Here is a 57,671-nt window from a genome sequence, read left to right as displayed (position 1 = left end):
TCCAGAGAAATTAATACCGCTCGTGATCACCAATATCCTGCAGAATAGGCCGCTGCCGATTTATGGTGATGGCCAGCAGATTCGTGACTGGCTCTATGTTGCTGATCACGTGCACGCTATTGATTTGGTGATCAAGAAGGGGCAGATCGGCGAGTGCTACAATATCGGCGGAAATAATCAGTGGAGTAATTTAGACGTTGTCAAATTTATATGTCAGAGAATGAACGAAAAGTTTGCCAGTGATGCCCATTTAGTAGAGAAATATCCTCAAGCAAAAAAGGTGCGATTAGGGCAGGCACAGGATCTGATTGCCTATGTTTCCGACCGTGCAGGGCATGACCGCAGATATGCGATAGACTCAATAAAAGCTATGTGTCAGATTGGTTTTAAGCAAAAAGTAACCTTCGAAGCGGGTATTCAGAAAACGATTAACTGGTACTTATCAAATGATACTTGGTGGAAGTCTGTTAAGGACGGTAGCTATCAAGAATGGACGCCGGCTCAATTCGAAGCTAAACAAGTTAATAATGGTGGAAGATAGTAATGGATGAAAAATATCAAATTCAGTTGCTAATAGATTCCCCTCTCTTCGATGCTGATTGGTACAAATCCCAGCACCCGGATATAGCAAACATCAAACTTACTCCTGAGCAGCACTATCTTCGCTATGGGTGGCGGATGGGGCGTAGTCCGTCGGTTTTATTTTGTGGTGAAAGTTATCAACAGAGTTATCCGGATGTAGTTCAAAGTAATGAAAATCCTCTTGTGCACTATTTACGTTTTGGTCGACGTGAGGGACGTGAGGTGCAGCCTCTAAGGCATAAGACACGGATGACTCAGCAGGACATCGCTATGGATGTGAGAAAGGTCTCCCCTTATGAAGTTCTTGACGATCAACTTAAATTAGGCGACAGGGTATGCACTCAGCTGGATGAAACTCAGCGGCTATTGGAAAAATATGTTCGACGTTGTCATGAGCTCGAATTCCAGCTTATGGATGAAAAGCTATAGGGTTTTGGTTTTTAAAGGAAGATTTAGATGAAGGTACTTATTGTATTTGGAACCCGTCCAGAAGCTATTAAAATGGCACCATTGGCCCTGAAGCTACAAGATGATCCTCGGTTCGATATAAATGTCTGCGTCACTGCACAACACAGGGAAATGCTTGATCAAGTACTCAGTCTGTTTGAACTGAAGCCTGACTTCGATCTAAATCTAATGAAGCCAGGCCAGGACTTAACGGATGTGACTACTGGTATCCTTCGGGGAATGCGAAATGTTTTGGCGGATGCTAACCCGGACATTGTGCTTGTGCATGGTGATACTGCGACAACTTTTGCTACTACGTTGGCGGCATATTATCAGCAAATTCCAGTCGGTCATGTTGAAGCTGGTCTACGTACTGGCAATCTCTATTCGCCCTGGCCGGAAGAAGCTAATCGCAAGCTTACCGGTACTTTGGCGGAAATACATTTCGCTCCGACAGAAAATTCGAAAAAAAATTTGCTAAATGAAGGGGTAGCTGAGAATAAAGTTTTTGTTACTGGTAATACAGTAATTGATGCTTTGTTAGAAGTAGTTCGAAAGCTGGATAGTGAGCAACCATTATCCGAAGAGCTGGCCAGAAAATTTCTCTTTCTGGATGATACTCGGAAGTTGATTTTGGTGACCGGACATAGGCGGGAGAGTTTCGGTGGTGGATTTGAACGTATTTGCCAGGCACTGGCCTACACGGCCAAAACGCATCCGGACACTCAAATAGTGTATCCGGTACATTTGAATCCGAATGTGCGTGAACCCGTTAATCGCTTGTTGAAGGGTATAGACAATATTCATCTGATTGAACCCTTGGATTACTTGCCATTTGTTTACTTGATGAATAAATCCAATATCATACTTACAGACTCTGGAGGTATACAAGAAGAGGCTCCCTCACTTGGAAAACCTGTGCTTGTAATGCGCGATACTACTGAGCGTCCCGAAGCGGTTGCTGCTGGAACCGTGGAACTGGTGGGGACTGACGTAGGAGTTATTACACGGGAACTGACCTCTCTGCTTACAGACAGAGAGGCATATAAGAAAATGAGTTTCGCGCACAATCCGTACGGTGATGGTGAAGCATGTAATCGAATAGTAGAAGCGTTGATTGATTTTAAGCGATAGTTAGTGAAAAAAGAATCGCTATACAATAGCTATAGCAATTGCTCAAAGAACGAACAGGAAGAATTTTTTAGGGACAACCATGAATTTTGAAACTATCTCCGTTATTGGACTGGGTTATATTGGTTTGCCTACGGCTGCAGTGATCGCTTCTCGGCGCAAGAAAGTGATCGGCGTAGATATAAACCAGCATGCTGTAGATACGATCAATAAGGGCAATATCCATATTGTTGAGCCTGAACTGGATATGATTGTACATGCAACGGTGGCTGAAGGTTATTTACAAGCAACTACCAAGCCGCAACCTGCAGATGTGTTTATGATTGCCGTTCCTACGCCCTTTAATTCAGATACCGAAGGCAAGCAACATAAGGCAGACCTCAGCTATATTGAGTCAGCCTCAAAAGCTTTGGCCCCGGTGCTTAAAACTGGTGATCTGGTGGTTTTGGAGTCAACGTCCCCCGTGGGAGCTACAGAGAAAATGTCTGCGTGGCTTGCAGAAATTCGCCCTGACCTTACCTTCCCTCAGACTCATGGTGAAACCTCTGATATTCGTATAGCCCACTGCCCAGAGCGGGTATTGCCTGGGCATGTGGTTCGTGAGTTAGTGGAAAATGACAGAGTGATTGGCGGTATGACGCCAAAATGTTCTGAAGTAGCCAAAGCTCTGTATCAGATTTTTGTTGAAGGAGAATGCCTAGTAACTACAGCTCGAACCGCAGAAATGACCAAGCTTACCGAGAATAGCTTTAGGGATGTAAATATTGCCTTTGCCAATGAGCTATCTGTTATTTGCAATAAATTGGATATTAATGTGTGGGAGTTGATATCCCTAGCGAACCGCCATCCACGTGTCGAAATTCTCCAGCCTGGAGCAGGTGTTGGTGGACACTGTATAGCAGTAGACCCATGGTTTATTGTCGACTCCTGTCCGGAAGAATCACAATTGATCCGCTCTGCGCGTGAAGTCAATGACGGAAAGCCGCAGTGGGTACTGAATCAGGTGAAGGATAAATTAGACCAAGTCCGGCGGGAAAATTCCGGATATACCAGTGGGGATATCACCGTTGCCTGCCTGGGAATATCTTTTAAGCCAGATATCGATGACCTCCGTGAAAGTCCAGCACTGGACGTTGCTAGGGCTGTGGCCAAGCTCGGATGCCAGGTACAGATTGTTGAGCCCAATATTGAATCGTTACCAGAAAGTATGGACTACACGAATGTAGAACTAACTTCTCTAAAGCAATCTTTGCTTGAAGCGGATGTAGTTTGTGTACTGGTTAAGCATAGCTCGTTTATGGAGCAGGTTGAATTCGTGTCAGCAAAGAGCAATGTTATCGACGCAGTGGGCCTTCTCCGCTAGTTCTTGAATGAGCGGCCTCTGTCGCGTGTACCTAATTGTATTAGTCAGTTTGCAAATCGTCGGGCAGAATTTTCTATGGATGTACTGTTAAAACACGCAGAAAAACTCGCAGATTACCCTGTAAATGGGGTGCATACCTCAATTGGCAAGCGCATAGCTTACATAGTTAGCCATGGGCAAAGTTATGCCAGTAACGGTTATGCGGTACGAACGCAGGGGGTTGCCAAGGCGTTGAATGAACATGGTTTTGACACGCTATGTTTTGTCCGTCCTGGCCGTCCATGGGAGTTGGGTGTAAAGAAAAATCCAGTCAAACCTGAAGTCGCGATTGATGGTGTACGATATATCCATAGCCGTTGGTCAAATGATGAAATACCAAGTGACGAGCGAGCTCACCTTGAAGCCTGCGTGGTGCGATTTATTGAGCTGTTTCAAATTTATCGGCCGGCGATGGTTCTTGCTGCTTCTGACTATATAGTAGGGCTGCCAGCTTGGATTGCGGCCAAACGTCTTGGTTTACCGTTCTACAACGAAGTACGGGGTTTCTGGGAGCTTTCCCGTTCGGCACGAGAGCCAGGTTTCGAGAATACTCCGTTATTCAAAATAGAGGCGGAGCGCGATGTATTTGTGAGTACGCAGGCCTTAAAGGTGTTTACCCTTAACCAGCCAATGAAGGCAGAATTGATTCGGCGTGGGGTGAAAGCCGACAAGATCCATATCGTATCCAACGGCATCAGCGATCCACCCACAATCAAGAGTTTTGACCTAGCGTTAAAACGGCGTTTGGGTATCAATTCAGACGATAAGGTAGTGGGTTATGTGGGTAGTTTTAATTCCTATGAAGGGCTGGATACCTTTATTGATGCATGTATTGAACTGAATAAGCAGGGTGAGAAATTCAAGCTTCTACTTGTGGGAGATGAGCAGCCTGTAAGTAAAGCTCTTAGTGACCAGAGAGTGCTGGCGGGCAGACCCTGGATAATACAAGTAGGTCGTATACCCCACGAGCAAGTTGCTGACTATTACGCACTAATTGATACAATAGTGATCCCACGCAAGAAGTTGCCGGTATGTGAATTGGTATCACCGATGAAGGTGGTAGAGGCGATGGCATTTGGCAAGCGCCTGGTTGTTTCGGACCTGATTCCACTGACAGAGATTACCAAAAAATATCAAGGCGTCGTCATATTCGAGGCGGGTAGGCGAGATAGCCTGGTGGAGAGTATTCGGCAGACATTGCGTGATACCGTGCCCTCGCCCAAGGTATTGACAATGTTGGAACAAACGAAGGTGTTGTCAAAGGTATTGCGAGGAGAAAATCCAAAGAGTGAGGAAAGCATTCATGGTGATTCTGCTGTTAATGTGGACGAACTTATTTTTTCGGCGAATAAGATACTTGAGCAACCCATTACGCCTATTAACGAACCCGTTCGGGGGCGTATAGCGCTGGTTGTTAGTCATGGTCAGACTTGTGCTCAGAACGGATATGCAAAGCGAACCCATGAGGTGGCAAAATCACTCATAGCCAGTGGCTTTGATACACTGTGCTTTGTACGGGGGAAGCAGCCACGTGAGGCAATAAGTGACTGTGAGTCTGTGCAGCAAAAAATCATGCTGGAGAATATCCCTTATATTCAAAATTTGTACTCAGACAGAACAACGATTGAGGGTACAATTTCTCGCTTGGCATCCGATGTCGAAAGCTATATCGAAATATTCAGGGCACAAAGGCCGGCAATTGTAATTGCTGCAGGGAATTTTACGACCTCCTTACCTGCAATAGTTGCCGCACGAAAACTGGCTTTGCCTGTTATTAAAGAACACCTTAGTTATGTTGATGCATTTTTAGATGATGAGATTCCAAGCTATTTTTCTGGCATGAGCTTTACTGAAAAGTTCGCTCTAGAGCAAGCTTGTACAAAGATGGCTGACAGTAGCTATTACCTGTATCCAGAGGAGCGTGATAGCTGGAACTCGTTTCTTGAAATCATTAACCGTGCTAGTAAAACAGCGCTTTGTCGTGATCCAATTGTAACGCTGTCTTCAAAAGCTGTTTATAAAATTGGACAAGCTATCGATAGCTGTGGGTTATACTCCCTGGAACTAGATGTTGATGATGAAACAGGCGGAAACCCTAAGGGAATAGTTGCAAGCTTCAGGTTTTTTGATTCAGAAGGGAAAGGATTGAAAGATAAGAGGCCTAATTTTGCCTCATCTAAAGCCTATCCCCATTATCAATATGTCGACACATCGAAGGCTAATGGCTCAGATAGAGTATTGGTATTCTCCATTCAAGAAGGTGTCTGTAAAGTAGAAGTGGATATTGTTGCCTTTGCTACTAATGGCGAATTGAAGCTAAGAAAAGCGAATCTCAATAAGGTTAGGGTGGAGGATGTGGCTCGCTGGCTTAGCCTGAGTGTACCCGGTGTTCAGTGGATCAAAGCCGTTGAGCCCCACATTCACAAAGAGGGCGCCACAAGTTTACGCTTAGCTCTACTGAATTATAAATATACACTTTCCAAACATTCAAATGACTTATCACAATTAAATGGTGCGATTCAGGAAATGGTTGAACTGGACCGTTACTGGGTTCCGAATTTAGTTCCTAATGAAAAGATTCTTAAGATAAAAGATACAGGGAAGCTTACAGTTGCCCATCTCCACAAGACAGCCTACCCCTATGAGAATACCGGAGGGGCTATCCGTTGCTTGAATACGGTACTTTCTCAGCAACGAATAAAGATTGATTCGTATATCATCACTCCTATTGGATATCCTAGGTCTGCTGGTATCTCCGGAGCAAAAAACCATGAAGTTATCGAAGGTATCGAACATTTCAGGATTGGCGCAAATACGGATGGCCTAAGAGGGATATCGCTTCCAGATCGCACGAACTATTCAGCATTTCATATAGCCAAAATCCTAAAATCACGTGGTGCTAACGTAATCCATGCCGCATCTGGTGTTCGAGGATATGAGCTGGCGCTACAAGCTTTGGCACTAAAGAGAGCTACAGGCCTTCCTCTGCTCTATGAGGTCAGGTCTTTTCATGAGCATACATGGACACCGGTACGCAGTGATGTAATGGAACTTGAGAAAACGAAGCTTAGAGTGATCAAAGAAGACTTTTGTATGGATGAAGCAGATTTGGTCACAACAATCTCCTATAGCATGAAAAAAATACTTACGGAGCGTGGCATTCCGCCTGAAAAGATCGAAGTAATTCCAAATGCGATTGATGAAGCCAAATACTTGGGGATAGATTTTAAGTCAGCAGATATTCCTGAGTTACAGGGTGCTGATTACGTTGTCGGCTACATCTCGAATATGTCCCTTCGGGAGGGGCATGAATATCTTATACGGGCTATTCACCAGCTAAGAAACATCTCAGGCCTCGATATCAGAGGACTTTTGGTTGGGAATGGTCCTGAGCACGATAACCTACAAAAGTTGACTTCTGAATTGGGGCTTGAGGAAGTTATTTGTTTTCCTGGTGAGGTCGATCATAGTCAGATCAACTCTTATTACAAGGCGATTGATCTATTTGTCATACCCCGTATACCCGATTATGCCGCGGACTGGGTCACACCATTAAAACCTTACGAGGCTATGGCACTGGAGCGCCCCATTATTGTAACCAGCCTCCCCGCTCTGAAGGAAATTGTGGGACAGAATGAGGAGAGGGGGCTCGTTGCTAAACCTGCAGATGTGGGAAGCCTAGTTGATAAACTACAGGATTATATTAAAAATCCGGCTATGCGGCAGAATAAGGTGAGAGTGGCAAAGGAGTGGGTCTTTGCCGAGCGCACCTGGAGTTCCAACGCAAAACGTTATGATTCAATCTATCGCCGGTTAATTGCACTTTCGAAAGAGAATTCACGGGCGACGAAAAACGAAAAGGAGGCTCTTCATGCTTAAGGTCATTGATCGACCTGAAAAACTTTGGCAAAGCTGTGCAGAGCTGTCCAGAGATAGGGATGTGATAGCTTCAGAGCTTTTTGGCAGCCCTGATGAGCACTTTGTATTGGCTTATGGGCCCGTGGCTCAGAGGAACCAATATCAAGCTCTTCTATATTCTGCCTCAACTGAATATAACGTTAGCATACTGCCTATTCACAAGCTTGAGTTGTGTGGAGAAATTCCTTGGCCTGGAAAGGTGGTTTGTCATTTCCATTGGCTACATGATCAAACAAAATATGCCAAAAATGAAGATGAAGCTAACGAGGCAGTTATTTACTGGGAAAGGCTAATTCGTAAAATAAAGGAAAATGGTCATAAGATTGTTTGGACAGTTCACAATGTTATGCCCCATGAAACTATCTGGATTGAACAGGATAAGAAGATTCACCAAATGGTGGCGGATGCGGCCGATGCTTTACATGTCATGGCCAGTGATAGTGCAAAGCTTACTCAGCAATACTACACGCTAAGTGAAAAGAGAATGTTTTTAGTGCCCCACCCAACTTACGAGGGAGCGCAACCGGATGATGTTTCTCGTGATAAGGCCAGAAGGGATCTTCATATTTCAGATGATGAGTTTGTCTTTCTCTCTTTTGGCGCGATTATGGCGTACAAAGGCTATGATGAGCTGATGGCTGCTTATGATAATGTAAGAGAGAAGACTCAAAAAAGTATTCGATTGATTATTGCGGGACTTCCATCCGATAAGGATCTAGTGGAAAAAATAGCTGCCTGGGGGGGGGGGAGGAACGATGTAATTCTTGATATGACTCCTGTCCCGAATGAGAAGTTACAAATTTACTATCGATCAGCAGATGTTGCTGTATGTCCTTATCGTAGAACAATTAATTCTGGAGCCGCCTTGATGGCTTTAACCTTTGATCTGCCTGTAATTGGTCCCAGGGCTGGAGGTTTTTTGGATCTAGTAAAAGATAAATGTGTGTTAGGGTATGACATTAACTACGATAATGGGCTCAGTGAAATAATGGAGATGGTGATAGAGGAAGGTGTTTCTGGTAGGTCGCTATTTGTGATGAAGAAGAAGCTAGAATTGTCTCCGCAAATAATTTCAAAATGTTTTTTTAATAAAATTTCAAATTTAGTAGCTCAATAGAGGTTAGTGTGGACAAAAGAAAAAAAATTGGTTTGGTTGGTTTTTTCGGCTGGGGAAACTTTGGGGATGAGCTTTTTGTTCAGGTTTTTGAGCAGTGGTTGGGTGATGATTTTGAGTTGAAAGTGTTGAATGATTTAACCTATAAGCCTTATTTCTCTAGGTCGATTGAGGAGGTCGTTGAAGAGGTTGATGCAATTGTTATTGGGGGTGGAGATTTAGTGATTCCTTGGGCTATGTCAGATTTGTACTGGCGTAATGAATACTTGATAAAGCCTGTTTTTATTGTTGGTATAGGTGTCCCAACATGGGGGGAGCGCAAGCCACATATTATTGAAAGATATAATAAGTTTCTTGCGCATGATAATGTCAAATATATAAATGTCAGGGATAGGGAGTCTGCTGCCTGGATTGAGAATAATATATCCTGCAGTATTCCTGTAGAGCATAGTGCGGACATAGTATTTTCATTGGCTATGCCTGCAAAAGTTGTCTCTGATGAGAAGTTTTTTGGGATTGTGACTCGTGATAGAAAGGGCGCGCCGGATGATTTGACAGAGGTAAAGCGGCTTGCTATTAAGGCTTTATCCGAAGGGTTTAAGGTAAAGCATATAATTTTAGGGTCGGGCGATGTGGGGCGGAGAGACTTATCTCGTGCCAATGACCTAGATGTTGAAGATAAGGTTATCGTTTACTCCGATTCTTTGGAAGAGCTATGTCAAGAGATTTCCACATGCACCATGCTGGCAAGTATGAAATTTCATGGTACCGTGGTCGCGATTAACTACGGTATACCTAGTATTGTTTTATCGGCAACAGATAAAAATAGAAACTTAATGCGTATGATCGAAAGAAGAGAGCTTCTTTCTTCTTTGAAGGATAGTTCTCTACCTGATCGTGTCCATCCATTTGTTCCATCTATTCCTTGGACAAGCGTGAGAATGTTGAGGCAGCGTGCAGAGGGGACCATGAAAAAGTTGCATGGTTTGTTGTCTGAATTGCCAGGAGTTTGATGCAGGTGAGCGCAAAGGATTTCAGGAATGTCTCTAAGTGGAATAAGAAGCTATTTTATATTAAATCGCCAGATGCATTTGACCGGATGGATGATCCTGAAACTGGGCTATATACAGTAAAATTTAGAAAATGTTTTTTGGATCTGATGCTGCTTAATGAGAGTAGTGATGTAACAATAATTTTTTTTCATGCCGCGCTTACTAAACGCTCTGGTGTAAAGCTGCCAATTTTCTCCGGTGCAAATTTAGCGGCTGGCATTAATGCAAATAAGATTTTTGTTTCAGACCCATCTCTTTACTTGTCTGATTCTATAAGATTGGGGTGGTTTCTGGGGAGTCGGTATTTTCATGCTGAAGAAATTCTAACGAATATTTTGGTGGGACTTTTGAAGTCTCTTGGATCAAAAAAAATTATTTTGTTTGGCGCTTCAGCTGGAGGGTTTGCCTCTATTTTGTTCGGGGGGTTGTTGTTGGGGAAGGTGGATGCAGAGGTTCTATCTGTCCCTGTAAATCCTCAAACTAATATTCTTAAGTTTTCTCCCCGGCCAGTTGAAGAGTATTTTAGAGTGGCGTGGAACGTAAAGAAAAGAAGTAAAGAATCATTGGATGGAATTGGCGTTACTTATGATTTTACGCAGCCAAAACACTTGGATAAGTTTGCTGGCTTGAACATGCTATACATCCAAAATACAAAAGATCATCACTATGTTTCTCATTTCTTGCCTTTCTTGGGTGGGCTTGGAGATGATGCCGCTCAGAAATACATCTTAGCTGATGATTTTGGGGAGGGACATGTTTCCCCTCCGTTAAGCTATCTTAAGGGGTTGCTTGGTAAGGTTGTCGATAGTGGACTGAGTGGTCGCCACCTGAAAAGAAAATACAATGTTAAAGAATTTTTGAACTATGAGCCAATGGTCGTTTCTTGAGTTTTGTTTTTTACTTGATTCAATCATATTTTGGTAGAGCTGTTGGTGTGGTATTAATTTCTTTTCTACTTGATTGATTTCTATTTTTTTAGGATATATTTAAGTTAAATTTTATGCATGTAATAATCATAGCTGGTGGAGCTGGATCGCGTTTGTGGCCTGTCTCACGTGAGGCAAACCCCAAGCCATTCATAAAGATGGAAGATGGGCTTTCTTTACTTCAGAAAACTTACCTGCGGGGTAAAGCCACAGGCAATGTAGAAAGTGTAACCACTGTTACGAATCGCGATTTGTTCTTCCGTACTGAAGATGAGTACCGCGAACTATCACCCTCAATACCTCTGCACTACATACTGGAGCCCTTCGGCCGTAATACTGCACCGGCAGTATGTGCTGCTGCTTTGGAACTACAGCAGCGGTATGGAGATGATGCTCAGATTCTTGTACTCCCTGCCGATCACCTGGTTCGTGATGAGGTTGCGTTTACCAAAGCTGTCGCATTGGCTTCCGAGGTGGCTGCTGAAGGACGTCTAGTCACTTTTGGTATTCAGCCTACCCACGTAGAAACTGGTTTCGGTTATATCGAGGTAGCAGAGGGCTGTGATGTCTCGGGTCGCTATGCGCTCAATGTCGAAGGTTTTATAGAAAAACCAAGCCAGGATCTGGCAGAACAGTTCTTAGCTGGCGGCCGCCATCTGTGGAACTCAGGAATCTTTTGTTTCCGTATAGGCAGCTTATTGAAAGAAATAGCCAAACATGCTCCGGCTCTTATCCAGGGTGTGGATGTTGCTCTGAACAGCTCTAATCGAAGTGAAGGGGAGGGCTGTACTGTGGTGCGGCTTGAGCATGAAAATTTCAGTATGGTTGAGGATGACTCCATCGACTATGCGCTAATGGAAAAGTCTTCGCGAGTATCAGTGGTGCCATGTGAACTGGGTTGGAGCGATATTGGCTCCTGGCAGGCGATGGCAGAGTTGGTAGCGCCCGACGCAGACGGCAACCGGGTGATGGGGAACGCCGAACTAGAAGGTACTTGCAATACTTATGTCCGTAGTCCACACCGACTGACCACTGCTGTAGGGGTGGAGGATCTAGTGATCGTTGATACACCTGATGCTTTGCTGGTGGCTCATAAGGATCGCAGTCAGGATGTGAAGAAAGTTGTCCAGCGTCTGAAGGCAAGTGGAGGAGAGTTGCATCATCAGCATGTTACCGTACATCGTCCCTGGGGAACCTATACCGTCCTAGAGGAGGGCGAGTGCTTCAAAATGAAACGTATCGAAGTCAAACCAGGAGCCTCGCTATCTCTGCAGATGCATCATCACCGAAGTGAACACTGGATTGTTGTTCGAGGTACGGCAAAAGTAGTCAATGGTGAAAAAGATATTCTGTTGCGAACTAATGAGTCCACCTACATTCCCGCTGGTCATAAACATCGGCTGGAGAATCCCGGTATCATCTCACTGGTTATGATTGAGGTTCAGAGTGGTGAATACTTGGGGGAAGATGATATTGTCCGTTTTGAAGATAGTTATGGCCGCTGTTGATAATAGTGAGGTAAGTAAACCTTTAAGGTGCAGTTCACTGTGTAGTTTCTATTCTTTACTGGCAAGTAGCCTCTGGAGATGTTTTTTTAAAAATTAGCCTGGTGGTCATTAGTAGCTACAGATCGATTAATAGGTTTTACTGCTGAGCCCAGCCAGGAAATAATAGTCAAATGGTGTGTTGATCTCGCTGCTATAGGGCTGAGATTGAGCTCCTGAATATGCTAAAGAACGTGCTTTTGAGCTGATTGCAAGGTTTTATAATTTCGATACTATGAGCCCTTTTGACTTGTTAATGACTCCGAACTTTGCGGTTACGTCAAGAAGGCTGGCGAGTTAAAGGTTTCTATATTGGTGAAGTAGATAAAATAATCTTTGCTCGATGGTGGATGGTATTGAGTGGCTAAAGTAGATTGGCCCTAGGCGGTGTCTGGGCACTAAATATTCTTTGGAATTTTCGGTTGTTATGTCTAAAAAAGAATTGGATGACTTTACTCGAGTGTTGGGAAGTGTTGAAAATACGCTCCTAGAAGCCGGTAAAGAAAGTACCAAAAAATTTACTCGTGACCTGATTACTGTTCAGAATCGTCTATTCAAGCAGTTAGAAAGTCTTAGTTGGCTACAGCGCCGTTTGTCCATCAAGGGGCAGCTTCCCCCTTTGCGTGGATGGGCAGCTTCTCCAGATATCCTGTTGCAGTTGCATACACACATCATGACTTCCCGGCCTAAAGTGATAGTGGAGTGCGGTAGCGGCGCTTCCACGCTAGTGATTGCCGATGCGCTACGTCAAAACGGATTGGGTAAATTAATCTCCATTGAGCACAGTGGTCATTACGGCGCACAGACATTGGCGACGCTGGAGGTCGAATATTTAGAGTCGTGGGTGGATCTACGTATTGGAGAATTGGAGTTCTGGGAGGGCGAGCACATGAGCCCTAAAAATGCAGAGAAGCCTGTACGTTGGTATCCGAAGTCACTGCTAGATGGGATCGAAAGTGCGGATTTGCTCTGGGTGGATGGTCCTCCTGGTGCTACATGTCTTTATAGTCGCTATCCGGCGCTGCCGGCGATGTCAGATAGGCTTTCCGCAAAGGCTGAAGTTTGGATGGACGATACTATTCGCCAGGAGGAGAAAGATATTTGCGAGCGCTGGGGGCAGGATCATGGATTTGACTTAGAATACCACTCTTTGGAAAAAGGTCTGGGAAGATTGACGCGAGCTGTATGAAAGTCCCTTCGGTATTTTTGTTGATTTCTAATTGTGATGATCTGTTTCGACGTTCCATTGAGCTAAATATTATAAATTCTAGAAGTTGGGGGTAAGGAGTGAGAGGGCTCGTCGAGGATTTCTTCGATGATAAAGCGGTTAAATTACAGGGGCTCTCATGTTTTCAGGCTACCTTTCGTGTATTGAGAATATCATTGTTTACCTTTTGGAAGGTTTTTGTAAATAATTTCAACCAAAATTACTAGATTAATTGTGCAGATATTTTGAAGTCTGGATCAATTGTTGTGCCGGAAAATTGACTAGCTGTTTTTAGGGATGCCTCAGGGGTAGGGAAATGAAGATGTGTCTTCTTATTCTCTGTGCTTGTTGGGAGTTCTGGAGAGTATTGATTTAGCTTTTGATCAATGATCCGTTGCTAGTTGACTCCTCGAGGGTGTCTTGCTTGGCCCATCTATTATTTTTTGACCTGAGTCGGGCAGGTGTTAATGGTGATTTTTTATTTTCCTGGGAGTAGTGGGTGGCTCTGAAGGCTGAATTTTTACCAGTTAAATCGTCCTGGATTTCTCATTGTTCGGTACATATCAGCAGAAAAATTAATTAATAAAAATAACCTAAATATATTTTTAAATCTGAAGTAGAGTGACATAGCATAGATCTTGAGCATTTAAATGACGATAAGTGTTTGGGACGCCAGCCCCACAAGTCCGATTAATGACAGTCGCCTAGGCAAAACTAGGCCATAACCTTGATTTTGAGTAGAAATACATGTCGACAACGGAATTGACAAAAAAGCAAGCCGATCTGGCGATAAAACCGGCCATTAACTCCCTGGCCAAAAGCTCTATGTTCTGGAAACCGGATTACCTTCGCCCGTCGTCCTGGTTGGAGCATGTCCCCTTCCTATTCTGGTTAATGGAGGCACACCAACCCCGTATTGCAATGACTTTGGGAATGGAGTCCGGTGTTGCCCATTTTGCTCTTTGCCAAGCTGTGCAGCGGCTGCGGTTAGATACCCGCTGTTATGTCACTTCTCTGGAAAAAGGTGGGAATGCAAGCACTCCGCAAAATGAGACACGGGTTTATCACGATCAGCATTTTGACAGTTTTTCTTTTCTGCTCGATAGTCCTTCGATGAGGGCTGCTAGTCAATTCGAAGATGGAAGTGTGGATCTGCTGTTATTGAACCCCACAGCCGAGGAAGACCTGGAAAGCCTGCTGGCCCGCTGGCAACCGAAACTCTCTATTTGTGGCCTCGTACTGGTGTCTGGTATTTCGAGGCGTGCCTCTGGGGATGAGACTTCCCGAACGTTTGACACTTTAGCGCAAAAGTACGCGACTTTTGCCTTCCATCAAGGCGAAGGGATGGGAGCTATTTCCACTGGAGGCGAGCTGGGCCCGTTGCTGGCTAATCTATTCCAGCGGGATGAGCCTAACTCGGCCCTACAGGTGGTCCGCGATGTTTTTGCGCGTTTAGGACGTACCTGCAAAGACGCTCTACAGGCAGGCGAATACCTGCAGAAGGCTGAAGTGCTGGAAGCGAGTCTTTTAGAACAGGAAAGCCAACTGGAGCAGTTGAGCGCAGACTATGAAAATACTCGCACTCAGCTTGAATCCAAGCGACGGGAGCTGGCGAGTTTTAGTCAGCGTATGGAGCACGCAGTGGAGCGGCATGCTCAGGAGCGGGGTCAGTTAGCTGAGCGAGTCAGTATGCTGCAGGAGTTCCGCGATGAGTTGAAATCTGAAGTCACACAGCTTCGCATGCGCCTGGATGAGCAGTACCGACAGTTGAATGAACGCAACCAGCAGCTTTTACAGCTACAGACGGCCAACGCCGAGCAACAGCAGGAATTGGTTAAGTATCAGATCCGCTCGGAATCCAGTGCGGATGAATTATCTAGGGCGCAATCAGAGCAGCGCCGCTTGAATAAATTGTGTGAGCAGCAACGGGCTGAAGGGGCCACTCTTTCAGCTAACTTGGAAGAGCAGAAAAAACAACTCGTCTCACGAAATGAGGTGATGGAAAGACTTCAGGAAGATCGAGCTCGAAGTATAGCGGAGAGGCGCTCTCAGGCTGAAAAGGTTAACGCGCTTGAAGAGCGATTGTGCTTGCTGGAATCCGAGCTTGTCGATGAACGAACATCTTGCGGGAATCAGAGCCAAGAGCTTGCTAGATTGACTGGGTTACTGACAGAGGCCGAACAAGAGCGGTCGAAGCTGCAAGTTACTCTTCAAAAACATGAAGAAGCTCTAGATAGCGAGCGGCATCTCAACGATAGCTTGAAATCAGCGTTGGCGGACCAGGAACAGCAGTGGCAACAAGCACAAGGTCGTGCGGAGCAGCTTGAGCGGAATCTCGCGGAGCTTGAGATCCAGTCCGATAGGGTTGCAGTTGAGAAAAGCGAACTTGAAGGGCGAGTGCAGGCACTCACTGAGGAACAACAGCATTGGCAGCAAGTACAAGGTCGCGCTGAACAGCTGGAGCGGGATCTTACAGAACTTCAGGACAAGTCCGAAAAGGTTACTGTTGAGAGGAGTGTGCTTGAGGAGCGTGTGCAGGCACTGACAGAGGAACAGCAACAGTGGCAGCAAGTGCAAGGTCGCGCTGAACAGCTGGAGCGGGATCTTACAGAACTTCAGGACAAGTCCGAAAGGGTTACTGTTGAGAGGAGTGTGCTTGAGGAGCGTGTGCAGGCACTGACAGAGGAACAGCAACAGTGGCAGCAAGTGCAAGGTCGCGCTGAACAGCTGGAACGGGACCTTACGGAACTCCGGGGCAGGTCCGAAAGGGTTGCTGTTGAGAAGAGCGAACTTGAAGAGCGAGTGCAGGCACTCACTGAGGAACAGAAACAGTGGCAGCAAGAGCAAGGTCGCGCTGAACAGCTGGGGCGGGATCTTACGGAGCTTCAGGACAAGTCTGAAACGGTTATTGTTGAGAAGAGTGTGCTTGAGGAGCGTGTGCAGGCACTTACAGAGGAACGACAGCAGTGGCAACAAGCACAAGGTCGTGCGGAACAGCTTGAGCGGGATCTTACGGAGCTTCAGGATAAGTCCGAAAGGGTTACTGTTGAGAAGAGCGAACTTGAAGAGCGTGTGCAGGCACTGACAGAGGAGCGGCAGCAGTGGCAACAAACAGAATGCCGTGCGGAACAGCTTGAACGGAACCTCGCGGAACTTGAGATCCAGTTCGATAGGGTTGCAGTTGAGAAGAGCGAACTTGAAGAGCGAGTGCAGGCTCTGACAGAAGAACAGCAGCAGTGGCAACGAGCAGAAGGCCGTGCGAAACAGCTTGAACGGAACCTTGCCGAATTTGAGATGGAGTCCAATAGACTAGCTGTTGAAAAGAGGGAGCTTGAGGAGCGAGTGCGGGCACTGACCGGGAAGCAGCAGCATTGGCAGAAAGTACAGGGTCGCGCCGAGCAGCTAGAACGAGATCTCTCGGAGGTTCAGCGCAAGTTGGAGAGTAGCGAAGCGAATGAGAGTGAGCTCGATGAATGGATGCAGGCGCTGGAGGAGGAGGAGCAACAGCGGATAAAGGCACAAGCTCGAGCGGAACACTTGGAGCAAGAATTTGCAGAACATCAGCGAAAATTTGAGAGCATCGCAGCGCAAAAAAGCGAATTTATGGAGCGGGTACAAGTACTTGAGGAAGCTCAGCAGCAATGGCAGCAAGCTCGAGTTCATGCCGAACAGCTAGAGCAGAACATTGTAGAGCTCCAACGTAAATCTGAAGGTACAGTTGCTGCAAAGCGCGACCTTGAAATACGGGTTAGGGAGCTGGAGGAGGTAATTGTAGGAAAAAATCTATCCCTTGAAGAGCGTTACAAAGAGCTAGCTGCCCTAACGGAATTACTCGAGAATGCAGGACAACAGAATATAGATCTTAAGGTGTCATATGACGCAAAAGAGTGTAAATCGGCAGCGCGTATTCAGAAGCTGGAAAGCACCGTCAGCACTTTGCAGGGGCAGTTAAAGGAGCGGGTTGCTGATTTCATGAAATTAGATAAATCTCAAAAGAGCCAGGTGGTGGTAGCCGAACGCTTGCGGGTGGATCTGGCGGAGAGAGATAAGCAGTCTAAGAAAGTAAATAGGCGCATCCAAGAGCTGGAGCAGTCACTCAAGTCTACCGAGAGACAATTACAACAGAGTCGGCAGGCTAAACAAGAGTTAGATAAAGACCAGGCAGATCTGAACTCCCTTTGTCGGAGCCTGGAGGAGGGGCTGCAGTCCGTCGAAAAAGAACGGGATACCCTTTTGCAGGCTGGGCGGCAGTTGCAGCTCCGGGTGCAGGCTCTGGAGTCTGATCTTTCAGGTGCAAAGAGCTCGGTCGATGAGCGCTTTAAAGAGTTATCGTTACTGACTAGTTTACTAGAAGAAAAAGAAGCGGAGGTGGTTGCTCTGCGTGTGGCAACAGAAAAGGATGCGAAAGGGGAGGCAGTAGATGGCAATCAATCTGGCAAAGAGTATGGGCTCCCTATCGGCATACCTTTCGGTAAGCGCGCAAAAAAAATACGCAAGCAAAAAAAGGAGCTGGATCAAATCAATCAGTCCGGTCTGTTCAATGAAGAGTGGTACCTTTCCTCATATCCCGATGTGGCAGAAGATAAAAACGCAGCCAGTAATCCCGCTTTGCACTACTTGAAACTTGGCGCTTTCGAAGGGCGTAACCCTGGGCCAGAGTTTGATAGTCAGTGGTATCTCGACACTAATCCGGATGTAAAAGACAGCGGCTTTAATCCACTCGTGCATTATGTCTCGATGGGGCGGGAGGAAGGCCGCCAGCCACTTCCCGGCTGAATGGATTTTAAACTGTGTTTTGCATAAAGAATCTTTGGCAGAGACATGGCCGGAAGCGCCCCAATGCTTATGCTTTAGGGCGTGACGACACACCGGTGGCTGCCGATCAATTCGATTCTCAATGGTATTTGCAAACCTATCCGGATGTCGCGGCTGCCGGGGTCGACCCTTGGGTGCACTATATCAACCATGGTCGCTCTGAGGGCAGACTCCCCTCTCGCAATCGTGCCCTAGCCTGGGAGCATCATCTATGGAGGGGGGGGGATAAGCTCATGATGCCTCGGCTGGTGCATCTAGCCGAAGCTTTGGAGGCCAGCGACCATGAGCGTCACTATGCGGCTTGGGCGATCGCGCGTTGGTATGCGGTAAATAAAAACTGGCCGAAGGCATTGAATTACCTGCAGCAGTTTCAAAGTGCTTTGCACCCTTACCCTGCACATGCCGGTCCCTATCTGTTGACACTGGAGGCTGCATTGCAGTGTGGGCATTTGGATGTTGCCCAATGGGCAATGAATATATTGACACAACGTTTTGCAGGGCAGGCGGATGTGGTACTGGCCGAGGCCAACTTACTCGTCCTAGGGATGGGCGGTGACAAACAGGACGGGGAGCTGAATCGTCGGCGCCTGGATATCATCAACCGGTTTTTTGCACGGCATAGGTTGTGTACCTTGGTAGGGGGGGATTTTGGGGTTTTGAATTTGGATTCCCTTCGTTCCGCCGAACAGCTGGCCATCAAAGGGGATAACAGTGCCCCAAAGGTATCTGTAATCATCCCTGCCTATAACGCAGAGTTGACCCTGGCGACAGCTCTTCGATCGTTATGCGAACAGACTTGGCGTAATCTGGAAATTCTTGTTGTCGACGATGCCAGCAAGGACACCACTCGGCAGGTAATGGAAGATTTTGTACGAAATACGCGCTTGCGACCTGGCCTAGAAATCCAGCTCCTGCACCACGAAAGGAATCAGGGGGCTTATGCTGCCCGCAATACTGCCCTGGCGCAAGCTGACGGCGACCTGATTACGACTCACGACAGTGACGACTGGTCCCACCCACAAAAAATCGAATGCCAGGTTAAAGCCTTGTTGCGCATGCCTGATAAGGTGGGTTGCACCTCTCACTGGGTACGCACCACCGACGGGTTGCATTTTTCCCATTGGCGGCCGGAAGAGAGTTGGGTGTATCGCAATGTCTCCTCACTGATGTTCCATCGGTCAGTAGTCGAGATATTGGGCTTTTGGGATAGGGTGTCGATCAATGCAGACACTGAATATTACTATCGGTTACTTAAGGTTTTCGGCGAGGACGCTTTAGTGGAAGTGTTACCAGGTGTGCCACTTAGTTTTGGCCGCATCGATAACAACTCTTTGAGTCAGCGTGGCGAGACACACCTCGGCACACGGTTTCGCGGTGTTCGGAAAGATTACGAAGATGCGGCCAGGCGTTGGCATGCAAGGGCTGCGTCTGCTGGTGATCTCTATTTGCCGGCTAATCCCAGTTCACGGCCATTCCTGGCGCCTGAGGCAATATGCTGCGAGAACAAGCTCGTATCGGGTCTCAATCCGATGGATCTTGCCCAGCAGTCTGGCTATTTCGATGCCACTTGGTATCTCGAGCAGTATCCAGACTTACACGAAGAGCTGGTGGATCTGTTCGAGCATTATTGGACCGTTGGTTTTACTGAAGGGAGAGACCCGGGGCCAGGATTTAGCACCTCAGGCTATGGATACCGTTTTCCAGAAGCAAGAGTTGGTAACCTGTCTACCTTGCACAATTATTTAGCAGTGGGGCGCACGCAGGGAGTAGAGCCGTTGGCGGAAATTACGGGGAGGCAAGCCTATCGGCCGGGCGCTTTGAAGATGTTGGTTTGCGCTCACCAGGCCGGAGAGTATCTATACGGCGCTGAGCGTAGCTTGCTGGATGTACTGTCCTCCTTAAATAAGCTAGGGGTCAACTTGGTGGTGGCTCTGCCAAGTGCTATTAACACCGATTATGTTGAGGCCATCAGGTCCAGGGCGAGGGCGGTAATTGTTCTACCTTATGGTTGGTGGCAGGATGGGCGGGCTCCTAGTTCTGTAACTCTGGCGCAGTTTAAACACCTAATTGAGAGGTTTTCTATCCGAGCGGTCTACACCAATACTCTGGTTCTCGATGAGCCGCTGCTGGCTGCTCGGGCCCTGAATGTGCCTACCCTGATTCACGTGCGTGAACTGCCGTATAGGGATGTAGCCCTTTGTCGAGTACTGGGAACCGATGCTGGCTCTATTACTGCACGGGTTCGGGAGTTGGCCGATATTGTGGTGGCAAGCTCCAAGGCTGTGGAGCGGGAAATAGGCGCAAGGAGTTCGGTCATTGTGCCGAATATTATTGACGTGACTCGATATAGGCCGTTATGCGACCAGGATGCGGCTGGAGATCGGCTTGTGCGCATCGCCTTGATTAGCAGTAATTTGCCAAAAAAGGGGTTGGCTGATTTTGTTGAGCTGGCCGAAAGACTTGAGCAGCATGCGATTCCCGCGGTCTGTATATTGGTTGGGCCTGAGAACGAGCACACGCGGAATTTGCAAATCCGACAGCAGAATGGCGAGATAGCGAAAAGTCTGCAGTTTGCCGGCTATGCTGCCGATCCCCAGGAAGCCTTGACCCTGGCTGATATAGTTGTGAACCTGTCGCACTTCCAGGAATCATTTGGGCGTACGGTGCTGGAAGCTATGGCCGCGGCGCGTCCAGTTGTTGCATATCATTGGGGGGCACTGCCGGAACTTATCGAGGATGGCAATACTGGTTTTCTTGTACCGTTTGGGAGGGTGGATGTAGTTGCGCAGAGAGTCATTGAATTGGTTTTGAATAAGGAACTGCGCCAGCGCCTGGGTCGTGCAGGTCGCCGACGAGCGGCAGAGAACTTCAGTGAGATTACAATGCATGACCAGCTAGGTATCGCGCTATCTATGATCACAGAAAATGCACACTCGTTGCAATGAAGTATTTTAAGCTGCCGGGTCCAGCCCGGCTCTGGTAAACAACGAAACATGTATCACATCTCTATTAAACCATTAACCCCCAACTGTCCGGGCGTATTCCGGTGGTGTCTGGACTACCCTCGTCATGAGCAGGACTGCGATGCCGAATCTCTTATGGGCCCAGGCCTGATGTTTCAAGGGTGGGTACTGGCCGAGAGGGGAGCTAATGTGCGGCCATATGTAAAGGCTGCTGAGCGAAAGGTTTATCTAAAAGTGGAGGTCCCCCGGCCGGATGTAGTGAGCCGGGTCTTGGGTGATGCACCTGATAGGCACGCACAATTATATTGTGGATTTCGCACTGCTATAACCCTTGCAACAGATAATGGCGTCTTTGGCTTTGAGATTGCCGGTCTTGACTATGATGTCATCCAGTTTTTTGTCGAAGGAAGTTTGAAAATCCTCGAAGGGCGGGATGGTTGGCTGTTTCTTGATAATGATACGAATCAGAGTGTCGAACAATTTTGCGGGGAATTACTGTTAGGCCGATTGGAGCGACGTGCCTGGTCGGACTACCTCGATTCTCTTCATGATTTGGCAGCGGAGTATCATTGTGCTTACGCAGTACTGATTGCGCCAGCCAAAGAGATGGTGATGTCGGATTATTACCCCCACCTAAAAGGGCCTACAACCCCTGTGGAGCAGGTGGAAAAATTAGCGAGGCCAGATCATAAGGTGGTACATCCTACGGAGAGAATGCGGAGGTCATCAGAACAGATGTTTCGTGTTTGTGACACCCACTGGACTCATAAGGGAGCCTTGTGCGGTTTGATGGCTGTCTTGGAAGTTCTGGGATTGGATATAGCAAGTATCGAAACATTCTTTGAGAAGGATAATTTCAAGGAGCGTCTGAGGGGGGGGGATCTGGGAAACAAAATGTTCCCAAGACGGTCTGCGAGAGAATGGATGCCGAGTGGCATTTCCTATCGTCAATGGGTACGGTACGACAACCATTTACCCAATATGGGGCGGGTGCTGGTCACACACAAGAAAAATGCTTTGGTGGCGGCTAAATGCTTGATCTTTGGCTCTTCCTCGAGTTATACCATGTTGGACTATGTCGCTCGGGTTTTTACCGATGTGATATTTGTACATTCAGCCGGAAATATTGATGCTACAGTTGTTGCGAAAGAGAGTCCGGATTTTTTAATTGCCCAAACTAATGGTCGTTTTGTAGTTCGTCCTCCAGTAGTTGGATATCAACTCGCGGATGAAATTGCGGAAAAGTGGTCAGGACTTAGTGAAGACAGCCGTGTAGAGGTTATAGGTAATCAGGCTCACTGGCTTAAAAGTGGACTTTCAGAATCCGGTGCCCGGTATCATTCATTATTATTAGCCAGTAGCGTACCATCAAATAGTTAGAACGTTATGGGATGTTGAGGAAATACGTTGACATCTACTAATATTGCTTGATGTCGAATGCTATGAAATATTAAAAAGTTTGAATTATTGATTTGTATTTATTGGTCAAAGTAGTTTTGGAGCTGTTTTTAAAGGGATCTCTCAAGCTGTTTACAAAGGAGTGTAGCTCATTAGTCTAACTAATTTTGATGTTGTTAATAGATATTTTTCTCGTGATTCGATCAAAATTTAAGCTTATGATGTGACTGGTTTGCGTTTGGGTCCAATGGATCGTTGGTTTTGTTATAGATAGCAAGACGTAATGTCTCTCGATATTTACATCAATCGAGATAAGCTAAGAGCCGTCAAGGTTACTGATGCTTTTTGGTGTAAGTAAGGTGCAGACTTAAGTGAAAAGCTAGTATTGAGTGATTACTTTAATGTTGGCGGAGACATACTCGAAACATTTTTCATGCCATATAGCGCACCTATCCAGAGGAAGTTGCAATGATCTGACTCTTGATTCAAAAGTTACATGATCTTTAAATGGTCGGAGTAGAGTGTTTTAAAAGGATGCCGGTTGGGAGGAAATATGTGTCTAAACATGACAGGTAAGGCGGGTAAGAATGGTAATAGAGATAGACTTGCTGGGAATTGCTGATGAGCAAAGGTTACTTTTCTTGCAGCATAAAGAAAAAGATAATTTTATTTTATAAATTACGAATTTCTGCTTGCTAAGAAAACTCCTTTATAAAATATATATCCAGAATTTTTCTGTGATTAATAGTGAATGTCAAGAAACCTAATTTTTTAATAGCCTATTTTTTGTCTTCAGGCAAAATTAGAATGCAAGTAAAGGCTGTTCGAGATAGTAATGGGAGCTTATGAAGTTGTATATGGGAGTTAAGCGCCCTGAAATCGCTGTCCCTCATTTAACGAGGTACGATTTACGTCCACTGCTGTGCCCGCTTCAGGGGATGACTATCCAGCCGGGTACCGACGGCTGTATAACCGGCAAATCCATTTCCAGCCAATCTATGTTCTCCATCGCGAACAAAAATTTTGCGCGTGGCTGGTATATGGTAGAAGTTTTGATTGAATCGGATCAAAGCTATTTGGATACGGCCTTTGTGCTTCAGCACAAGGAGGGGCGTAAGTCCCAACGATTACGTTTGCCTGTACGCAATGGGCGTGTATCCAAGCGTCTGATTTGGTTTGCCCGGGGGGGGGAAGAGCTACTTTTTTCTCCGGCACAATGTGAATGTGACTTCACCATTCGCCAGTTGACTTTGGTGAGAGTGTCTCTGCTATTTGCTCGTAATCGTATGCGTTCTAGATTAACAAGCCGACAATTACGAGTGCCATCCAGAATGACTAATCGTTGGGCCTGTTACGATGCAACTTTTAGTCCCCGTAGAGTACGAGCTTCTTATGGGGACTGGGTCAAGACCATTGAACCAACCCTTTGGCCCGATTCATTCAAAACGTCTGCGGATTTGTGTTTTTCGCTTTTGATGCCGGTTAGTGTGACCGATACACTGAATGATATACGAAATACTATTGATTCAGTACTAGATCAAAGTTATCAGAACTGGAAATTGTTTATCCTTCCGGCAAAAAAAATTAGTGATAATGATCTTGTCAAGTTTAGGGAATTTGTTGATTCCAATAACAAGATTAGGTTGATTGATAAAGCGTTAAGTGGCGCTGAGATCCTGAAGAAAATAATAGATGCCGATACCTATCGGTTAATGTGCCCTCCGCGAGCGGTACTTTCCTCCAAGGCACTTTCTTGTTTGCAGTATGTTGTGAGGAAGAATTCCCATGCGAAAATTATTTATGCCGATGAGGATTTGCTCAATGAGGCAGGTCGGCGCTGTCGGCCAAATTTCAAGCCCGCCTGGAATCCAGATCTGCTTTTTTCCCGAAATTATATAGGGGAATTTGTACTTTTTGCACCCGGTATTTTAGATGAATATGGACCTATTGAATCGGCGGGTGAAGTCGCTTGGGACTATACGTTGTTTCTTCGGGTGTTACGGAAACTGGAAAATCCACAAAGGGAAATTATTCATATACCGAGAATCCTTTTTCATAGATATAAAACTATCGATGGCGAGCAATATATACAAAGTAGTCGACGTATTTTAAAGAAATATTTTGATGAGATAGGCTGCAGTGATGTTGAGGTAGAGTCTAAAAAAAATCGAGAAACATTACATGTGCGTTGGCCAGTGCAGCAGGAAGAGCCACTGGTTTCCCTTTTGATTCCTACGCGGGATATGCTGTCGATGTTAAGGCAGTGTATTGATAGTATTCTTGAGAAAACAACCTATAGGAACTACGAAATTCTGGTTTTAGATAATCAGAGCGTGGAGTCGGAAACACTGGAATATTTGGCGAAACTGAAAACTTTGCCCAATGTGAGGGTAATCAAGTACGATGCGCCCTTCAATTACTCGGCAATTAACAACTTCGGCGTACAGCATGCTCGCGGTGAAATTATTGGTCTGGTCAACAATGATACTGAGGTGGCCTCACCCGATTGGTTGATGGAAATGGTTGGGCATGCGATAAGGTCTGAAATTGGCTGTGTGGGGGCCAAACTGCATTATGGCGATGGACGTATACAGCATGCCGGAGTTGTGATCGGTTTGGGCGGATTGGCAGGCCATGCTCATAAATTTTACCATCATCATGCTGTGGGCTATAGGAATCGACTAATCTGCACTCAAAACTTTTCAGCGGTTACTGCCGCCTGTTTGCTGGTGCGCAAAAGTATTTTTGAAGCGGTTGGCGGGCTGGATGAGAAGCACTTTGCAGTGGCCTTTAACGATGTAGATTTCTGTTTGAAGGTGAAGGCGGCGGGTTACCGCAACCTATGGACACCCTGGGCAGAAATGTATCACCATGAATCTATTAGCCGTGGTATCGATAATACTCCGGAAAAGCGGGCTAGGTTTGATCGAGAGGCGATGTGTTTAAAGACCAGATGGTCGACGTGTGCGGGAATGGATCCGTATTACAGCCCGTTTTTGACGCACACCAGGGAAGATTTTTCACTGGGATTAAATGAACGAACAAAAGCCCCCCTCTGGCGCTGATTGACTTTGGGTAACGACATTTTACGGGTTTGATATCTCGAGTTTATTTCAGGAATCGCTAGAAATGCTGAGCTCGCAACAGAAAGCAAATTTTCATCGTGACGGAATGCTGATTTTAGACTTTCGTCTGAAGGCACGCTTGCTTGACCGTGTGATTGCCGATGTTGAACCTTATTACCATCGCCCCCAAACTGGCTCGCACTATGCTCACGGTACGCGCATCCAGGATGCCTGGCGCTTCAATGCTGGTGTTCGGCGTATTGCGCTGGAAAGGCGTGTGCTAAGGGCATTGCGTGATCTGTTTGGGCGTAAAGCCAAGGCTTTTCAGACCCTAAACTTTCCTGTGGGTACGCAACAGAGAGTGCACTCCGATACTATCCACTTTAACAGTCAGCCATCGGGGTATATGGCTGGCGCCTGGGTAGCGTTGGAAGATGTAGATGAAAGCAACGGAGCACTTGTTTATTATCCTGGGAGTCATAGGTTACCCGAGGTTACCATGCAGGATGTAGATGTGTCCCCTTCTTATGATCATTACAATGAATATGAAAATTATATCCAGGCGATGATAGAGAAAAATAGCCTGTGCGCAGTACGAGGGATACTGAAGAAGGGGCAGGTATTACTTTGGCACGCCAATCTACTGCATGGCGGTGGTAGTCATCCAGACAAGAGCCTCTCACGACACAGCCTCGTTACCCACTATTATTTCGAAGGCTGTCGTTACTATACACCTTTGTGCAGCAGTGAATCTGAGATCCGTTGGCGCGAACCGGAATGGATCCAACGTTTCGCTCCCTACCAACTCTCCCGGGTGAGATCCCCCAAGTTGTCACTGCGACGTCTCGCCGGTAAAACTATCCGATTTTTTAGGCGGTAGTGCCGAATACCTCTGTTAGCAGTACAGGAGTCTGGAGGGCGTACACTTCCAGTGAAGGAAGAGTGGGACGAGCTAGAATGGGGTATTGTCTGGTTGATAAAATTTACATTTTATTGAATTAAAAAATTTATGAAAAGCGAGTGGGTCCGTTCTTATAAGGCCGGCTGGGCTAGAATTGCGATTGGCTATTAAGTTGGAGGTACTCCCACCAGGTATTACCATTGACCTTATGAGGCATCATGGGCACTACTTTTTACGAAATGATGGGAGAAAAAACATCCTGGCTAGTCAGGTTTATCCCGGGTTTTGATGAAATAATTGAGAAGCGTTAAGTAGGTCTGGCTGATCCAGTGTTCAGCAATGGAAGGTCAGAAAAAACTCCGAAGAAGTGCGAAAATTTCTCTGTGTTAATGTGGATTGATAGCGTTCGTTTTAAAAGAATGTTGATGGGATAGGTAGCTATAGTTATCACGTTATTTTGGCTTAACTCAATAACGTTTGGTGTCGGCACTAAATTTAGTATAATTTGACCTCGCTAAGACGTGTAAAAAGTGCAAATATCTACACCGGTAACCAGAGCAACACTCAGATCTTATGACTCTTTCTCAATTATTTGTTGCCGGTATCTTCGTCCTGGTAATCGGTTCCCTGATTTTCACCCGATTTCGCCCATCTCTGGTTTTTGCTTCAGCTGCCGCTGTTTGTTTTTTAACTGGTTTCGTGCCAGTTGAGTCAGTACTACAGAAAGCTGTCAATCCTGGTCTGGTGACATTGGTAGCTCTCCTCCTGATTTCTATCGGCCTAGAAAAGGCCCGCTGGCTCAGGGCAATATCCGATGGCTTGATTGGGGGGGGCTTAAAGTCAAGCCTTCTTAGGCTCACGAGTGCTACTGCGTTGAGTTCGGCGTTTCTGAATAATACCGCTGTGGTTGCGGCTTTAGCTTCCAGTATTAAGGCTCAGCGGCGACACCCTGCGGGCAAGCTGTTGTTACCTCTCTCTTATGCGGCGATTCTAGGGGGAACCTTAACCCTGATTGGTACTTCCACGAACCTGATCGTAAACAGCTTTGTGCTGGATAGAGGTGAGCCTTCATTGGACTTTTTTGCCTTCCTGCCCATTGGCGCTGTGGCAGTATTGGTGGGATTGATAGTTTTACTGTTATGTAATCGCCTATTACCGGAGGGGGGAGCTGTCGAGGAGGAGGTGGCCCAGTATCTGCTGGAGGCAGAGGTGACTGCTGATTCCCCGCTAAATGGGCGCACCGTTGAGCAAAATAATCTGCGTCAACTTGAAACTCTCTATCTGGTTGAAGTCATTCGGGAGGGCTGCAGTATCAGCCCGGTAGCGCCAACAGAGTTGATACGCAGTGGCGATAAGCTCCTTTTTAGTGGCGATGTTCGAGATTTACAAAGACTCCAGGCTATTGAGGGCTTGCGTTTATTTGCATTGGATGACGATACGCTGCATATGGAGCTTACTGAGGTCGTCCTTACCCCAAACTCCAGTATCCTTGGTGAAACTCTTAAGAGCTGTCAGTTCCGCACTCGTTTTGATGCGGCGGTAGTAGCCATGCGTCGTGGCGGTGATCGGCTCTCGGGTAAGCTTGGTGAAATTCAGCTGCAGTCGGGAGATGTTCTATTGTTGGCCGTAGGGCAGGATTTCAAGCATCACCGCAACATTGATAAAAATTTCTATGTAATCAGCGGTACGAACGTACAGCGCCAACTTTCCCGACGGGATAGTTGGTTAATGGGATTTGGATTTGCTGGTGTAGTGGCTGGTTCTGCATTGGGTATTTTTTCCTTATTGAAGGGACTGGTGGTTTTGCTCGGTTGTATGGTAGCTCTGAATATCGTTACTACTTCTGAATTGCAGCGGCGTTTTCCCTTTCAGATATGGATCATTATTGCTAGCGCTTTAGTGTTGGCTGAGGCCTTTTCAGGTAGTGGTTTGGCTGATAGCCTGGCTCAGTCAATGAGAGCTGCATTACAGGGCGCTGGACCACTGGTTGGCGTGGTGGGTATTTTTCTGCTCACTTTATTACTGACAGAATTGATGACCAATAATGCTGCTGCGGCATTGACATTTCCACTCGCCTGGAGTTTGGCGGAGAGTTTCGGGGTTAGCTGGATGCCGTTTGTGATGGCTGTGGCCTATGGGGCTAGTGCGAGCTTTCTCACTCCATTTGGATATCAGACCAACTTAATTGTACAAAACTTGGGCGGTTATCACTTGCGGGATTTCCTGCGGGCGGGCCTGCCTCTGACGATTGCTTATTCATTATCGGTTTTGATTTTATTACCAATCGTTTTTCCTTTTGAGAGTTGATTTCTGTTGGAGTCCGATTTGGAATTAATCAACCGCTGGATGATTGTGGAGGAGGGGCCCAATCCTTCTACAGATTATTTTGTTCTCCCTTACTTGCGTAAGCTGGGGGTCAGTGCTAAACGTTTGACGTTTTCTGATCTGCCCAAGGTAAATGACCTCAAAGGAGTTGAGCTCATCTTTGTGCGCTATATCCCTCGTAAGTGGCAATTGCTCGTACAGCAAAACCTTAACCAATTGTCTGGTGTGTCCATATTTATTGACGATGATTTATTAGACTGGTCGGCTTTTTCTCGGATGCCTCTCCGATATCAAGCAAAAATACTGCGTTATAGCTGGTCTAAGCAACGTTGGTTAAAATCTATTGGTGCGCAATTATTGGTTTCAACGCCGTTTTTGCAAAATAAATATAGCCATTGGTCTCCGAAATTATTACCGGCAGAACCACTAGATTTGAGTGCTGACCAATCAATTTCTATTTTTTATCATGGTTCCGCATCGCACTTAGACGATGCTAACTGGCTATATCCAATCATTCGACAAGTAAACGAGCAAAACCAGAACTTGAGTTTTGAGATTATCGGTGATGGCAGTATAAATCGACTCTTTCGAAACATTCCACGGGTGCAAGTATTGCACCCAATGAAATGGCCAACTTATTTAGCCATGGTACAAAAGCCAGGGCGGACTATAGGATTAGCTCCGCTGTTAAATAGGCCCTTCAATCGAGCTAGGTCGCACACCAAGTTTTTCGATATCACTCAGGCGGGTGCCGTGGGTATCTATGCAGAGGGTGATATTTACGGCAGGGTGATTCGTCATCGGGAGAATGGACTTTTGTTACCCATGCGGTCATCGGTCTGGGTGGATGCCATCTTACAGCTGGCTAGTGATGACGCTTTGCGGGAAAAGCTATTCCATGGGGCAAAAAAATGCTTGTAGTTGGGCACTGTTCATTAGGCCTCCGGCAAATGCGTTTTCTGGAAAGTTTTATTGGTGGTAAATGTCAGTATGTGGCTGCAAGGCCAGGTAAAGCTGTCGGTAAAATGGTTGGCTGGGGACTCAAGGCAACAGCAGTTAAAGCGCAGCGAATCGCTTATCGAGCGGGTCTTCCCTATTTTTCTATAGAGGATGGATTTCTGCGCTCTGTTGGCCTTGGGGTCGAAGGGGCGCAAACGCATAGTTTAGCGGTAGATTACAGTGGTATCTATTATGATGCCTCGCGTCCAAGCGATTTGGAGACCCTGATCAGAGAGCGCGATTTTAGTGCGGAGGAATTAAGTCGGGCAGTTAGCGGATTGAATCTCTTACGTACACACCGCTTGTGTAAATATAATAATTCTGATGATAATCCTCTGGATATACCCGGCAATCCTCCAGCGGTTCTGGTAGTGGACCAGACCTATGGGGATATTTCGGTCAGTGCCGGGTTGGCTTCCGAGCGCCATTTCCATGAGATGCTACAGAGTGCGATTGAGGAAAATCCGCAGGCCGAGATCTATGTAAAAATACATCCAGATGTCGTTGCAGGGAAAAAATCTGGGTATTTGAAGTCTCTCGCAGAGAAAAATGGCTGTAGGGTTATTGCAACGGATCTTTCTCCATGGTCGATTTTTGATTGCGTTGACAAGGTTTACGTAGTTACCAGTCAGCTGGGCTTTGATGCACTTATTGCGGGTAAAGAGGTACATTGCTTTGGTGTACCCTTTTATTCGGGTTGGGGGCTGACAAAGGATCGCCAGTCTATTGTGCGGCGCAATGTATCTCGGACTTTAACTGAGATATTCTGCGCGGCGTATCTGCGTTATTGCCGCTATATTAACCCTTATACCGGTCGACAATGTGCATTTGAGGATACATTAGCTCTTATCATAGAGCAAAAGAGGCAGAGGCAACGTTTCCAGGGGTTTTGGCTGGGTATTGGGTTTTCTCCTTGGAAACGAAGTTTTATTCCTTATTTTGTAGGAGATAAAGCTAAAATTGATTTTTCCAAATCAGGAAAAAAGATATCTGCAGTTAACTCAGGCACTAATATTTTAATTTGGGCCAGTCGGATTACTAAGACTTTAATTGATAAATGTGAAGAATCCCAAATTAAATTATGGCGGATTGAGGATGGCTTCTTGCGCTCGGTAGGCCTGGGTGCTGATCTAGTTGCGCCTAGTTCCCTGGTCCTGGATGCTCAAGGTATCTACTTTGATGCGAGGCACCCTAACGATCTGGAAGTCCTGCTCGGTACCACGAATTTCTCACCAGATATTTTGTTTAAAGCTAAAAAGCTCCGTGAGTTGTTGGTGGTTAATAGGGTGACCAAATACAATATTGGTGGTTCAGGACGGCCAATGGATTTGTGTTTCCCCCAGAATAAGACGAAAATTTTAATTCCTGGTCAGGTGGAGAGCGATGCATCCATTGCCTACGGTTCTCCAGTGATTAAAAGCAATTTTTCATTGTTGCAGCGAGTAAGGGCGAAGTATCCCAATGCTCATATTATCTATAAACCCCATCCGGATGTTGTTACCGGTGCGCGCACGGGGGCTTTACCGGTAGGGGCAGAATCACAGTACGACACAATAATCGAGCAGGGGGATATTTCCCTACTGCTGGATAAAGTTGATGAAGTACATACGTTGAGTTCCCTTTGTGGTTTTGAGGCATTATTGCGAGGGATTAAAGTGGTGACCTATGGATTACCATTTTATGCCGGGTGGGGGCTTTCTGAAGATACACTCTTGGTTGATCGTGAATTCCACAATCTAGATTTACAGGCCTTTAAGTTTCGTCGACAGCGCACTTTGAGTTTGGATCAGTTGATAGCAGGTGCTCTACTTCTTTACCCTGTCTATGTGGATCCAAGTTCTGGCGAGTTTATTGATGCGGAAACCACTGTGGAGCTTCTGCAGATGGATCGCAAAGTTAACCGGAATAGGGGCGTTTTGTTCAAGGCGTATCGCTGGTATCGGAATGTTTTTTTAAAATATTAAGGGACTTATTTTGCAGGGATAATTTAATGGTGGCTGTATGTGTCCATCTTTTAGATGGGGGCAACCATTAGTTCGATCATGGTTGTACTTAGCGTTTTCTATGTGAATTAGCCCCTGCTTTGGGAGACAGTTATGTGGCGTTCAGTGGTTGGGCTAACTTGGAAAATTCCAAAGTGGATATTGGAGCTGTTTAGCTGGGGGAAAAGTTTTAAGAATAACCCTTTGTTGGGCAGCCACCTGCTGAATCGATGTGGATTACATGTGACTAGGGTTATTCTGGCGCATCTACTTTTTAGATTTCGCTTAATTCTATTGTCGCCACTGGTCTCTTCTGTGGATCGCCGTGCATTTATTCGTAATGGCTATTTGATTAAGAGAGACTTCCTGTCCCCGGGTGAATTTGAAGGCTTATCTCGGGAGTTAGTTAATCTAAAAGCTCCGATCAGGGAAATCATTGAAGGTACTACCGTCACCCAGCGCATCTTTATGGATTCCAATGAGAGAAAAAAAGCGCCTATTTTTCAAAGATTATACTCGAATAAACGCCTGACTCGATTGATGCGTTATTGCTCGTCAAAGAATCGACCACCACTCTTTTATATTGAAAATCTCTGTAATCATGCCAATGTAAATCCGCGCCCTGATCCGCAACGGGATTTGCATGCAGATACCTTCCATCCATGTGTGAAAGCTTGGCTGTATATGGACGATACATCGGATAATAATGGTCCATACGTCTATGTGCCTGGCTCTAATCGACTCACATGGAAGCGACTAAAGTGGGAATATCGGCAGAGTCTGGAGTCATGCAGGAGGGGCCCTGAGCGCACACCTGGGCGTTATTGGGATGGCTCGTTTCGTGTTGGTGCGGAAGATTTGACGGAAATGGGTTATGAAGCAAAGAAGTTATATGTTCCGAAAAATACCCTTTTAATTGGTAATGTTTACGGGTTTCACTGCCGTGGCTCAGCCAAGAAGCCTTCACATCGTATGACCGTGTGGATGCAGGCTAGAGACAACCCATTTAATCCTTTATTTACGCCTTTCCCAGAGTCAACGGCGCGCGTATTTGAGTGGGTCTGGAAGAAGGCACTGATAAGGATTGATCATCGAAAGACAAAGGGGGGGGAGCAGAGAAATTATTATGGCGCTCTTAATCGTACTGATCGTGAAGAATCCTCCAGTAATACTTGAGTCTGCGGAGGCTCGATGCAATGGCTGCGGCCCTAATCACTTAATTCTGTTAGTCTATTTTTCCTCAAAGGTAGATACAAAAGGGCTGTTGTCTTCTTGCTGGAGAAGACTAACTGGCGCATAGCTGCGCTGGTTGGCCTGAGACCTGTGTTTGAGGAGCTGTAATAGGCTGTACTGGCATATTTTTCTTTATCGCATAAAATGGCGGGCTTTAGGATGTAATACCGGTACAGTTGGGTGGGGCAATCTGTTGGTTGGAATTTTAAAATAAAGAATCAAACATCCTTTAACGTCCCTTTTTTATCTTTTGGTGAGTCAATTTTATAGCTGTCTCTACTTTCTGAGTCCTGTGCTATTTTGTCGGATTTTTTTCAGATGCTTGAAAATAGCTTTTTCGGTCTTAGTCGGCATCAATATACCTGCTCGAAGAAGCCTTGTTGGAATGTTAGCGCTTGGATGACTACCTTAGGGTCTATAGTTATTCCGCTTTCATACAATTTGCCCTTAGCCTAGTAATTTTTGGTATATCACCTCGGTTGGGGCAGGGTCTTTCCAAGCGGCATGACTTAGTCAGCTTTTATTTATGATGGCTATTGAGTGGATTCAAAATCGTATATTTTATGTTCATTTGTCGAACTTTAATGCAATCATCTACTGAGATTCGGGGGTAGGCCAATTCATGTCTGTGGCACTATTTTTACAGGGGCCGCATGGGCCTTTCTTTGCCGAGTTGGCAAAAAGGCTCTCACAGCATGGTCTGGTCACTCACAAGATCAATTTCAATGGCGGTGATCGCTTTTTCGGCCGTGCAGATCATCAAGTAGATTTCACCGGCCGTGAAGCTGATTGGGCGGAATTTTTCCATCGCTATCTCTCTGAGCAACAAGTTGACATGGTTTTTGCCTATGGCGATTGTCGACGCTTTCATACTATTGCCAAGAAAGTGTGTGAATCTTTGGATATCGCATTTTGTGTTTTTGAAGAAGGCTATTTGCGACCGGATTTTGTGACTATGGAATGGGGAGGCGTCAATGCTTTCTCCACCACAGATTGGTCCAGGCAGGCAATTGATCATTATCGGCCCAACAATCGAGCCCCAGGCTTGCCTATTGGTCATACATTTTGGCACCGGGCGTATTTTGCGATTGGTTATTACCTGGCGATGCGCCTTGCCCGGCCTGAGTTTCCTCACTACCGTCATCATCGTAATCGCAGTTGGTTGCATGAAGGCGGTTGTTGGCTCAGGAGCCTTTACCGCAAGGGACTTTATCAGTTCACCGAACGCAAGCTTACGAGCCAATTAACTCGGGCGTTCAGCGGCCGTTTCTTTTTGTTCCCTCTGCAAACCCGTGATGATTTCCAGTTGCGTGAACACTCCGACCTGCTCTCTATTGAGAATGCAATTGATATCGCACTGAAATGCTTCGCTCGGGATGCACCGCAGGACACAATGATGGTGATCAAGCACCATCCAATGGATCGAGGCTTTTGTCACTATAAGAAGCTGATTGACGTGCTTGAGGTCCGCTACCAGATCAGTGGGCGAGTGATGTATTGTCACGATTTACACCTGCCCACCTTGTTGGATCACGCTAGGGGAGTCGTGACCATCAATAGCACCGTGGGTATTTCAGCCCTATTGCACGGAGTTCCCACCAAGGTGCTGGGGCGCTGTATCTACGACTTGCCAGGCCTGACGCACCAGGGGACCCTCTCCAGCTTCTGGGTTAAAGCGGAACCAGTGGATAAAGGGTTTTTTCGGCGCTTTCGCACATACCTGTATGAACGTACCCAGGTGGATGGCAGCTTCTCCAGAAATATCGGAAATACGGTCGCCGGGGTTTGTGCCCATTTACAGGAGGCCGCCACTCAAGGCCGTATTCCCCCGGTGCCTTTGCCGGCAAAGGTCGATGTAGGCTAGCGTGCAGGCTGGCACCTCTCATGGCTGTTACTGCTATTTCCCTGGGCTATTATTTTCTTTTCTAGAGTCTCTGGACAGGAATGGCGTTGCTTAGGACTGGGGTCGTCGAGGCGCCTGCTTAAAAAATAGGCTGATCTGGGACGCCTAACCTGCTAGACTGCGCGACCTTTTGACCCACCGCTCCAGTCCCGCGACAGGGACTTAGGCTTCAAGTGAATTCCGAAATGACCGATACCCCAAAACCGGCCGGCTTCGACCAGCTGGGCCTGCCGCCTGAAATCCTCACCGCCATTGAAAAACTGGGCTATGAGACCCCTTCTCCGATTCAGGCACAGACAATCCCCTCCCTGTTGGAGAACCGCGATGTACTGGGCCAGGCCCAGACTGGCACTGGCAAAACCGCAGCGTTTGCACTGCCACTGCTATCCAAGCTAGACCTGAAAGACCGCCGTCCCCAAGCTTTGGTTCTGGCACCGACCCGTGAACTGGCTATTCAAGTAGCAGAGGCCTGCCAGTCATATGCCTCTAACCTGAAGGGCTTTCACGTGGCCCCAATCTATGGTGGCGCGGACTACCGCGGCCAGATGCAACAACTGAAGCGCGGTGTGCAGCTGGTGGTAGGCACCCCCGGCCGAGTGATGGATCATATGCGTCGCGGCTCCCTTGACCTCTCCAACCTGAGCACTCTGGTGCTGGATGAGGCCGATGAAATGCTCCGTATGGGCTTTATTGATGATGTTCAGTGGGTACTGGAGCAGATTCCCGAAGAGCGCCAGATCGCTCTGTTCTCCGCCACTATGCCGAAAGAAATTGCGCGGATCGCCCGCGAACACTTGCGCGAGCCCGTTGAGGTCAAGATCCGTGTCAAACAGGAGACTGCGGAGACTATTCGCCAGCGCTACTGGCCCGTGGGCGGCTTGCACAAGCTGGATGCGTTGACCCGTATCCTAGAAGCGGAGCCAGTTGATGCCACTATTATTTTTGTGCGCACCAAAAACAGCACGGTAGAGCTTGCCGATAAGCTGGCTGCGCGCGGCTTTGCCAGTGCTGCCCTGAATGGCGATATGGCCCAAAATTTACGCGAAGGCGTGATCGACAAGCTCAAGAAAAATAAGCTCGATATCGTTGTGGCCACTGATGTAGCGGCGCGCGGACTGGATGTGAGACGGATCAGTCACGTAATCAACTACGACATCCCCTACGATACCGAAGCCTACATCCACCGTATTGGCCGTACCGGCCGCGCCGGCCGTGAGGGCGACGCCATCTTGTTTGTGGCACCGCGCGAGCGTCGCATGCTGCGTATTATCGAGAAGGCCACCAAGAAGCCTATCGAGAAACTTGAGCTGCCCAGTGCAGACGCTGTTAACAGTGCACGGATGCAGCGTTTTCGCGAGCGTATTACCGCGACATTGGAAGGCCAGACCGACCTGGCCCCCTACCGTTTGTTGGTAGAAGAATTCCTTGCCCAGAATGAAGTGGATCCCCTGGATGTCGCTGCAGCTCTGGCCTCTATGGCCCAGGGGGACCAACCTCTACTGATCAAAGAGCAGGAGTCCAAGCCGCGCAAGGAAAGGGAGAGGCGAGAGCGGGACGATGAGTTTGAAGGCCGTCGTCGCAAGAGAGACAGCTTCGAAAAAGACCATAAGATGCCGCCACCCGATGAGGGCCTGCAGCGTTATCGTATCGAGGTTGGGCGGGAGCACGGTGTGCGTCCGGGTGGTATTGTCGGTGCCATTGCCAATGAGGTGGACTTGGATAGCTCCTATATCGGTCGTATCGAGATTTATCCGGATTTCACTACGGTGGACCTCCCGGAAGGCATGCCCAAGGAGATATTCCAACACCTGAAAAAAGTGCGGGTGGCCGGGAGACCGATGAAAATTGCCCGTTTCGATGAAGCGGCGACAAACGCCAAAGTGAAGCCCAAAGGCAAGCCAAAGGGAAAGCCCAAAGGTAAGCCGAAGTTTAAGCGGGAGAATAGCGGAGAGTAACCCTTCGCCCAGCTCTAAAAAAACGGCGCAAATTGCGCCGTTTTTTTTAGTAAACCGGTCGGTTTATTGTTTTCCCACAGTTCACCTTTTCACTTTCTGGCATTCCGCCCCTAGGTTTCCTAGTCCCTAGCGCTGCGGCAGCATGCGGGTCAGAGTGCTGTCGCGCATAATAAAGTGGTGCCACAGGGCGGCGGCGATATGCAGCCCCACGAGAATCAGCAGGGCCGGCCACAGTACATCCTTATGTAGAAAGGCGAGCTGTTTGCCCAGGTCAGAATTTTCCGCAAGCAGGCGGGGCATGGCGAAGAGGCCGAAAAATTCCGTATCCCTGCCGAACAATTGGCGCATGGCAATACCGGAAACGGGCATCGCCAGTAGGACTAAGTAAAGGGCGCCGTGGGTTAGGCTGGACAGCGCTTTTTGCCAGGAGCTGCCCTGGAGCTGTGGGCGCTTGTGGCGCGCGCGCCAATATAGGCGGATTGTTAACAGCATTAGTACCGCCACTCCGAGGGAGAAGTGCAGGCGCATAAACCAGCCACGCATAGGGTCGCCGCGTTCAAAGAACTCGTGCAGTTCTACAGCGCCCCATACGGCTAGTAGCAGAAGTACAAATAGCCAGTGCAGGCCCTTACTCACTGAATTCCAGTGATCGCGAGTTGTGGACATAAATAATCTCCTGTAAAGCTGTGCCCGCTTTGGGCTATTTTGGGCGGCGGATGTAGGCATCCGCTCCGGTTATTTCTACTTGGCCCAAGTCGTTTTTGGCCAATTCAGCTTGCCGTGCGAATACCGTTTAGGTGGGTAAAGCAGGTATCCCGTGCGGTTTGCAGGAAATCGGCCACATAAGCCTGCTCCAGCATTTCTTCACGTACCGCGGCATAGAGAGTACTCCACAGACCCTTTTCTCCCAGGCGCAGTTGCGCCACAAATCCCTTTTGCAGGTACTCGTGCAGGGCCCAGTTGGGCAGTGCGCAGACACCGCGGCCGCTGGCGACAAGCTGCACCATCATAACCGTCAATTCTGCCGTGCGCACATCTGCGGGTTCGACTCCGGCGGGCTCGAGGAAGTTCTGGAAAATATCCAGACGCTCCCGTTCCACTGGGTAAGTAATCTGTACTTCTCCGGCCAGTTCCTCCGCGATGACCCAGCGGCGCTTAGCGCTACTTTGTATCAACGGGTGCTTGCGGCTGAGTGCCAGGCACATCTCAAAGCTGAAGAGTGGCAGGTAGTGAATGCCTTTCAGTTCCCGGTCCGGGTTGGAGGTGACCACTAGGTCCAGGTCTCCCCGGGTGAGTGCTGGCAGCGGTGCAAAGTGAAAGCCACTGCACAGGTCCAGCTCTACCTCGGGCCAGTCGTCGCGATAGGTATTTAACGTAGGCATCAGCCATTGGTAACAACTATGGCATTCGATCGCGATATTCAAACGTCCCGACTGTCCGGATGCCAGCCGGGCCAGATCCCGTTGGGCTAGGGCTACGCGGGGCAGGAGGTCATCGGCGAGCTGCAGCAGGCGCAAGCCCGCACTGGTAAAGCGCAGGGGGCGGGATTTGCGTACAAATAACGGCAGGCCGTGGCGTTCCTCCATCTCCCGGAATAAGTGAGATAGCGCCGACTGGGTCAGGTGCAGGCACTCGGCAGCGCGCACCAGACTGCCAGTTTCACGTAAAACTGAGAGGGCCCGCAGATGGCGTATTTCAATCATCATTAATATTATTCATGTTTAAAACAAAAAATATGAAATTGATTGAATAACATGGCCGGCACACAATCAAGTCCGAAGCTTCGCAAGTGCTGATACCCGTTTAGGAGAGGTCACTGCCGGCGAGTGCAAGAATCAAAGGGGCCATCCCCTCTCACAGGAACGGACTTGGAAACGCAGAAATGGTGCAAACACATATCCTTGGTTACCCGCGTATCGGCGCTGCTCGAGAGCTGAAAAAAGCTCAGGAAGCTTATTGGCTCGGTGAAATTCCCCAACAGCAACTGTTGCGGGTGGGGGCAGAGATCCGTCGGGAGAATTGGCAGGCGCAGAGCGAGGCTGGACTGAATTTCGTGACCGTGGGGGATTTTGCCTGGTATGACCAGGTGCTCAACCACTCGCAGATGTTTGGTGTGCTCGGTCAGCGCTTTGTCGAAGGTGCGGCAGACAACACGCTGGATCAGTATTTCCGCCAAGCCCGCGGGCGCGCGCCATCGGGTCAGCCGGTAGCGGCGAATGCTATGACCAAGTGGTTCGATACGAATTACCACTATTTGGTGCCGGAGTTTTCCACCGATCAGGAATTTTCCCTGGATAGTACGTGGCTACTGGATGAAGTGCGCGAAGCTCAGTCCCAGGGGTATGCTGCCAAGCCAGTGGTTATCGGACCGCTCACTTATCTGTGGTTGGGGCGGGGGGTCGACAATGCCCTAGAGCTGCTTCCAGAAATTTTGCCCTGTTATACAGAGCTATTTTCACAGCTGGCGGAACAGAATGTGGATTGGGTACAGGTGGATGAGCCGATACTGGGCTTGGACCTGCCGGATGAGTGGCGGAATGCATTTGATCGCGCTTATCAACAGATTGCGCATGCGGGCGCAGGCATGAAGTTACTGCTGGCCACTTATTTCTCTCCCCTGCGTGAAAACTTGCCGCTGGCATTTTCCCTGCCGGTTTCCGGTGTACATATTGATTGCGTACGCGCGCCGGAGGAGTTACAAGCAGCGGTTGAGCTTACCGATGAAAACCGGGTGCTGTCTGCGGGCGTTCTGAATGGGCGCAATGTGTGGCGGGCGGACTTGGAGAAATGGCAGTGCATTTTAAAGCCTCTCGCGGAGCAGCTGGGGGAGCGTCTGTGGCTGTCTGCCAGTTGTTCACTGTTGCACAGTCCTGTGGATCTGGAATCAGAAGTTTCACTGCCGGACGATCAAAAACAGAAGCTCGCCTACAGTCGGCAGAAGCTTCAGGAGTTGGCTCAGTTACAGCAATTATTGTGTGGAGAGTCTACAGCGGCTGGAGCTAGCGTAGAGGGTATTACGCAAAGCCGTTCTATTGCTGAGCGCTTACAGGATAGCTGGCGCACGCAGCGCTATCAGGAGCGGGCCGCCGTGCAGAAGAAGCGTTGGCAATTGCCACTGCTGCCTACCACCACGATTGGCTCATTTCCGCAAACAGACTTGTTACGCAAGGTGCGTCGACAGTTTCGCAGTGGAGAAATCAGTGCATCGGATTATCGCGGACACCTGCGTGCGGAAATTGCCGAGGCGATTCGGCGCCAGGAGATTCTCGGCCTGGATGTGCTGGTGCACGGTGAAGCGGAACGCAATGATATGGTGGAGTACTTCGGCGAACAGCTGGAGGGGTTTGTGCATACCGGCAATGGTTGGGTGCAAAGTTATGGTTCTCGCTGTGTAAAACCACCGATTATTTTTGGCGATATTTCTCGACCCAAAGCAATGACCGTAGAGTGGAGCAGCTATGCCCAGAGCCTGACCAGCAAGCCGGTAAAAGGAATGTTGACCGGTCCGGTTACTATCCTCAATTGGTCCTTCCCGCGCGAGGATATTCATCGCAGTGAAACCTGCCTGCAGATTGCCCAGGCACTACACGAGGAAGTATTAGACCTGGAGGCGGCGGGTATCGGTATTATCCAAATTGATGAGCCGGCACTGCGCGAAGGAGTCCCCTTACGGGAGTCTGAGCATGAGGATTATTTTGCCTGGGCGGTGGCCTGTTTCCGTTATACCTGTAGTGAGGTAAAAGCGGAAACTCAGATTCACACACATATGTGTTACAGCAATTTCAATGCAATCATGGAAGCGATTGTCTCTCTCGATGCAGATGTCATTACTATCGAATCCTCGCGGTCTGACTTGCGCCTGCTCAGTGCTTTTGCCGATAGGAATGGTGGTTATCCCAATGAGATAGGACCGGGTGTTTACGATATTCACTCCCCCAATGTGCCGGAACGCGAGGAGCTGGTGGATCGATTGAAGAAAATTGCTGAAGTGGTGCCTGTACAGCGACTTTGGGTGAATCCAGATTGCGGTCTGAAAACCCGAAGCTGGGCTGAAGTGGGATCATCTCTGCTGAATATGGTGGAGGCCGCTAGGGCAGTGCGCACCGAATTAGCCTAATCGCTACCCTAATAAAAAAACCGGCAATGGTATTGATTGCCGGTTTTTTTGATGGAGGAAAATAGCTGATACTTCCTGCCAGTTATTTTTTCTTGTTATTGGGCTTGCGCCGCAATCGTTGTGGTGCCATTTAATTCAAATGGCACTGAGGGGTGGAATGGTTTGATACCGAGTGCTTGGTACAATTCATCTGGGCGGTATAGGTTCTGACCTTCGATTACCAGTGCGGTGCGGCGCAGCGCGCTGATATCTTCCAGAGGATTGCCCTCCAGTAATACCAGGTCTGCATTTTTACCCACCGCAATACTACCGGTGTATTTATCGGCCCCCATTACCTGGGCGGGCACCAGGGTGGCGGTGCGCAGTACATCAATGGTGGGAATGCCGGATTTGGCGTAGAGCTCTAGCTCGCGCAGCAGGGTGAAGCCGGGAATCCCGTCTGAACCGGCCACCATCGTGACTTTGTGTTCGTGCAGTTTATGCATCATTTTGAGCAGGGCATCTGCGGATAAGTTGTAGTCATCCCGATGTTCGGGTTTTACATCTAACTCCGCACCAATAAATGAGCGCTGAATATTGACCGGCAAGTGGTTGGCAATATCGGCAAATTCGGGATCTACTTTGCCTGGCTCGCGCAGCAACATAGAGCTAAATACGGTCGTGGTGGCATCCACGACAGTGCCTTTTTGTGCGAGTTTATCCAGGAATTCGGCAACTTCTTTACTTTCCAAATCCAACTCGTGAGCGTGTTCCCCGATTTCGGTAAAGCGCAGTTTCTTGCGGGTATCGATCTTGCCCATAAAGTTCAAGAACAGCATATTGATATGCTGGATTTCATCGAAGCCAGCATCCACTGCTTCCTCTGCCGTCATAAACGCAGGGATATGTCCGGATAAACGCATACCGTTATCATGAATATGCTTAGCCAGGGGGGCAATCCACTCGGGCTCCATGGAGCTATAGGTTTTAATCTGCTGGTAGTTGCGTTCCGCATACCACTCAACAATTTCCTTGGCCTCCTCCAGACTGTCGGCGGTTTTTCCCATACGCATGGCATTTTCACTTTCACGGTCCATAAAGCCCGCGCGGAACAGATCGCCACCAATAATTTGCTCGGACTCAAATAGACTGGAGATGCGCGTGATATTTTCGTGAGTATTGCCGATGTCGCGCACATTGATAATGCCCGCAGCCATGTTTAAAGCACCATCGTTGGGGGACAAGTGTGCGTGCATATCCCACAATCCTGGAATCAGGGTGTGGCCCTTGGCATCAATTTGAGTGGCATTATCGAGTTTGATGGGGCGGCGGCTGATTTTTTTAATCTTGCCGTTTTCGACCAGCAAGTGGCGTTTATTCAGGAGTTTGCCCGCTTCTACATCCACCAGGCTGACATTACTAATCAGGATCGGCTGGGCGGAGGTGTGCGTGTGTCTCTCGGCGATTTCTTGCAAGTATTTATCGGCAGCGGCCACCTGCCGCTCTTTTAGTTCCTGTAAGTGTGATTTATTCCAACCCTTGCGCAAAATAGCAAACCAGCCCCCCTCATCGGCAGCGAACAGATCGCCTTTTTCATCGTGCCAGGCCAATTCCGGTGTAAAACCGAGGCCACTCACACCGTAGAGGTAGACGGTTTTCTTCTCGTCGCCCTGCTGTAGAGTCAATTGATCGAGTTTGTGCAGCTGCGCCTGCCCTTGGGGCAATAAGCCTATGCTGTGGTCTTTATCGGCGATCAATGCTTTAACCAGCTGAGTTTGGATGGCTAGGGTCGTATTTTTAGGAATATAAAATTGCGCTTCGGAAGTTTTCGCGCTGCCATGCTCATCGGAACCCTGCCAGCTAGCCACACCATTTTTTAGGGTAAATTCTTCACTGACCGGAGCGCCAAATGGGCTGATACCTTCAATGTAGAGATGCTCGGGCATCTTGGCCGCGCCAATGGTAAAACTCTCCTTGAGGTTGAGACGGCGGTTGTTCCACCCGAGGCTTAGCTCGCCGGTAACTTTAGAACCTTTTTGTTCGATAACCTCGGTGCCGGCGATCCCCTCTTTATCGTAGAACACATACTCAATGGATTTTGCATAGGTGGAATTAGCCGCTGTGAGTACAGCGGCGGTGACGAGTGTGGCTAGCCTGGATTTCTTCATGAGATGGGCCTTGTTGTTGTTTTTGCGCTGGGGAGATTGGCTGCTTTTGTACTTTTAGGCAAGAGATAGGGGCTTTCGGCTAAGGCATCTAAGGATAAAAATCGGTAGAGGGATTAATTGGCGCGGCAAGACGTTGCAGCTGGTTTTTTATAGCCGTAGATCGCGCGTAGATTCGTGCTTTTTAGTCTTAAGGCGCAGGAAGGTTTTTGGAAGAAAAAGAGAAATTCGGCAGCCAGGTTGTGGATGACCTTACCTGGCTGCGGGGTGCGCTTAGGGACTGGGCACTAAGATCCCGGGCATTAACGTTAGGATTGAGCTTCCCAGTTGCGGGTCAGGTTCATGTTCGTGTCTGCGCCGACCACAATGTTGTCCTCGATACGCACACCACCGTAAGGGCGGAACTCCTCCACCTTGTCCCAGTTCACTTCACTGGCAAGATCGGAGGCTTTCAATTCCGCCAGCAGGCTGTCGATAAAGTAGAGTCCCGGCTCAATAGTAAATACCTGACTCTCTTCAATCGTACGGCTGGTACGCAGGAAGGGATACTCTTCCGGTGGGGGTGTGGCGCCGCCATCGGGGCTGCTTTGGTGGCCGCCCACATCATGCACTTGCAAGCCGAGGAAGTGACCCAGGCCATGAGGCATAAACGGACGGGTAAGACCCGATTCTACTGCGCTTTCGGCAGAGGACTTAACAATACCAAATTGAGCCAGTAGTTCGCCGACCTTCAGGTGGCACTGACGGTGTAGGTCCGGGTAAGGCTGGCCGGGTTTGAGGCCATCGACCAGCTGTAGCTGCTTTTCATCCATCGCCGCAATGAGCTGAGAGAACTCACTATCGGCGTAGGTATAGGTGCGGGTGATATCTGCGCAATAACCGTTGCAGTTGGCCCCAGCATCGATCAGAAAGGTTTTTAACTCTGTGCCAGGCAAGCGTTGGGTGGAGAGGTGCGTGTAGTGCAGTATCGCCGCGTGTTCATTGAGGGCCACGATATTGCCGTACGGCATGGTGTTCTCGCCCTGGCCGGTAGCACTCAAGTAGGCCTGGTTGATCTCGAACTCGCTGGCACCGCTGCGAAAGGCTTGCTCGGCAGCGCGGTGGCCGGCCATCGCTATGCGGTTGGCCTCGCGCAGGCAGGCCACCTCGTAGGGTGTCTTGTAAGCGCGTGCCCAGTGCAGGCGATTGATCAGGGGCTCTGGGTTGATGGTGCCGAGAGGCCAGTCTTGTAGTCTTTCAGTTTCGCCGATAAAGGCCGCCCCGTCTGCGCAGAGGAATTCCCGTGCATCGGCGGGCTTGCTCAGCAGCTCGATATCGTAGAACGCACTCCAGAAAGTCTGCGGAGCGGGGGGGACATAATGCCAGAAGTCCACCGGGCGATAGAACAGCAATTTGGGCTTCTGCCCACGCTTGTAGATCACCCAACTGTTGGGGTTATCGGTAATTGGTACCAGGGCCTTGAACTGAGGATTGACCTTAAAGGGGTAGGGATTGTCATCCAGGAATTGCATCCTAGGTGCACCGCTAAATACATTGAGCGTTTCAAAGCCACTCTGTTCGAGAATGTCGTCGTAGCGGCGGCACAGGCTGGCCATGTGATCTGCGTAAAGGTTGTTATCCATGTTCTCCCCAGGATGGATCGCTGAATCGATAAGACGGCATAGTGTATAGTCTGAACTCTGGATATTTGGCCTGAAATTCGACCATGGAAAAGAAGATACTGCTGACCGACTGCCCCGATGATAAGGGCCTGATCGCGAAGATTACCAATATTTGCTACAAGCACCAGCTCAATATTATCAAGAATGATGAGTTCGTGGACCGCGTCGAGGGCCGCTTTTTTATGCGCACTGCCCTCGAGGGTATCTTTAACGATGCCACCTTTCTCGAAGACTTGGATATGGCCCTGCCTCAGGGGGCGGAACGGCGCCTGGTCTCGGCCGAGCGCAAGCGCCTGGTGTTGATGGTGACGAGGGAGCCCCATTGCCTTGGAGATATCTTGATGAAGTGCTACTCCGGCGCTATGGATGTGGAGATCGCCGCAGTGATTGGCAATCACCCGGACCTGGGTGGGCTGGTTGAGAAATTTGACATTCCCTACCACTGCGTATCTGCGCAAGGCCTTGAGCGCTTTGAGCATGAGCAAAAAGTGGCGACCCTGGTGGATAAGTACACTCCGGATTATCTGGTGTTAGCCAAGTATATGCGGGTGCTGACGTCCGATTTTGTCGCTCGCTACAGCGGCCGTATTATCAATATTCACCACTCCTTCTTGCCGGCTTTTATTGGCGCCAAGCCCTATCAGCAGGCCTATGAGCGCGGGGTAAAAATTATTGGTGCCACCGCACACTTTGTTACTGACGACCTGGATGAGGGGCCGATCATTGAACAGGATGTGATTCATGTGGATCACGCCTATTCGGCGGAGTCCATGGCGGATGCGGGTCGCGATGTGGAAAAGCTGGTGCTCACAAGAGCACTGCAACTCGTACTACAGGAACGGGTATTTATCCACGGCAATAAAACCGTAGTATTCAAGTAATAAATAGAATATGAGGAGGCTAAAAGCCTTGTACGAAAAAGCAAAAATAAGCTGAGGGAGCTTGCCGTGCTGAATACGAATAAACTAAATGATCGATTTCCCCCGCTGCAGCTAGTGGCTTGCCTGGCGGTTGCTCTGGTATTTTCGGGTTGTGCTAGCAATAGCCCTATACCTGGAATGCAGGAGTCTTTCGAGACCGAAATCGCCCCCAATGGCGCTAAGCGCTTTACTTTTACGCTTAAGAGGGAACGGCGTGATATTCCTACGCCGATAGTGGCCAGCTCAAGTTCGCAGAGCCAAATGCAGAGACGAGGCCCCATGGGTAGTGGTGGTCCTTCGAGTCGCCGGGTAGAAGCTTACTTTGACTGGGCTCTGGAGCAAAAGTTGATGGAAACCGGTTTCTGCGAGCGTGGTTATTTTGAAATTGAGCGAATCATTTCCCCATATGGAGGGGAAGTGCGAGGCGAGTGTAGAGAGGGGGCATTTTGATTTTTTTAGTGTTTTGATTAGAAAAAACTTATTGAGTTTGTTAATTTTTAAGAGGTTAGTCAGTAGGCTCAGCTAAATTCCAGTTTTATACAAAATGTAAATAAGAATAATGAAGTATAAATCAGTCTTGGAGCAGGTCACCACGCAGCAGATCATTGCGGTGTTTGATCTTATATCAGATATTATTTTCTGGATAAAAGATGAATCCGGCTATGTGGTGCATTGTAACCGGGAATTTATTGAGCATGTCGGATGTAGGTCATTACATCAGGTGGTTGGCCGTTCAGATATGGACTTCTCCCCTTCTTATCTCGCAAAAAACTATATGCGTGATGACAAAAGGGTGATGTCGGGAGAGACGATTACAGATCGGTTGGAATTGAATATTGGTAAAACAGGCGAGTTAGTTTGGTTTACGACATCAAAGCGACCATTAAAAAGTACCAATGGAGAAATCATAGGAACCTATGGTGTAGCTCGAGACCTTAAAGAGACGGTTAAGGCTCTCTCTAGAATGGATAAACTTAAAAGGCCAGTTGAATACATAAAAAATAACTATAGCCAACCAATTGCGGTTGAAGATTTGGCAGAGGCTGCGAGTTTATCGGTTAGTGCATTAGAGCGGCGTTTTAAAAAATATCTGGATAAAACACCCATGCAATTCGTTCGGGAAGTCAGATTAGAAAACTCTCGTCGTATGTTAGTGGAAACACAAAGCCCAATATCTGAAATTGCTTATCGGGTTGGCTTTACATCTCATAGTTACTTCAGTAGACACTTCAAAGGCATGTTTGGACAGCTTCCAGTAAATTATCGCAGTGAAGTTCAGTCCAATATATAAAGATCGATCAAGCTGATTTTCCTCAGAAAATTTAGAGAGATTGCTACGTTAACTTCAATCGATGAGTTGACAGTCGCCCATTTCATTCATTTCCGAAAATTCTAGCTCCAAGTTGACTTAGGATTTTATGCCTAAAGCAGGGAGTTAGCCGATTCATTTTTGGTTGTCTGTGACTGCTTATTTTTTCTTAAAAATCTAAAGCGCCGATTTTGTTTCATTAGTATCCCAGTATTGATTACCTCTTCAGCAGGTTTTTTTTTTAGGGTTTTAGTACTCAACAAATGAACTGTCTTTTGGGATTTAGGGTCCCGTGACAGTTTTACGCCAGCCTCCCGAAGAGGGCTGGCAATTTTTGAACCAGTGAGAGAAAGAAAACAAAGTTGGGATGCTATGAAAATAATGAAGAAGAATAGCCGAGAAATGGTTAATACCTGGAGTAGAGGTTTCACGCAGAAGTCTATGGTTGCAGCTATCACGCTGGTTGTAAGTAGCATGGCGATCGCGGAGGATACTTCCGATTCTGATGAGAGAATTGAAGAAGTTCAAGTCATTGGAATTCTTGAGAGTGCTACCAGAAACCTTGAAATCAAACGGGATTCCCTTGCTGTAGTAGATGCTATTACTGCAGAAGATATTGGTAAGTTCCCCGACAAGAATGTAGCTGATTCTCTCCAGCGTGTGCCAGGTGTCACTATCGATCGCAGTGGTGGTGAAGGTAGCACGGTTAGTATTCGAGGAACTAGCTCAGAGTGGACTCTTACCCAGTTAAATGGAAATTACATTGCCACTTCCGGTAGCGGAGCCCCCTCTAGAAATTTTAACTACTTATTGCTTCCCTCCAGTATGATCAGTAGGGCAGAGGTTTATAAAAGCCCCGAGGCAAGAATTGATGAAGGTGGTGTCGGTGGTACCGTTATCCTACATAGCCACAAACCTCTTGATCTTGATGCTGGACAAGGTGTAATCACCACAGAGGCGACTTATTCAGATACTACCGAAGAGTGGGACCCACAATATAATGCTTTCTACTCCTGGAAAAATGAGAGCGATACTTTTGGTGTTTTAGTGGGGTATACCAGTCAGGACCGTGGCGTAACCGGAGTTACCAATTATGCAAGTGGCTGGCGTTTACACTCAGATACGGATGAAAATGCAGATTTGTCAGCTCTTGTTGATCAGACCACAGAAGAAGTTTTCAACGATGTTTGGGCGCCCACGCAGGTAAGTATTCACAACTCTAAGGAAGACCGAACCCGTGATGGATACCAGCTTGCCGCACAGTGGCGCCCCACTGAACGCCTGGAGTTTGGTTTTGCTTATTTCGGTTCCAAGCTTGGTTATGACACTAATACTCAAAGCCTGACATTTGCGGAATGGAATGATCATGACGATGCATACTATGGCATTGAAGTGGATGGAGATACAGTCGTCACCTATGGTTTTAATGACAATGGCGACCTTAATGAAAATAACTGGGGCGATGGAGATGTAAATGGCGGTGTAGACGTATACCGTGGTTTGATGTCTCCTCAGCTGACAGGCTATACCCGCAAGGGTGAATCGGAATCTAATACTTATGATTTTGAAGTTATCTATGAGGGGGATTTTTATACCGCGGCTATAAATGTTGGGCATACAGAAGCTGAGGGAGGAACTTCTGAACTCACATACGCTAATATGGATGCTCGTTATGGTTCCGTGGATAGCTGGCTTTGGTCAATTGCAGATGGTAAGCCGAGTTATGAAGTTTCCACAGATCTCACTAAAGATACTGAAGCTTATCCCTATTATGACTGGTTTGGCTCAGATGCTACGGAAAATAGCGATGAAGAAAGTTACTATCAGCTAGATTTGGCATTTGATACTAACTGGGGAATTGTTAATAAGTTTTATGTGGGTACAAAGTATCGGGATCATGAGGCTAGATCCTATAGAGATATCTATCGCTGGGATGACGAGACTGATGATAATGGCGGTTACCGGGGTTGGTTATCTGGCGATCAATGGTTCCACAATCCTGATTACCATCCAGATACTTCAACTTTAATTAGTGATAAGGTAGTTGATAATAGTGCTGGTAATACAGGTGCAATTGATTTCCTGGCATTTGATACCGATGCCTTGATGGACTATGTGCGTGGAAACTTCAACCTCACTGTTATGCCAGTACTATCTGGCACCTATACAATTGATGAGGAAATATTCTCAACCTATGCCCAAGCAGATTTTATATGGCGAGACTTCCGCGGAAACTTGGGGGTTCGCTATGTCAGCACAAAATTATCTACGGAAACGTATGATGATATTACCGGAATGGAATCGGATGAAGTTATTGCTAACTCACGCAGCAATACCACAAAAGAATTTCTGCCAAGTTTGAATGTTGCTTGGGATTTAACTGGTGATCTGGTAATACGATTTACAGCCTCTAAAGCCATGTCAAGGGTGAGTTACGCTTATCTGGGGCAGGCTGAAACTTATGGTCCACCAGTGCATATTGTTTCTCCGGATGAGTGGACGGGGCGAGGAAGTGGCTTCTTTGCGAATACGGATCTGGCGGCAATGATCTCCAAGCAGTTCGACCTTGGCCTAGAGTGGTATTACGCCGATGGTTCTGCATTGGGTGTAACTTTATTTGACAAAGATATCGACAATCTGCCAATCCAAGTAACTGAAATTGTTGAGCGTGAGCACGATTGTTGTAATGGCCCTATTGAAGTGGAAATGAAGGGGCAGATAGGGGGAGGAAACGCAACTTCTAGAGGGGGGGAGTTGTTTGCCCAGCATGCTTTCGAAAGTGGCTTCGGTCTTATGGCCAACTATACATTTACCGATACCGGCACTTCCACCATCATCCTTGCTAATGAGTCAATCGAAGCTGAGATACCTGGTACCGCGAGACACCAATATAATTTATCTGCATTTTATGAGAATGAAAATTTCGGTGTTCGTGCCTCCTATAATTGGGTGGATGACAGGGTTACAAGTTTACATCGTGGGTATGCGGTATACGATAAGGACTACGGACAGTTGGATCTGAATGCAACTTATACCTTCACTGATAACTTTAATATCTCTGCCTCTATTATCAATTTAACTGAAGAAGTGGCGGAGGGATATTGGAAACAGGAAAATCGGATGACATACAACAACTATTCTGGGCGCCGATTGTATATTGGCGCAAACTATAAATTCTAACACCTCATTGATCGTAGTGTTGGGTGTAGAGCGTAAGCTCTACACCATTTTTTTGACTATAGTTGTTAGATTATAAAATTCATATAACTACATAATAAGAAATGAGCATAGATATGAAGCAACCGACACGTAGAGCAATGCAAGCTGCTTGTGCCACCTTTCTATTACAAGCTGGTGCATATGCGGATATTGAAGTAGTCAATTCAGACGTATGTCCCTCGGACGCTACAACAGTAGGGTATTCTGAAGTGCTTAATTATCCTGATGAGTTTTGTGATCTTGTCAATAGCGGTGATCTGGCCGGTCTATCTGGAGGGGCCTCAATAGAGCGCCTGGGGGACAATTGCCAATTGACGGATAATGAAAGTCGCCAAATGTCCAAGACATTATGTAAATCTGAACCTTCAGCACCACATGTTGTTAGTGGAAGCAGTTGTTCGTCGGATGCCGGCCCAGTTACCTATCTTGAGGCACAAATTTATAAAGATGAGCTGTGCTCTGTTCTGGGAGACTGGGAAATTGCAAACCTTGCCGATAATGCCTCCATGGATGGCAGTGGGTATGGGTGTGGTTCACGCAAGAATGAAATACGTGAGCTGGGCTCAACACTGTGTAAATCTGATACTCCTCAGGAAAGTGGATCCGCTCCCAAAGTTGCTTACGTAGAGGTTAATAGTAATAACCTGGGCAATGCAGGCTGCTTTACAGAGAGTGATGGCAGCCAGTTATTTGATATAGCTGTGATCTTCGCGGCAAATATTAATTACGATGGCCAGAAAGCTGTTCTACATTTTAATGACCAAGTTTCAGACTTACTCAATAACAATTTGAGTACGGTACAAAATTTGCAAGCCAAGGGTACGAAAGTGGTACTCAGCGTTCTCGGAAATCATCAAAATGCTGGTTGGTCTTGTTTTGCCGATGAGCAATCCACAGATGGCTTTGCTCAGCAGTTGAAAGATGCAGTCGATCAATATGGGCTGGATGGTATTGATATTGATGATGAGTACTCACAGTGCAGTCAAACCTATTCTGACTCCCTGGTAAAAGTGACAAGTGCATTACGAGAGAAAATGCCGAATAAAATCATTTCCAAAGCACTTTGGAGTGATACCGATGCTTTTCAGGCTGAATGGAATGGCAAGAAGCTGGGCGATCAACTAACTTATGGCTGGGAGATGAGCTATTGGTTGGGCTCAAGCTGCACCTCTCGAGTTCAGAAGTACTTAAACTTGGGGGTCGATAGATCTAAGTTGGGTGTTGGCGCTTCTACTGTATTGAATAGTGCTTCCGCTGCAAGTGCGTTAGCTTCCTGTAATGAAAATAATAACCTGGGTGGCGGCACTATGATATTTAATGTGACTAAAGATTCGAGTAGCTACCTTTCTACAATATGGCCAGGTACTTCAGCGCTTCCTAATTGCCTTAAGTAGTTCAAAAATATTGATAGTTGTAATTTAGTTAATTCTCTGTAGTAAATCTATTTCGGAGTGGATAGTAAACACTCCGAAATACAATCCTTATACTCGGTTCCTAAGGAGTGATTTCTGGTTCTTACTGGATGCACCTGTACTATTCTTTAATAAAGCCCTTTTTAAAAAAGGCCTCATTGGGGTGTGGCCTTTTCTTTGCCATTGCTTCCATATGAGCTTTCTGCTCTGCCTTCGATTGGTTTCTCTTTTTCCTACAGGGACGGCAGTGAACCGCAGAGGTCTCAAAGTCGCCCTTGGCGATTTCATACCACCATTTTTGTTGCTTTGCCGTCCATACTTCATCTGAGCCACAATCTTTACATTGGAATTCTCGATCCAAGTAGTAGAGTGGAATGTCAATGTAGTAAGAGTGGTGCACAATAGCTGCCCTATCTACCGCAATAGCCCAGTTGGGAATGGGGCCACTGAATTGATCAAGGATCTTTCCCTTATTTAACTTCTCTATTCTTTTTCTCCGAGCTTGCTTAATTTCGGTTCTTCTTTGTTTACCGCTTTTCATTGGGTGTTCCTTACCACTGAATGAGAGGAAAAAGGGGTGCTTTGCGGGTGGTGCAAAGTTTAATTAGGCCTAATAAAAATAAAAAAAGCGGGCATAAAGCCCGCTTTTAAATCCATCGGTGAGAGTGCTGGATTTTACTCCGCGTAGCTCTCAATCGGTGGGCAGGAGCAAATCAGGTTGCGATCGCCGTATACGTTGTCGATACGGTTAGCGGCGGGCCACACCTTGTGCTCTTTTAACCAGGCTGCTGGGCGTGCAGCGATATCGCGGGAGTAGCTGTGCTTCCATTCATCGCTCATCACATCCTCAAGAGTGTGAGGGGCGTTGTGCAGTGGGTTGTCCTCAGGGGTGTATTTACCGCTGGTTACATCTTCCACTTCCTGGCGAATTGTTGCCATCGCTTCGATAAAGCGATCCAGCTCACCCTTGGATTCACTTTCGGTAGGCTCGATCATCAGGGTGCCGGCGACCGGGAAGGACATGGTGGGGGAGTGGAAGCCGAAGTCCATCAGGCGCTTGGCGATATCCTCTTCGGTGATGCCGCTGGCTTCTTTAAGCGGGCGCAGGTCCACCAGGCACTCGTGGGCTACAAAGCCATTGGTGCCGGTGTAGAGCAGGGAATAGTGCTCACCCAGCTTCTTGGCCACGTAGTTGGCGTTCAGGATCGCCATCTCGGTAGCCTGCTTCATACCCTGTTTACCCATCATACGGATATACATCCAGCTGATCGGCAGGATACTGGCGGAGCCCCAGGGAGCGGCGGAGATGGTGCCATTATCCAGCTTGGTTTCCGGTACTTCAGTCACCGGGTGGGCTGCCAGGTAGGGCTTCAGATGCTCGCCAACAGCGATCGGACCCATGCCGGGGCCGCCGCCACCGTGAGGAATACAGAAAGTTTTGTGCAGGTTCAGGTGGGATACGTCACCACCGAACTGGCCCGGAGCCGCGACGCCGATCAGGGCGTTCATGTTGGCGCCATCAATATAAACCTGGCCGCCAGCCTGGTGAACCAGGTCACAAACTTCGCGGATACCTTCCTCGAACACCCCGTGGGTGGACGGGTAGGTGACCATCAGTGCGGCAACGCGGTCGCCGTGCTCTTCGATTTTGGCCTTCAGGTCTGCGATATCCACATTGCCTTTGTCATCACAGGCAACCACAACCACTTTCATGCTCACCATCATGGCGGAAGCCGGGTTGGTGCCATGGGCTGAGGCGGGGATCAGGCAGATATCGCGCTGGGTTTCGCCCTTCGCTTCAAAGTACTTCTTGATTGCAACCAAGCCTGCGTATTCACCCTGGGAACCGGCATTAGGCTGCAGGCTCACCGCATCGTAACCGGTACAGGCGGACAGCATCTGCTGCAACTGGCGGAACATTTCCGCGTAGCCTTTCGCTTGATCTACGGGTGCGAAGGGGTGCAGTTTGCCGAACTCGGGCCAGGTGACCGGGATCATCTCGGCGGTGGCGTTCAGCTTCATGGTGCAGGAGCCCAGGGGAATCATGGAGTGATTCAGGGCGATATCCTTGGCTTCCAGAGACTTGAGGTAGCGCAGCATCTCGGTCTCGGAGTGGTAAGTATTGAATACCGGGTGGGTCATAAACTCGGTATCGCGCGCCAGGGGCGCGGGCACACCCAGGGAGCCTTTGCTAGCGATTTCACTGTCCAGAGTGTGCAGGTCAATGCTGTGCTCAGTACCGATAAAGGCATTAATCAGATCGGACACATCTTGCAGGCTAGCGGTTTCGCTCAGGCTTACGCCCAGGGCATCTTCACCGACTTTGCGCAAGTTTATCTCAGCAGCCAGTGCGCGCTGGTAGATCTCTTCCTGCTTGGCGCCAACGGTGATTGTCAGAGTATCGAACCAGCTGTCGTGGGCCAGATTAAAGCCTTCGCGCTGCAGGGCGGAAGCGAGAATGTCTGCCAGGCGCTGGATGCGGGCGGCGATAGTCTTCAGGCCTTCGGGACCGTGGTAAATCCCATAGAAAGCGCTCATTACCGCCAGCAGAACCTGGGAAGTGCAGATATTGGAGTTGGCTTTCTCGCGGCGAATATGTTGTTCGCGGGTCTGCATGGCCATGCGCAGGGCGCGCTTGCCTTTGCTGTCTACGGAGACACCGATAATCCGGCCCGGTGCGGAGCGTTTGTAAGCTTCGCGGAAGGCGAAGAAGCCCGCGTGGGGACCACCGTAACCCATCGGGATACCGAAGCGTTGGTTACAGCCAACCACTACGTCCGCACCCATATCACCCGGCGCCCGCAAGGCGACCAGGCTCATCAGGTCGGCGGCCACGGTGACCAGGGCGTTGGCTTCGTGCACCTTGGCGATAATGTCGGTCAGATCGCGTACGCGGCCGGTGCTGCCGGGGTATTGCAGCAGGGCGCCGAACAGCTCGGTGGGGATATCTTTTTCCACATCGCCCACAACCACTTCGAAGCCGAAGTGTTCGGCGCGGGTTTTAACTACGGCAACAGTCTGCGGGTGGCAGTCCTGATCCACAAAATAGGTATTGGATTTGTTGCGTTTGGCCTGGCGCTTACACATGGCCATGGCTTCCGCAGCGGCGGTGCCTTCGTCCAGCATGGAGGCGTTAGCCAGTTCCATACCGGTGAGGTCCATGATCATCTGCTGGAAGTTCAGCAGGCCTTCCAGGCGGCCCTGGGCAATTTCCGGCTGGTAGGGGGTGTAGGCGGTGTACCAACCTGGGTTCTCCAGCACGTTGCGCAGGATCACGTTGGGGGTAATGGTGTCGTGGTAGCCCATACCAATAAAGGTGCGGTAGATCTTGTTGCGCGCCGCAATATCTTTTAGCTCTGCGAGGGCCTCAACTTCATTGATTGCATCGGCCAGGTCCAGCTCATCGGTCTTGCGAATGGCTTCGGGCACGGTTTTCTCGATCAGCTCGTCGAGGCTGGCAACTCCGAGGGTTTCCAGCATGGCCTCTACCTGCTTGGCATCGGGGCCAATATGGCGATGGATAAAGGCGTCGTGTTGTTCCAACTGCTGCAGCGATGGTTGGGTCATAAACTTCGTTCCTGTAGTCGCAGGGAGTCGTCGCGGTGCGCTCGCGGTTAAAAATAGCACCTGGCCTCAGTACCGCTTTTCCTGTGGAAAGCCTCGGGCCTCCGAGTTGCGGATAGGCGAGGGTAACGCTTGGGAAAATCGGCTTGCTAGCGGCTCCACGGGCAGAATGCTCAGCCTGTGGGGGAGCCGGGCCATAGCGGCAGGCGCGCATCTTAGCAACCGTTGCGGGTGTGGGCAATCTGCGGGATTTTGGCGAGGAAACTGCTAAATTTGGGCGTAAAAAGTGGGTTAAATCCTGTGAAATGGGGGGTGGGGCGATTTTGTATTGCTGGGGCCTTGGGTGTTTGTTTTGAGGTGTCATCTATTGGGGAGGTGGGTTGTAAAGGCAGTTATGGGAAACTTCGCGAGGGTTATCTTATTGTCAGCTGGGGCTTGTTCATTCACCGAGGGCGCGAGTCTTTATATTCTGACTTTCGAGTTCATCGGGGATTTTGTTAAAAAACACTCATATAAATGAAATGCGATAAAGGTAGAGTTCACACTGAAAGCTATCTATCCTGGAAGTGATCATTAACACCTTGGGCGAAGCTATAGCGGTTACTTATATGTAGGATAAGAATATCCTTCTGCTGAAGGAGGTGTTTCTTCATTAATAGTCAAGAATTTTCCTGTTTGGTTACACTGTAGGTTAAGCATTTTTGGGTCTATGGCTATTTAGGCTTTTCTCTGGAATATAGGGGGGTGCTCCATGGTTGTTTAAATTTCTGCTAAATTGGTCGCAACAAAAAGAGTCAGCTTGTAATAAATAAGGTTACCCATGATAAAAAAGTGCTGTTTACATTCTTGCTTTGCTATTAGTTTCTAGGGGTGCGCTTTGTTTTTGGTGGTTTTAATAGTATGACACCCAGGGAGGTATTAATTTCCCCTTGTCATATCTCGGATTAGTGCTTCTAGTTGAGCATTCATCATATCGTTAGAGTTTATCGCGCTAACAGCTGATACAATCATGTTTTGCAGGTGTTCTGTGGGGATTTTCTGTTCGAATTCGTTAGCGAGTATAGTACTGATAAAGGCGTCCTTTAAAATTTTTATATTCTCTCCATTTCTATGGAGCTCCGTAACATTTTTTCTTATAAGCTGGTTGATGTTTAATGAATTCGACTTTGGGGTTTTGGGCCCGTTTCTCTCGGTAGCGTGTTTTTTTTGTTTTCTGGATGGGGCGTTTAATTTATTTAATAGAGTTGTTAGATTTTGATCTGTGCCTATTTTCATGATGGGTTAATTTTGACCGTACTGGGAGAGTAACATTTTATTGACTGCGCTATTTTCGTTGCTGTCATCTTTAGCTTCTTCTTGATGTGGGGACTGGTTGGCTGTGGCTTCAATAATCTTTTCAATATCATTATTTAGTGCAGGGTTTTCGCTATTCTCTGTGATTCCTTTCCGTAGTATTTCAATACCGCCCTCGGTATCTTCATCGGCTATTGCCAGAAGCCCCTTTGCGAAGTCCTGAAAGTACTTGGGAGAGTTTGTTGAGTTAACAAGGTGGCTCCATATATTCTTGGCGTCACTGATTTTTTGTGTCACCAAATAGAGTTGGCCTAGCTGAAAGTGTGCGATCCATAATTCTGGAGCCATGGCAATCGCAGTTTGCATTCCTTCAATAGCGCGATCGTACAATTTGATCTCGGCATGCTCTGCTGCGAGGAATAAGCGTTTTGCGGGGTGATCCTCAAGTGCGATACTGCGCTTCAATAGTTCAATGGTTCTCTCGTGATGCTTGAGGCTGCTTGCCTCAAGTGCACAATGGAATAGCTCTTCAGCGTCAAGATCGTCGTTGATTCTTAAAGACATGGATATCTCCTGTTACTCGATCTCATTCTACCTTCCATGCGTCTCCGCAGCTAGCTTTCTTACGGAGCTAAACTTCTCTTCTTTGTTCTTTTCAGTATGCGCTCACGTTGGGCTCTATGGGCTTGAATGGTCAGTCATGTCGTCTGCTGGCAATTGTGAGTTGTAACTTTCAAGTTTTTTTAAATTTCCCCTGTCCGATTCCCTCAATTCTCTGGATATATACCTAAACAACTGCGGAACTTGATGCGGAGCCCATACGAAGGCCCGTTACCGCACAGCTTAGTAAGTATATTTCTTAGGGGGAATTATGGTCGCCGTCATCAGCGGAGAAGCACTGGGCCTGTTTAACAGCACTAAGACAGGCGTAGGCTCGGCGAACCTTGGGCAGGGACGTGAATCCATCTATGTGAATGCGTCCACCGGCAACCTGGTGTTGCGCCAACAGGATGAGTTTGTTGCGGCCTCCGGCCTGGACTTGTCCCTGTTGCGCACCTACAACAGCCAGGGGCAGTTGGATGGCGACAACAACGACGGCTTCCGCTTTAATTTCTCCAACCAGCTGACCAATTTGGTCGGTACTCCTAACCAGCCCGGCAGCCAGATCAC

At 47.9% G+C, this 57,671-nt stretch carries 35 protein-coding genes (1 of these 35 running past the window's edge); 28 read left to right on the top strand and 7 right to left on the bottom strand.

Features of this window, described 5'->3' with window-relative positions; all coding sequences use genetic code 11:
• The 21 genes from rfbB to Q1A69_RS11460 all read left to right on the top strand — a co-directional run.
• On the top strand, positions 1-541 hold the 3' portion of the coding sequence (gene rfbB / locus Q1A69_RS11560; RefSeq protein WP_366525577.1) for a dTDP-glucose 4,6-dehydratase. It extends 590 nt beyond the left edge of the window; 541 of the gene's 1,131 nt are visible here — the last part of the coding sequence; its start codon lies beyond the left edge, outside the window; its stop codon occupies positions 539-541.
• Positions 542-543: 2 nt separating this feature from the next.
• On the top strand, positions 544-1,011 hold the full coding sequence (locus tag Q1A69_RS11555) for a hypothetical protein (protein ID WP_299585372.1): 468 nt from the start codon (positions 544-546) through the stop codon (positions 1,009-1,011).
• Positions 1,012-1,038: 27 nt separating this feature from the next.
• On the top strand, positions 1,039-2,163 hold the full coding sequence (wecB, locus tag Q1A69_RS11550; RefSeq protein ID WP_299585370.1) for a UDP-N-acetylglucosamine 2-epimerase (non-hydrolyzing): 1,125 nt from the start codon (positions 1,039-1,041) through the stop codon (positions 2,161-2,163).
• 79 nt (positions 2,164-2,242) lie between these two features.
• Positions 2,243-3,523 (top strand): UDP-N-acetyl-D-mannosamine dehydrogenase, encoded by a 1,281-nt coding sequence (wecC, locus tag Q1A69_RS11545; protein ID WP_299585368.1) that lies wholly within the window; start codon positions 2,243-2,245, stop codon positions 3,521-3,523.
• 75 nt (positions 3,524-3,598) lie between these two features.
• Positions 3,599-7,441: a glycosyltransferase family 4 protein gene (locus Q1A69_RS11540; RefSeq protein ID WP_299585366.1), complete on the top strand. Its 3,843-nt coding sequence runs from the start codon at positions 3,599-3,601 to the stop codon at positions 7,439-7,441.
• Positions 7,434-8,597, top strand: a complete 1,164-nt coding sequence (locus Q1A69_RS11535) for a glycosyltransferase (protein ID WP_299585364.1) — start codon at positions 7,434-7,436, stop codon at positions 8,595-8,597. Before Q1A69_RS11540 ends, Q1A69_RS11535 begins: the two co-directional genes overlap by 8 nt.
• A gap of 8 nt (positions 8,598-8,605) precedes the next feature.
• Entirely contained in the window at positions 8,606-9,607 is a 1,002-nt protein-coding gene (locus tag Q1A69_RS11530) for a polysaccharide pyruvyl transferase family protein (protein ID WP_299585362.1), read from the top strand.
• Positions 9,608-9,612: 5 nt separating this feature from the next.
• On the top strand, positions 9,613-10,533 hold the full coding sequence (locus Q1A69_RS11525; protein ID WP_299585360.1) for a hypothetical protein: 921 nt from the start codon (positions 9,613-9,615) through the stop codon (positions 10,531-10,533).
• A 113-nt stretch (positions 10,534-10,646) separates the two neighbouring features.
• Positions 10,647-12,080, top strand: coding sequence for a mannose-1-phosphate guanylyltransferase/mannose-6-phosphate isomerase (locus Q1A69_RS11520; RefSeq protein WP_299585358.1), 1,434 nt, complete (start codon positions 10,647-10,649; stop codon positions 12,078-12,080).
• A gap of 463 nt (positions 12,081-12,543) precedes the next feature.
• Positions 12,544-13,305, top strand: a complete 762-nt coding sequence (locus Q1A69_RS11515) for a class I SAM-dependent methyltransferase (protein WP_299585356.1) — start codon at positions 12,544-12,546, stop codon at positions 13,303-13,305.
• 765 nt (positions 13,306-14,070) lie between these two features.
• Complete coding sequence (locus tag Q1A69_RS11510; RefSeq protein ID WP_299585354.1) at positions 14,071-18,099, top strand: hypothetical protein; 4,029 nt, start codon at positions 14,071-14,073, stop codon at positions 18,097-18,099.
• A 14-nt stretch (positions 18,100-18,113) separates the two neighbouring features.
• Positions 18,114-21,083: a glycosyltransferase gene (locus Q1A69_RS11505; RefSeq protein ID WP_299585353.1), complete on the top strand. Its 2,970-nt coding sequence runs from the start codon at positions 18,114-18,116 to the stop codon at positions 21,081-21,083.
• A gap of 207 nt (positions 21,084-21,290) precedes the next feature.
• Positions 21,291-22,481, top strand: coding sequence for a hypothetical protein (locus tag Q1A69_RS11500; RefSeq protein ID WP_299585351.1), 1,191 nt, complete (start codon positions 21,291-21,293; stop codon positions 22,479-22,481).
• Positions 22,482-23,356: 875 nt separating this feature from the next.
• On the top strand, positions 23,357-25,564 hold the full coding sequence (locus Q1A69_RS11495) for a glycosyltransferase family 2 protein (RefSeq protein WP_299585349.1): 2,208 nt from the start codon (positions 23,357-23,359) through the stop codon (positions 25,562-25,564).
• A 64-nt stretch (positions 25,565-25,628) separates the two neighbouring features.
• Entirely contained in the window at positions 25,629-26,444 is an 816-nt protein-coding gene (locus Q1A69_RS11490; protein ID WP_299585347.1) for a phytanoyl-CoA dioxygenase family protein, read from the top strand.
• Positions 26,445-27,038: 594 nt separating this feature from the next.
• The gene (locus tag Q1A69_RS11485) at positions 27,039-28,772 is read left to right on the top strand and encodes an SLC13 family permease (RefSeq protein WP_299585345.1); all 1,734 of its coding nucleotides are present in this window, start codon (positions 27,039-27,041) and stop codon (positions 28,770-28,772) included.
• Positions 28,773-28,790: 18 nt separating this feature from the next.
• Positions 28,791-29,711: a glycosyltransferase family 1 protein gene (locus Q1A69_RS11480; protein WP_299585343.1), complete on the top strand. Its 921-nt coding sequence runs from the start codon at positions 28,791-28,793 to the stop codon at positions 29,709-29,711.
• A gap of 29 nt (positions 29,712-29,740) precedes the next feature.
• Positions 29,741-31,753: a capsular polysaccharide biosynthesis protein gene (locus Q1A69_RS11475; protein WP_299585341.1), complete on the top strand. Its 2,013-nt coding sequence runs from the start codon at positions 29,741-29,743 to the stop codon at positions 31,751-31,753.
• Positions 31,754-31,885: 132 nt separating this feature from the next.
• Complete coding sequence (locus tag Q1A69_RS11470) at positions 31,886-32,947, top strand: phytanoyl-CoA dioxygenase family protein (RefSeq protein ID WP_299585339.1); 1,062 nt, start codon at positions 31,886-31,888, stop codon at positions 32,945-32,947.
• Between the two features lie 679 nt (positions 32,948-33,626).
• Positions 33,627-34,868, top strand: coding sequence for a capsular biosynthesis protein (locus Q1A69_RS11465; protein WP_299585337.1), 1,242 nt, complete (start codon positions 33,627-33,629; stop codon positions 34,866-34,868).
• A gap of 224 nt (positions 34,869-35,092) precedes the next feature.
• On the top strand, positions 35,093-36,862 hold the full coding sequence (locus tag Q1A69_RS11460; RefSeq protein ID WP_299585335.1) for a DEAD/DEAH box helicase: 1,770 nt from the start codon (positions 35,093-35,095) through the stop codon (positions 36,860-36,862).
• 126 nt (positions 36,863-36,988) lie between these two features.
• Here the strand turns inward: Q1A69_RS11460 and Q1A69_RS11455 are convergent, their stop codons facing one another.
• Both Q1A69_RS11455 and Q1A69_RS11450 read right to left on the bottom strand, forming a co-directional pair.
• The gene (locus Q1A69_RS11455; protein ID WP_299585333.1) at positions 36,989-37,528 is read right to left on the bottom strand and encodes a cytochrome b; all 540 of its coding nucleotides are present in this window, start codon (positions 37,526-37,528) and stop codon (positions 36,989-36,991) included.
• 104 nt (positions 37,529-37,632) lie between these two features.
• Positions 37,633-38,565: a LysR family transcriptional regulator gene (locus Q1A69_RS11450; protein WP_366525576.1), complete on the bottom strand. Its 933-nt coding sequence runs from the start codon at positions 38,563-38,565 to the stop codon at positions 37,633-37,635.
• A gap of 179 nt (positions 38,566-38,744) precedes the next feature.
• On the opposite strand from Q1A69_RS11450, the gene metE reads away from it, so the two are divergent.
• Positions 38,745-40,979 (top strand): 5-methyltetrahydropteroyltriglutamate--homocysteine S-methyltransferase, encoded by a 2,235-nt coding sequence (gene metE, locus Q1A69_RS11445; RefSeq protein WP_299585329.1) that lies wholly within the window; start codon positions 38,745-38,747, stop codon positions 40,977-40,979.
• A gap of 95 nt (positions 40,980-41,074) precedes the next feature.
• Here the strand turns inward: metE and Q1A69_RS11440 are convergent, their stop codons facing one another.
• Together Q1A69_RS11440 and pepQ are read right to left on the bottom strand one after the other, a co-directional pair.
• Entirely contained in the window at positions 41,075-43,126 is a 2,052-nt protein-coding gene (locus Q1A69_RS11440) for an amidohydrolase family protein (protein ID WP_299585327.1), read from the bottom strand.
• Positions 43,127-43,431: 305 nt separating this feature from the next.
• Positions 43,432-44,745, bottom strand: coding sequence for a Xaa-Pro dipeptidase (gene pepQ / locus Q1A69_RS11435; RefSeq protein ID WP_299585325.1), 1,314 nt, complete (start codon positions 44,743-44,745; stop codon positions 43,432-43,434).
• Between the two features lie 83 nt (positions 44,746-44,828).
• On the opposite strand from pepQ, the gene purU reads away from it, so the two are divergent.
• From purU to Q1A69_RS11410, 5 genes are all read left to right on the top strand, one after another.
• Complete coding sequence (gene purU / locus Q1A69_RS11430) at positions 44,829-45,665, top strand: formyltetrahydrofolate deformylase (RefSeq protein ID WP_299585323.1); 837 nt, start codon at positions 44,829-44,831, stop codon at positions 45,663-45,665.
• A gap of 66 nt (positions 45,666-45,731) precedes the next feature.
• Positions 45,732-46,154: a hypothetical protein gene (locus Q1A69_RS11425; RefSeq protein WP_299585321.1), complete on the top strand. Its 423-nt coding sequence runs from the start codon at positions 45,732-45,734 to the stop codon at positions 46,152-46,154.
• A 109-nt stretch (positions 46,155-46,263) separates the two neighbouring features.
• Entirely contained in the window at positions 46,264-46,995 is a 732-nt protein-coding gene (locus tag Q1A69_RS11420; protein ID WP_299585319.1) for an AraC family transcriptional regulator, read from the top strand.
• A gap of 399 nt (positions 46,996-47,394) precedes the next feature.
• Positions 47,395-50,193, top strand: a complete 2,799-nt coding sequence (locus tag Q1A69_RS11415; RefSeq protein ID WP_299585317.1) for a TonB-dependent receptor — start codon at positions 47,395-47,397, stop codon at positions 50,191-50,193.
• 101 nt (positions 50,194-50,294) lie between these two features.
• Positions 50,295-51,626 (top strand): glycosyl hydrolase family 18 protein, encoded by a 1,332-nt coding sequence (locus Q1A69_RS11410; RefSeq protein ID WP_299585315.1) that lies wholly within the window; start codon positions 50,295-50,297, stop codon positions 51,624-51,626.
• A gap of 139 nt (positions 51,627-51,765) precedes the next feature.
• Here Q1A69_RS11410 and Q1A69_RS11405 read toward each other — a convergent pair whose 3' ends face one another.
• The 3 genes from Q1A69_RS11405 to Q1A69_RS11395 form a co-directional block, all read right to left on the bottom strand.
• On the bottom strand, positions 51,766-52,185 hold the full coding sequence (locus Q1A69_RS11405; protein ID WP_299585313.1) for a zinc-ribbon domain-containing protein: 420 nt from the start codon (positions 52,183-52,185) through the stop codon (positions 51,766-51,768).
• Positions 52,186-52,319: 134 nt separating this feature from the next.
• On the bottom strand, positions 52,320-55,211 hold the full coding sequence (gcvP, locus tag Q1A69_RS11400) for an aminomethyl-transferring glycine dehydrogenase (RefSeq protein WP_299585311.1): 2,892 nt from the start codon (positions 55,209-55,211) through the stop codon (positions 52,320-52,322).
• Between the two features lie 1,278 nt (positions 55,212-56,489).
• Positions 56,490-57,065 (bottom strand): hypothetical protein, encoded by a 576-nt coding sequence (locus Q1A69_RS11395; RefSeq protein WP_299585309.1) that lies wholly within the window; start codon positions 57,063-57,065, stop codon positions 56,490-56,492.
• A 307-nt stretch (positions 57,066-57,372) separates the two neighbouring features.
• Between Q1A69_RS11395 and Q1A69_RS11390 the strand changes: the two genes are divergently transcribed.
• Positions 57,373-57,671 (top strand): DUF6531 domain-containing protein (locus Q1A69_RS11390; protein ID WP_299585307.1); only part of this gene is annotated, 299 nt, incomplete at its 3' end.

It is taken from the genome of uncultured Microbulbifer sp., from assembly GCF_947498635.1.
Lineage (GTDB): Bacteria > Pseudomonadota > Gammaproteobacteria > Pseudomonadales > Cellvibrionaceae > Microbulbifer > Microbulbifer echini.
The sequence above is the reverse complement of the archived record's forward strand: the minus strand, read 5'-3'. Positions and strand labels throughout refer to the sequence as shown.

Bases quoted from the DNA above. Each gene is read 5' to 3' on its own strand.
- Q1A69_RS11455 (WP_299585333.1), bottom strand. From the start codon at position 37,528: ATGTCCACAACTCGCGATCACTGGAATTCAGTGAGTAAGGGCCTGCAC.
- Q1A69_RS11540 (WP_299585366.1), top strand. From the start codon at position 3,599: ATGGATGTACTGTTAAAACACGCAGAAAAACTCGCAGATTACCCTGTA.
- metE (WP_299585329.1), top strand. From the start codon at position 38,745: ATGGTGCAAACACATATCCTTGGTTACCCGCGTATCGGCGCTGCTCGA.
- wecB (WP_299585370.1), top strand. From the start codon at position 1,039: ATGAAGGTACTTATTGTATTTGGAACCCGTCCAGAAGCTATTAAAATG.
- Q1A69_RS11410 (WP_299585315.1), top strand. From the start codon at position 50,295: ATGAGCATAGATATGAAGCAACCGACACGTAGAGCAATGCAAGCTGCT.
- Q1A69_RS11450 (WP_366525576.1), bottom strand. From the start codon at position 38,565: ATGATTGAAATACGCCATCTGCGGGCCCTCTCAGTTTTACGTGAAACT.
- Q1A69_RS11485 (WP_299585345.1), top strand. From the start codon at position 27,039: ATGACTCTTTCTCAATTATTTGTTGCCGGTATCTTCGTCCTGGTAATC.
- Q1A69_RS11470 (WP_299585339.1), top strand. From the start codon at position 31,886: ATGTGGCGTTCAGTGGTTGGGCTAACTTGGAAAATTCCAAAGTGGATA.
- Q1A69_RS11490 (WP_299585347.1), top strand. From the start codon at position 25,629: ATGCTGAGCTCGCAACAGAAAGCAAATTTTCATCGTGACGGAATGCTG.
- Q1A69_RS11475 (WP_299585341.1), top strand. From the start codon at position 29,741: ATGCGTTTTCTGGAAAGTTTTATTGGTGGTAAATGTCAGTATGTGGCT.
- Q1A69_RS11520 (WP_299585358.1), top strand. From the start codon at position 10,647: ATGCATGTAATAATCATAGCTGGTGGAGCTGGATCGCGTTTGTGGCCT.
- Q1A69_RS11460 (WP_299585335.1), top strand. From the start codon at position 35,093: ATGACCGATACCCCAAAACCGGCCGGCTTCGACCAGCTGGGCCTGCCG.
- Q1A69_RS11405 (WP_299585313.1), bottom strand. From the start codon at position 52,185: ATGAAAAGCGGTAAACAAAGAAGAACCGAAATTAAGCAAGCTCGGAGA.
- pepQ (WP_299585325.1), bottom strand. From the start codon at position 44,745: ATGGATAACAACCTTTACGCAGATCACATGGCCAGCCTGTGCCGCCGC.
- Q1A69_RS11510 (WP_299585354.1), top strand. From the start codon at position 14,071: ATGTCGACAACGGAATTGACAAAAAAGCAAGCCGATCTGGCGATAAAA.
- Q1A69_RS11420 (WP_299585319.1), top strand. From the start codon at position 46,264: ATGAAGTATAAATCAGTCTTGGAGCAGGTCACCACGCAGCAGATCATT.
- Q1A69_RS11555 (WP_299585372.1), top strand. From the start codon at position 544: ATGGATGAAAAATATCAAATTCAGTTGCTAATAGATTCCCCTCTCTTC.
- purU (WP_299585323.1), top strand. From the start codon at position 44,829: ATGGAAAAGAAGATACTGCTGACCGACTGCCCCGATGATAAGGGCCTG.
- gcvP (WP_299585311.1), bottom strand. From the start codon at position 55,211: ATGACCCAACCATCGCTGCAGCAGTTGGAACAACACGACGCCTTTATC.
- Q1A69_RS11515 (WP_299585356.1), top strand. From the start codon at position 12,544: ATGTCTAAAAAAGAATTGGATGACTTTACTCGAGTGTTGGGAAGTGTT.
- Q1A69_RS11535 (WP_299585364.1), top strand. From the start codon at position 7,434: ATGCTTAAGGTCATTGATCGACCTGAAAAACTTTGGCAAAGCTGTGCA.
- Q1A69_RS11465 (WP_299585337.1), top strand. From the start codon at position 33,627: ATGTCTGTGGCACTATTTTTACAGGGGCCGCATGGGCCTTTCTTTGCC.
- Q1A69_RS11415 (WP_299585317.1), top strand. From the start codon at position 47,395: ATGAAGAAGAATAGCCGAGAAATGGTTAATACCTGGAGTAGAGGTTTC.
- Q1A69_RS11440 (WP_299585327.1), bottom strand. From the start codon at position 43,126: ATGAAGAAATCCAGGCTAGCCACACTCGTCACCGCCGCTGTACTCACA.
- wecC (WP_299585368.1), top strand. From the start codon at position 2,243: ATGAATTTTGAAACTATCTCCGTTATTGGACTGGGTTATATTGGTTTG.
- Q1A69_RS11495 (WP_299585349.1), top strand. From the start codon at position 23,357: ATGGGAGTTAAGCGCCCTGAAATCGCTGTCCCTCATTTAACGAGGTAC.
- Q1A69_RS11395 (WP_299585309.1), bottom strand. From the start codon at position 57,065: ATGTCTTTAAGAATCAACGACGATCTTGACGCTGAAGAGCTATTCCAT.